The organism is Paenibacillus sp. P3E (assembly GCF_001909045.1).
Classification (GTDB): Bacteria; Bacillota; Bacilli; order Paenibacillales; family Paenibacillaceae; genus Paenibacillus_AQ; species Paenibacillus_AQ helianthi.
The window spans coordinates 1-57,671 of the sequence record NZ_LVWH01000026.1 but is presented as its reverse complement, the minus strand read 5'-3'; the positions used below and the strand labels follow the sequence as shown (position 1 = coordinate 57,671).

48 protein-coding genes, 1 tRNA gene and 1 pseudogene (1 of these 50 running past the window's edge) are annotated in these 57,671 nt (G+C 50.0%); 10 read left to right on the top strand and 40 right to left on the bottom strand.

Annotation, left to right across the window (positions count from 1 at the left end; genetic code table 11):
• Window positions 1-565: the 3' end of an arginine--tRNA ligase gene (locus tag A3842_RS04710; RefSeq protein ID WP_074100615.1), read on the top strand. Its footprint begins 1,298 nt before the window's first position; only the last 565 of its 1,863 coding nucleotides appear in the window; the start codon falls outside the window, past its left edge; its stop codon occupies window positions 563-565.
• A gap of 251 nt (window positions 566-816) precedes the next feature.
• On the opposite strand, the gene A3842_RS04705 is transcribed toward A3842_RS04710, so the two are convergent.
• Both A3842_RS04705 and A3842_RS04700 read right to left on the bottom strand, forming a co-directional pair.
• Window positions 817-890: transfer RNA gene (locus A3842_RS04705), tRNA-Arg, on the bottom strand.
• 237 nt (window positions 891-1,127) lie between these two features.
• Window positions 1,128-1,484, bottom strand: coding sequence for a hypothetical protein (locus A3842_RS04700; protein WP_074100614.1), 357 nt, complete (start codon window positions 1,482-1,484; stop codon window positions 1,128-1,130).
• Window positions 1,485-1,763: 279 nt separating this feature from the next.
• Here A3842_RS04700 and asnB point away from each other — a divergent pair, with 279 nt between their 5' ends.
• Entirely contained in the window at window positions 1,764-3,608 is a 1,845-nt protein-coding gene (gene asnB / locus A3842_RS04695) for an asparagine synthase (glutamine-hydrolyzing) (RefSeq protein WP_074084175.1), read from the top strand.
• The gene (locus A3842_RS31850) at window positions 3,550-3,954 is read left to right on the top strand and encodes a hypothetical protein (protein WP_143186156.1); all 405 of its coding nucleotides are present in this window, start codon (window positions 3,550-3,552) and stop codon (window positions 3,952-3,954) included. Before asnB ends, A3842_RS31850 begins: the two co-directional genes overlap by 59 nt.
• A gap of 85 nt (window positions 3,955-4,039) precedes the next feature.
• Here A3842_RS31850 and A3842_RS04690 read toward each other — a convergent pair whose 3' ends face one another.
• The 8 genes from A3842_RS04690 to A3842_RS04655 all read right to left on the bottom strand — a co-directional run bounded on the left by A3842_RS04690 (window position 4,040) and on the right by A3842_RS04655 (window position 12,417).
• On the bottom strand, window positions 4,040-4,876 hold the full coding sequence (locus A3842_RS04690) for an aldo/keto reductase (RefSeq protein WP_074084174.1): 837 nt from the start codon (window positions 4,874-4,876) through the stop codon (window positions 4,040-4,042).
• A gap of 257 nt (window positions 4,877-5,133) precedes the next feature.
• A complete protein-coding gene (locus A3842_RS04685; protein WP_074084173.1) occupies window positions 5,134-5,592 on the bottom strand; it encodes a cupin domain-containing protein in 459 nt (152 codons plus the stop codon).
• A 143-nt stretch (window positions 5,593-5,735) separates the two neighbouring features.
• Window positions 5,736-6,671, bottom strand: a complete 936-nt coding sequence (locus A3842_RS04680) for an SPFH domain-containing protein (protein WP_074084172.1) — start codon at window positions 6,669-6,671, stop codon at window positions 5,736-5,738.
• Window positions 6,671-7,117: an NfeD family protein gene (locus tag A3842_RS04675; protein WP_256701509.1), complete on the bottom strand. Its 447-nt coding sequence runs from the start codon at window positions 7,115-7,117 to the stop codon at window positions 6,671-6,673. The genes A3842_RS04680 and A3842_RS04675 overlap by 1 nt, the downstream gene beginning before the upstream one ends.
• 253 nt (window positions 7,118-7,370) lie before the next feature.
• Window positions 7,371-9,059 carry a glycosyl hydrolase family 18 protein gene (locus tag A3842_RS04670; protein ID WP_083609476.1) on the bottom strand — a complete coding sequence of 563 codons (1,689 nt, stop codon included), beginning with the start codon at window positions 9,057-9,059 and terminating at the stop codon, window positions 7,371-7,373.
• A 552-nt stretch (window positions 9,060-9,611) separates the two neighbouring features.
• Complete coding sequence (locus A3842_RS04665) at window positions 9,612-10,256, bottom strand: XTP/dITP diphosphatase (protein ID WP_074100612.1); 645 nt, start codon at window positions 10,254-10,256, stop codon at window positions 9,612-9,614.
• Between the two features lie 2 nt (window positions 10,257-10,258).
• Complete coding sequence (rph, locus tag A3842_RS04660; RefSeq protein ID WP_074084168.1) at window positions 10,259-11,017, bottom strand: ribonuclease PH; 759 nt, start codon at window positions 11,015-11,017, stop codon at window positions 10,259-10,261.
• Window positions 11,018-11,292: 275 nt separating this feature from the next.
• Entirely contained in the window at window positions 11,293-12,417 is a 1,125-nt protein-coding gene (locus A3842_RS04655; protein ID WP_074100611.1) for a GerMN domain-containing protein, read from the bottom strand.
• A 175-nt stretch (window positions 12,418-12,592) separates the two neighbouring features.
• Here A3842_RS04655 and A3842_RS04650 point away from each other — a divergent pair, with 175 nt between their 5' ends.
• Together A3842_RS04650 and A3842_RS04645 are read left to right on the top strand one after the other, a co-directional pair.
• Window positions 12,593-13,204: a phosphatidylglycerophosphatase A family protein gene (locus tag A3842_RS04650; protein ID WP_074100610.1), complete on the top strand. Its 612-nt coding sequence runs from the start codon at window positions 12,593-12,595 to the stop codon at window positions 13,202-13,204.
• Window positions 13,205-13,296: 92 nt separating this feature from the next.
• Window positions 13,297-14,109, top strand: coding sequence for a hypothetical protein (locus A3842_RS04645; RefSeq protein ID WP_074100609.1), 813 nt, complete (start codon window positions 13,297-13,299; stop codon window positions 14,107-14,109).
• 205 nt (window positions 14,110-14,314) lie between these two features.
• Here the strand turns inward: A3842_RS04645 and A3842_RS04640 are convergent, their stop codons facing one another.
• The 15 genes and pseudogenes from A3842_RS04640 to nifB all read right to left on the bottom strand — a co-directional run bounded on the left by A3842_RS04640 (window position 14,315) and on the right by nifB (window position 31,411).
• A complete protein-coding gene (locus A3842_RS04640; RefSeq protein WP_244169723.1) occupies window positions 14,315-15,400 on the bottom strand; it encodes an MBL fold metallo-hydrolase in 1,086 nt (361 codons plus the stop codon).
• The gene (locus tag A3842_RS04635) at window positions 15,397-16,143 is read right to left on the bottom strand and encodes a class I SAM-dependent methyltransferase (RefSeq protein WP_074084164.1); all 747 of its coding nucleotides are present in this window, start codon (window positions 16,141-16,143) and stop codon (window positions 15,397-15,399) included. The genes A3842_RS04640 and A3842_RS04635 overlap by 4 nt, the downstream gene beginning before the upstream one ends.
• 230 nt (window positions 16,144-16,373) lie before the next feature.
• Entirely contained in the window at window positions 16,374-18,065 is a 1,692-nt protein-coding gene (locus A3842_RS04630; protein ID WP_074100642.1) for a glycoside hydrolase family 13 protein, read from the bottom strand.
• Between the two features lie 388 nt (window positions 18,066-18,453).
• Entirely contained in the window at window positions 18,454-19,227 is a 774-nt protein-coding gene (locus tag A3842_RS04625; RefSeq protein ID WP_074100608.1) for a Cof-type HAD-IIB family hydrolase, read from the bottom strand.
• Between the two features lie 251 nt (window positions 19,228-19,478).
• Window positions 19,479-20,081, bottom strand: a pseudogene (locus tag A3842_RS04620) (aldo/keto reductase); the annotation flags it as partial.
• Window positions 20,082-20,268: 187 nt separating this feature from the next.
• A complete protein-coding gene (locus A3842_RS04615; protein WP_074100607.1) occupies window positions 20,269-21,411 on the bottom strand; it encodes a homocitrate synthase/isopropylmalate synthase family protein in 1,143 nt (380 codons plus the stop codon).
• Window positions 21,408-22,160, bottom strand: coding sequence for a HesA/MoeB/ThiF family protein (locus A3842_RS04610; RefSeq protein ID WP_074084161.1), 753 nt, complete (start codon window positions 22,158-22,160; stop codon window positions 21,408-21,410). Before A3842_RS04610 ends, A3842_RS04615 begins: the two co-directional genes overlap by 4 nt.
• A gap of 40 nt (window positions 22,161-22,200) precedes the next feature.
• The gene (locus A3842_RS04605) at window positions 22,201-22,767 is read right to left on the bottom strand and encodes a DUF269 domain-containing protein (RefSeq protein ID WP_074100606.1); all 567 of its coding nucleotides are present in this window, start codon (window positions 22,765-22,767) and stop codon (window positions 22,201-22,203) included.
• The gene (gene nifX / locus A3842_RS04600; RefSeq protein WP_074084159.1) at window positions 22,751-23,164 is read right to left on the bottom strand and encodes a nitrogen fixation protein NifX; all 414 of its coding nucleotides are present in this window, start codon (window positions 23,162-23,164) and stop codon (window positions 22,751-22,753) included. Before nifX ends, A3842_RS04605 begins: the two co-directional genes overlap by 17 nt.
• Window positions 23,139-24,467 carry a nitrogenase iron-molybdenum cofactor biosynthesis protein NifN gene (gene nifN / locus A3842_RS04595; RefSeq protein WP_074084158.1) on the bottom strand — a complete coding sequence of 443 codons (1,329 nt, stop codon included), beginning with the start codon at window positions 24,465-24,467 and terminating at the stop codon, window positions 23,139-23,141. Before nifN ends, nifX begins: the two co-directional genes overlap by 26 nt.
• Entirely contained in the window at window positions 24,457-25,821 is a 1,365-nt protein-coding gene (gene nifE / locus A3842_RS04590; protein WP_074100605.1) for a nitrogenase iron-molybdenum cofactor biosynthesis protein NifE, read from the bottom strand. The genes nifN and nifE overlap by 11 nt, the downstream gene beginning before the upstream one ends.
• Window positions 25,822-26,022: 201 nt before the next feature.
• The gene (gene nifK / locus A3842_RS04585) at window positions 26,023-27,582 is read right to left on the bottom strand and encodes a nitrogenase molybdenum-iron protein subunit beta (RefSeq protein ID WP_074100604.1); all 1,560 of its coding nucleotides are present in this window, start codon (window positions 27,580-27,582) and stop codon (window positions 26,023-26,025) included.
• Window positions 27,579-29,036, bottom strand: a complete 1,458-nt coding sequence (nifD, locus tag A3842_RS04580; RefSeq protein ID WP_074084155.1) for a nitrogenase molybdenum-iron protein alpha chain — start codon at window positions 29,034-29,036, stop codon at window positions 27,579-27,581. The genes nifK and nifD overlap by 4 nt, the downstream gene beginning before the upstream one ends.
• Window positions 29,037-29,170: 134 nt before the next feature.
• On the bottom strand, window positions 29,171-30,037 hold the full coding sequence (nifH, locus tag A3842_RS04575; RefSeq protein WP_074084154.1) for a nitrogenase iron protein: 867 nt from the start codon (window positions 30,035-30,037) through the stop codon (window positions 29,171-29,173).
• Between the two features lie 6 nt (window positions 30,038-30,043).
• On the bottom strand, window positions 30,044-31,411 hold the full coding sequence (gene nifB / locus A3842_RS04570; protein ID WP_256701507.1) for a nitrogenase cofactor biosynthesis protein NifB: 1,368 nt from the start codon (window positions 31,409-31,411) through the stop codon (window positions 30,044-30,046).
• Window positions 31,412-32,118: 707 nt separating this feature from the next.
• Here nifB and A3842_RS04565 point away from each other — a divergent pair.
• Entirely contained in the window at window positions 32,119-32,946 is an 828-nt protein-coding gene (locus tag A3842_RS04565; protein ID WP_074084152.1) for a TerC family protein, read from the top strand.
• A gap of 147 nt (window positions 32,947-33,093) precedes the next feature.
• Here A3842_RS04565 and A3842_RS04560 read toward each other — a convergent pair whose 3' ends face one another.
• The 8 genes from A3842_RS04560 to A3842_RS04525 all read right to left on the bottom strand — a co-directional run bounded on the left by A3842_RS04560 (window position 33,094) and on the right by A3842_RS04525 (window position 42,707).
• On the bottom strand, window positions 33,094-35,469 hold the full coding sequence (locus tag A3842_RS04560) for an S-layer homology domain-containing protein (RefSeq protein WP_074100602.1): 2,376 nt from the start codon (window positions 35,467-35,469) through the stop codon (window positions 33,094-33,096).
• Between the two features lie 180 nt (window positions 35,470-35,649).
• Window positions 35,650-36,984, bottom strand: coding sequence for a sensor histidine kinase (locus tag A3842_RS04555; protein WP_074100601.1), 1,335 nt, complete (start codon window positions 36,982-36,984; stop codon window positions 35,650-35,652).
• The gene (locus A3842_RS04550; RefSeq protein WP_074100600.1) at window positions 36,977-37,684 is read right to left on the bottom strand and encodes a response regulator transcription factor; all 708 of its coding nucleotides are present in this window, start codon (window positions 37,682-37,684) and stop codon (window positions 36,977-36,979) included. Before A3842_RS04550 ends, A3842_RS04555 begins: the two co-directional genes overlap by 8 nt.
• Before the next feature lie 76 nt (window positions 37,685-37,760).
• Window positions 37,761-38,012: an FAD/FMN-containing dehydrogenase gene (locus A3842_RS04545; protein WP_074100599.1), complete on the bottom strand. Its 252-nt coding sequence runs from the start codon at window positions 38,010-38,012 to the stop codon at window positions 37,761-37,763.
• A 124-nt stretch (window positions 38,013-38,136) separates the two neighbouring features.
• The gene (locus A3842_RS04540; protein WP_256701506.1) at window positions 38,137-38,832 is read right to left on the bottom strand and encodes an ABC transporter permease; all 696 of its coding nucleotides are present in this window, start codon (window positions 38,830-38,832) and stop codon (window positions 38,137-38,139) included.
• Window positions 38,833-38,882: 50 nt separating this feature from the next.
• Window positions 38,883-39,659, bottom strand: coding sequence for an ABC transporter ATP-binding protein (locus A3842_RS04535; RefSeq protein WP_074100597.1), 777 nt, complete (start codon window positions 39,657-39,659; stop codon window positions 38,883-38,885).
• On the bottom strand, window positions 39,640-40,653 hold the full coding sequence (locus tag A3842_RS04530) for an ABC transporter substrate-binding protein (RefSeq protein WP_083606746.1): 1,014 nt from the start codon (window positions 40,651-40,653) through the stop codon (window positions 39,640-39,642). The genes A3842_RS04535 and A3842_RS04530 overlap by 20 nt, the downstream gene beginning before the upstream one ends.
• A gap of 338 nt (window positions 40,654-40,991) precedes the next feature.
• Complete coding sequence (locus A3842_RS04525; protein WP_074100596.1) at window positions 40,992-42,707, bottom strand: cellulase family glycosylhydrolase; 1,716 nt, start codon at window positions 42,705-42,707, stop codon at window positions 40,992-40,994.
• A gap of 277 nt (window positions 42,708-42,984) precedes the next feature.
• Here A3842_RS04525 and A3842_RS04520 point away from each other — a divergent pair, with 277 nt between their 5' ends.
• Window positions 42,985-43,299, top strand: coding sequence for a histidine kinase (locus A3842_RS04520; RefSeq protein ID WP_074100595.1), 315 nt, complete (start codon window positions 42,985-42,987; stop codon window positions 43,297-43,299).
• 299 nt (window positions 43,300-43,598) lie between these two features.
• Complete coding sequence (locus tag A3842_RS04515) at window positions 43,599-43,784, top strand: hypothetical protein (RefSeq protein WP_074084143.1); 186 nt, start codon at window positions 43,599-43,601, stop codon at window positions 43,782-43,784.
• A gap of 108 nt (window positions 43,785-43,892) precedes the next feature.
• Here the strand turns inward: A3842_RS04515 and A3842_RS04510 are convergent, their stop codons facing one another.
• The gene (locus A3842_RS04510) at window positions 43,893-45,503 is read right to left on the bottom strand and encodes a type 2 periplasmic-binding domain-containing protein (protein WP_074100594.1); all 1,611 of its coding nucleotides are present in this window, start codon (window positions 45,501-45,503) and stop codon (window positions 43,893-43,895) included.
• A 12-nt stretch (window positions 45,504-45,515) separates the two neighbouring features.
• The gene (locus A3842_RS04505; RefSeq protein WP_074100593.1) at window positions 45,516-47,843 is read right to left on the bottom strand and encodes a helix-turn-helix domain-containing protein; all 2,328 of its coding nucleotides are present in this window, start codon (window positions 47,841-47,843) and stop codon (window positions 45,516-45,518) included.
• A gap of 227 nt (window positions 47,844-48,070) precedes the next feature.
• Between A3842_RS04505 and A3842_RS04500 the strand changes: the two genes are divergently transcribed.
• A complete protein-coding gene (locus A3842_RS04500; protein ID WP_074100592.1) occupies window positions 48,071-51,406 on the top strand; it encodes an S-layer homology domain-containing protein in 3,336 nt (1,111 codons plus the stop codon).
• A gap of 150 nt (window positions 51,407-51,556) precedes the next feature.
• Here the strand turns inward: A3842_RS04500 and A3842_RS04495 are convergent, their stop codons facing one another.
• Together A3842_RS04495 and A3842_RS04490 are read right to left on the bottom strand one after the other, a co-directional pair.
• Entirely contained in the window at window positions 51,557-53,506 is a 1,950-nt protein-coding gene (locus A3842_RS04495) for an oxidoreductase (RefSeq protein WP_074100591.1), read from the bottom strand.
• Between the two features lie 39 nt (window positions 53,507-53,545).
• Entirely contained in the window at window positions 53,546-54,814 is a 1,269-nt protein-coding gene (locus A3842_RS04490; protein WP_074100590.1) for an L-lactate MFS transporter, read from the bottom strand.
• A gap of 218 nt (window positions 54,815-55,032) precedes the next feature.
• Between A3842_RS04490 and A3842_RS04485 the strand changes: the two genes are divergently transcribed.
• On the top strand, window positions 55,033-55,572 hold the full coding sequence (locus A3842_RS04485; protein WP_074100589.1) for a PadR family transcriptional regulator: 540 nt from the start codon (window positions 55,033-55,035) through the stop codon (window positions 55,570-55,572).
• A gap of 139 nt (window positions 55,573-55,711) precedes the next feature.
• Here A3842_RS04485 and A3842_RS04480 read toward each other — a convergent pair whose 3' ends face one another.
• The 3 genes from A3842_RS04480 to A3842_RS32360 all read right to left on the bottom strand — a co-directional run.
• Window positions 55,712-56,368 carry a DUF4085 family protein gene (locus tag A3842_RS04480; protein ID WP_074100588.1) on the bottom strand — a complete coding sequence of 219 codons (657 nt, stop codon included), beginning with the start codon at window positions 56,366-56,368 and terminating at the stop codon, window positions 55,712-55,714.
• A gap of 124 nt (window positions 56,369-56,492) precedes the next feature.
• Window positions 56,493-57,023, bottom strand: a complete 531-nt coding sequence (locus A3842_RS04475; protein ID WP_074100640.1) for a hypothetical protein — start codon at window positions 57,021-57,023, stop codon at window positions 56,493-56,495.
• A gap of 214 nt (window positions 57,024-57,237) precedes the next feature.
• A partial coding sequence (locus A3842_RS32360) for a hypothetical protein (RefSeq protein WP_178382292.1) occupies window positions 57,238-57,671 on the bottom strand: 434 nt, incomplete at its 5' end.

Genomic DNA, 57,671 nt, shown 5'->3' with positions numbered 1-57,671 from the left:
CCGCCAAGGGATTGGCGTCAAGGTGAGCGATCTGGTCCAGCTCATGGAGAGCAGCATCGAAGCCGCCCGCTCCGACAAAACCGGCCTCTCCAGCCGGCTCATCGCCACCGCCGCAATCCGTTATTACTTGCTGCGCTTCAATCTGGGCACGGAGATTGTGTTCGACTTCAAGCAGGCCACAGAGATTTCCGGTAATACCGGGGTCTATCTGATGTACACCTTCGCGCGTGCGGGCCGTGTGCTCGGCAAAGCAGATTCTCCCGTGGAACAGGAAGCGGTTCCCCAGTTCCCGGCACAGCTGGAGAAAGCCGAGCTAGCCTTGCTTAGACAGCTCAGCACCTGGGAGGACACTCTTTATACGGCGAGCCGCGAGCTGACGCCTGGTAGTATTTGCAACTACGCTCATACCCTGGCCTCGCTGTTCAACAACTTTTATTCTAACTGTCCGATCCTTAAGGGAGAGGATACCTCCATCCGCTTCCGGATCTGGCTGACTCTGCGCTTTCAGAACACCCTCGGCGAAGTCTTGGATGTACTCGGACTGCCGAAGCCCGACCGGATGTAATAAGAACGGGCTGATTGCGAAGAGAATGCTCTCGATGCCTATGCTCCAACGAACCATCCGGGCTTCTCATCCCCCGGACGCACAAACAGCCTTCCCGAAGGAAGGCTGTCCAGTGACGTCCCGGAAGGGATACAGCCCATTCGGGCTGATTGCGAAGAGAATGCTCTCGATGCTTATGCTCCAACGAACCATCCGGGCTTCTCATCCCCCGGACGCACAAACAGCCTCCCCGAGGGAAGGCTGTCCAGTGACGTCCCGGAAGGGATTCGAACCCCTGACCGTGCGCTTAGAAGGCGCATGCTCTATCCAGCTGAGCTACCGGGACACATGTGAAAATGCAAAGCTTATAAGACATATGTATTAACGCAACGTTATCTATTATACCTTATTCAGCAAATTTTTCAAGAGGCCGTTTAAAAGTTTGCCCCTTCTTCTCTTCTTACCGGCATTTCTGCCCCCGGAGCGAATATAGAGGAAGTCTATCTGCTTCATCCTCAAAACACCGCTGCCGGGGCAGGTTCAGCGGCATGGATTCCGCTGCCGCTGCTCTTTAGCCTACTCTTTAGGACAGCTTATGGAAATGAGCCTCCAGCTGTTTTTTCAGATCTCCAAAAATGAGCAGCTCCTGCTGAAACTTCGACCGTTCATCCTCCGGAGTCATAATGGTGCTGCCGGTGAACCCGCTGAACGTTACGTCCTGAAATGCATCATGCAAATTGTTATCAAACCAGTCGGTTGCGGTATCGGCATCATTCGTCAGAATGCGTACAATTTCATAGCCTTCCTCGCGCTGGTCTTCCACAATGTACACCAAAAGGGCAGAATCGCCCACAGCCCCCGGCAATACGCCAACCTCTGCACATGGTGCGCCGTCGTATTCGGTCATTCTGCGGATTTTGGCGTCTTTAATATAATACACTGGTCATCATCCCTCCTGGCAAATTTTCCTCTTCTCTAGTGTTCGGATAAGGACATACATTTTATGCCTTCCTTCGGCATATATCTGTATTACTTGGCAAAAAAGAAACAAGTGGAAACGGCTCCGCCGACCCAAAGAAGCCTATACTTCCGAAGGAGCGATACTTTGTATCGCATTGAGGAAGCCGTTTCAGCGAGAAATATAAGGATCATTTATTGCGTAAAGCATATAAATTCTTATATTTGGACAACAATCGCACAAAAGAGAGGATGAAACATCATGTGCGGAATAACCGGATTTATCCAGTGGCGCGGCGACCTCACACAGCACTCGCAACTGCTCGTAAAAATGACTGAAACCCTGGAGAACCGCGGACCGGATGCAGCCGGAACCTGGATCTCTGGCCCATGCGCTTTCGGACACCGGAGACTTAGTGTGATCGATCCCGAGAATGGCGCCCAGCCGATGATCGCCCGCCATGACGACAAGGTGTACGCGATTGTGTATAACGGCGAATTATATAATGCCCCTGAGCTCAAAATCGAACTCAAGCAGCGCGGGCATCATTTTCTCACGGAATGTGATACAGAGGTTCTGCTCCAAGCCTATATCGAGTGGGGACCGGACTGCACAGAGAAGCTGAATGGTATTTTTGCTTTTGCCGTGTGGGACAGTTTGCGCGATCAGTTGTTTTTGGCACGCGACCGTCTGGGGGTAAAGCCGCTGTTCTACAGTCAGGTCGACGATGTGTTTGTCTTTGGCTCTGAGCCCAAAGCGCTGCTGCAGCATCCGAAAGTGAAGCCCAATGTCGGACCGGAGGGGCTTGCGGAAATTTTCATCATCGGTCCGGCCCGTACACCGGGACAGGGGATATATAAAGATATATTCGAGCTTCGTCCAGGTCATGCCATGATTTATAGCCGGAATGGAATCCGTAAATATGCCTATTGGGAGCTTACCAGCAACGAACACACTGACAATGTGGATGAAACGGCGGCCAGGGTCCGCGAGCTGCTGCAGGATACTTTGGAGCGCCAGCTGGTTTCCGATGTTCCGGTCTGTTCCCTGCTCTCCGGAGGGCTGGATTCAAGCGCGCTGACCGCACTCGCCGTAGACTATTACAACCGGACCGGCCAGGGCCAGGTAGATACCTATTCCGTAGATTATGTCGATAATGACAAGCATTTCAAAAGCCACACCTTCCAGCCCGGTGCAGACGGCCCCTGGATTAAGCGGATGGTCGATGAACTGAAGACGAATCACCACTATGTGGCGTTTGATACCCCCGAGCTGGTGGCAGCGCTGGATAACGCCCTCTATTCGCGGGATTTGCCAGGGATGACCGATGTGGATTCTTCCCTTTATTTATTTTGCCAGGAGATCAAAAAGAATGCGACCGTCGCCATTTCCGGCGAAGCAGCCGATGAGATCTTTGGCGGATACCCGTGGTTCCACCGTGAAGAAATGCTGTCATCAGGCACTTTCCCTTGGGCAGTCGCACCAAAAATGCGTTCAGAGCTCCTGTCACCGGAGATCCGTGAATGGATACGTCCGCTGGAGTATCTGGGTGACAGATATAGCGACGCGGTAGCAGAGGTGCCAAAACTTGACGGCGAGACCGGCAAACAGGCGCAAATGCGTGTGATGTCCTACCTCAACATTACCCGCTTCATGCCTACCCTGCTGGATCGCAAGGACCGGATGAGCATGGGCGTAGGCCTGGAGGTCCGCGTGCCTTATTGCGATCACCGTCTCGTGCAATATGTATTCAACATTCCCTGGGAGATCAAGACTGTAGGCAACCGGGAAAAAGGTATTCTCCGCAAAGCCTTGGAAGGCATTCTCCCGGACGATGTGCTCTACCGTAAAAAAAGCCCATACCCCAAAACACATAATCCGGCTTACTTAAATGCTGTCCGGACGCAGATGCTGAACATTCTGGATGACTCTTCCTCACCTATTCTTCCATTAATAGACGCCGCCAAAATCCGCGAAATCGCCGCATCACCGGAATCTTCCAGCAATCTTCCCTGGTTCGGCCAATTGATGTCTGGTCCGCAGCTGTTTGCTTATCTATCCCAAGTCAATCTCTGGCTGCGCAAGTATAACGTTTCGATCGGGTAAAACATCTGCCGGGTTAGCATTCACGCAGATCTATCGCTCTGCAGGTCTGCCCCTGGCCTACGGGGCAGCGGCCATTCTAGCTCATACCCTGATTACCGGCAGTGCGCCGGATATGCGCCAGTTCGGCTTAACCTCTGATCTGCCGCCGCAGTTTGGTGGCTGGATGACCGCACTCGTGTGGATGCTTACCTTCGATTACCGCCAGCACAGTAAAGGGCGGGATTGCCCTGCCCGAAAGGCAGCCGTTCTGCCGCGTTCACCTAACCGTAGCCTGTGCGCTCCCGCTCAGTCTATTAAGCGGCAGAGCCGGTGCTGCCTGCATCATTTCCGGCAGAGCTGCCGCTAATCCACCCTCTTAAGCCAAAGAGCAAGTCCCACGAAGGAGACTTGCTCTTTGGCTTTCAATATTGTACCCAATGCCTTTTATGCGCTTAAAAGTTGAAATTATCCGGGTCCGGACCGAAGCGGTGATTCTGATTCAGATCTTCAATCGCTTTGACATCCTCATCGCTGAGGGTGAAATCGAAGAATCCCGCATTCTCCACGATGCGCTCGGCATGCACGGATTTGGGAATCGTGACGACACCTTGCTGCAGATCCCAACGGAGCACAATCTGCGCTACGGTCTTGTTGTATCTACCGGCTAGTTCTTTTAACAGCGGCAAATCCAGATTCCCCTGCATGAGCGGGCTCCAGGCTTCTACCTGAATATCATGAGACTTCGCATACTTCAGCAGCTCGCGCTGGGTCAGAAGCGGATGGAATTCTACCTGATCCACCGCAGGCACCACTCCCGTATCGTCGATGATATCCTGCAGATGATGCGGCTGGAAGTTGCTCACGCCAATGGATTTGACAAGCCCCTCCTTTTGCAGATGCACCAGAGCTTTCCAGGAATCGCGGTACTTACCGGCCACAGGCCAATGGATCAGGTACAGATCCACAACATCCAGGCCAAGCTTCTTGCGGCTGACCTCAAAAGCCTTCAGTGTCGACTCATACCCCTGGTCACCGTTCCACAGCTTGGTCGTAATAAACAGCTCATCCCTGTCCGCTCCACATTCACGGATGGCTTGCCCGACACCCTCTTCATTCTTGTATCCGGCAGCCGTATCGATACTTCGATAACCGGTCTCCACCGCCGACTTCACCGCCTGAATCACTTCTTCCCCGTTCTTGGTCTGCCATACTCCAAGCCCCAGCCAAGGCATGGTTGCCCCGTCATTTAACGTAGGCCCCCCGGAAAAGGGTCCGTTTGCTTCTGTCATGATTAGCCCTCCAGTCGTAATGGTATTAAGCGGAAACGGCCCGCCATCCTATCCTCGGCTAGTGTCCGTCTCAGCGAGAAATATAAGGATAATGTAAACCGCTGCATTTCAGCGTGCTTATCCCTGAACAAACTTCCTTTAACCTTATAATCGGCATAGTAATCAGCCATTATCAAAATCAGTATAGCAGTTCATGCCTTAGATACAAAAAATGGAGTGCGGCTGCAAACACAGCCACACTCCATTTACCGTTCATTTTATTTCCCGATCAGCTTGAAATCATCGAAATGGAACTCGGGAGAGACGATGCAGGAGACCAGCACCGGCTCTTCGCCGAGCGGGCGGGCGGCCTGCCATACGCCTGGCGGAATAACTACCTGCGGCTGCTGGCCGGCTGCAATGTCAAGCCCCAGAACGACCTCAGTCACATTCTCCGGCTTGTCACCGCTCCCTCCCAGACTCAGAACTATCGGGCTGCCGGAATGCCATAGCCAGATTTCAGACGAGAGCACCGTGTGCCATTCCGAGGCTTCGTCCGCATGCAGCAGAAAATAAATGGAAGAGGCCGATGCTCTTGGCCCAGAGTAGCTCTCACCCAGGGTGTCCTGCGGAATTTCAAAAGGGGCATTCCATAGTCTTTTATACCAGCCGCCTTCCACGTGAGGCTGCAGCCCCAGCGCTTCCACCAGTGGCGAAATTTCTTTTTGCGTCACCATATTCTCTCCTTAAAGTTTTGCCAAGCAAAACTGGCTTCGTAAGCACACACCTTAAGTTTTGCCCAGCAAAACTGACTTCGTAAGCATGCGCTTCGTTTTGCTTTTACTTTAACGGAATGTGACGCAATTGTAAAATATCCCTCTTACTTGCTCTCCTTGCTCGCCTTGAACACCTCAGCCATAGCGCCGAGCGTGCCCAGCGTATCCACAGCACTAGTAGGCAGGAACACCTTGTTAGCCGCTCCCTTGGAAATTTCGGTCAATGCCTCAAAAGATTGATATGCGAGCACCCGTTCATCGAGTCCAGCGCTGCTGATCAGCTGAATACGGGCCTTCTCGGCCTCGGCTACCGCTTGAATCGCTTTGGCCTGACCAAGTGCTTCCAGCTCCTGTGCCTGGCCTAAGCCCTCAGCCTGACGGATACGCGCTTCCTTATCGCCTTCTGCCTTCAGGATCTTACTCTGCTTATCACCTTCGGCACGCAGGATCATATCCTGCTTAGCGGCTTCGGCCTCCAGCACAATCGCACGTTTGCTTCGCTCCGCCTTCATCTGCTTATCCATCGCTTCCTGGATATCAAGCGGTGGCTTGATATCAATAACCTCTACGCGTTCAATCCGCACGCCCCATTTCTCCGTAGCCTCATCCAGCGCAAGGCGGATATCCGAAGAAATCTTTTCCCGGCCGGATAAGGTTTCATCCAGCTCCAGCTTACCGATGATCTGCCGCATGGTGGCTGTGGAAATGTTGCGCACCCCGTATACATAATCAGAAATGCCATAGGTTGCCTCTTCCGGGCCTACCACCTGATAGAAAATAATTGTATCGATCTGTACCTGTACATTATCCTTGGTAATCACGGTCTGCGGCGGCACATTGGCCTGTTGAATCCGCAAATCATGATACGTCCGTACCTGATCGATAATCGGAATAAGGATATTCAGCCCCGGTGTAAGCAGCCGGTGGAATTTACCGAGACGCTCTACAACTCCTACACGCTGCTGCGGTACGATTTTGATGGTCAGCGCGATAAATACGACAACAACAAAAATAATTATCCCAATAATAGCCCATTGCATTAGTACATATCCCCCCATTTTACTACTTCAATAATTGTGGAGCTTCTTCCGACTACTTTGACCACTTCATCCTTGCCCAGCGCCTCTATTGAGGTTGCGCTCCAGGTGTCTCCGCCTACCTTAACCTGACCGAATTGCCCCGGCTCAATCGGTTCTACAACGAGCCCCTGCCTGCCGACAATTTCAGTCCCTGTATCCTTGAACCCCCGCGAATTGCGGAATCTCGCTACCAGCGGCTTGGAGCAAATCGTCAGCCCCAGCGCAACGATCGAGCCTGCCAAGACCTGCAGCAATACCGCGTCAGGCAGCATAAGGGAAACAAGACAAGCTGCAAGAGCACCAATGCTTAACCAGAGCAGGTAAAACGTAAGCGTCATCATTTCAACGACAAACAGGACACCGGCTGCAATTAACCAAAATACCCAGACCACCATCGGTGAACCCACCACCTTCCGCTATATACTACTATAACGAAATAAACCGTATGACGTTGCATAAATTTTATTAGCCCGGACACAGGCATTACATATCAATATATTACAGCGCGTGGAACTTATGAGCGGCTATTTCTTTTCTTGTACAAAAATCCGTATGTATGGTTCGATCGCCAAGTGATCCGCTGGAAATTCCAACTGAACAAAAAGCTTGCAGAGTCGGCCCAGCCTTCTCTGCAAGCTTTTTGCTGTTGAAGATAAGCTGTTAATTCAACAGCCAGAGAGCAGGCGTCAAAACCGGCTCCCAGCCTGGCAGCGAGGTATGTGCCTGGCGACAGGTGTACACATTACCACCATAGCTCACTTTGTCGCCCACTTTGTAGGCGAATCCTGCTACCCAGGCGGTTACTCCTGGAGTTGCTGTTGGAGTTGGGGTAACCGTAGCAGTAGGCGTTGGCGTAGCGGTCGGTTTCACTGTAGCGGTTGGCGTTGGCGTAGCGGTTGGTGTCACTGTAGCAGTAGGCGTTGGCGTAGCGGTTGGTTTCACTGTAGGGGTTGGCGTTGGCGTAGCGGTCGGGGTTGGTGTCGGTGTCGGCACCACTCCGCCGCCCAGATCGGTACTCAGCTTGTTCTGCAATGTTTTGTTGCGGTCGCCGCTGGTCTCCCAGAACATCGCTCCTGCCAGGCCTTTGGTTTTGATATAGCTCGTTTTATAACTGAAGGATTCCACGTCATCATAGCTGATGAATGTTTGTGCAGACGGATTATAGAGATAGGGCACTTTTGAGGTGTTGTTCCAATAGCGGGTATAGCCGTTTTTGTTAATATAATTGGCTTCGAGATCGTAGAAGTCATAGCTTCCCTTTTCCCATGTGCCCGTCGACGAAATACCGGCTGACACCTGATATTGCCCGTTTCCTGTACTCGGCGCACCGCCCCAGCCGCGTCCATAGAACGGCATCCCCAGAACGAGCTTATTCGCCGGGACTCCGCTTGCGAGATAGCTTGTGACGGCTTTGTCTATATTATAGTTCGCCGGCTCAGTCAGACCTGTTGAGGCTGCCGCCGGATCGTAGTAGAGCGGAGCATTGTGCCCTGTAGTCGTATTCCAGCTGCCGTTGAAGTCATAGGTCATAATGTTGATCCAATCGACAACGGCAGCAATGCCGCTAAGGTTATTGTTCTGAATGTATGCCGGGCCTGCGCCGGAGGCAATGGTCAGCAGGTAGGTTTTACCGTCGGCAGTTCCGGCGGCATTCAGCTTTTCACGGATTTTCTGCAGCAGCAGCACGTAATTCTGCTTATCCTCCGGGCGGTAACTGTTGCCTGCAAGACCGCCGCTAACCGGATATTCCCAATCCAGATCGACACCGTCCATTTGATACTTGCGGATGAAATCGACTGCAGAATTCGCAAATACTTCACGGGTCGCCGCTGTGGCGGCAACATCGGAGAACCGGTTCGACCAAGTCCAGCCACCGACGGAGATCACCGTCTTGAGGTTCGGATTCTTCGCTTTCAGTTTCCAGAGCTGCTTCAGATTCCCTTTAATCGGATCATCCCATTTGTCATCTCCGAAACTTTTCTGGGCATCGATCCAGGGATCACCCAGCACAATCGTGCCATTCGGTACGCTGATCGGCTGGCCTTGTTCATTCTGGCAGGTCCAGGTGACCGGATTCGGTCCGGCCGGGTCGGGATTGCCGTGAATCCCGTTCCAGCAAATATCGGCAAAAGCATAGTTGATCACATTCATCTTACTGGGATCAATATCTGTAACGTTGTAAGCCCGTCCGTAGGCAGCCCACGAAGCATAATAACCGACGAGCTTGTAGCCCGCAGCCGCATTTGCAGTTTTGACATGGGTACCTATCGTTGAAAAGAGTGCAATCACAAGAGCAACAGCCATCCCAAGCGCAAAGGTTTTACGAAATCTGCTGTTTGCCAACCTCATTTTCATTTACCTCCCTAGGTTCTATGCATAGCTTGTAATCCTGTTTCACAGACAAGGCTCCTTGTGTCACCTCCAGATTGGAATGTACCTTCATCCATTGTCTCTATTAGATTCACGAGATCCGGATACTAGATGAGTACACAAAAAAAGCGCACGAAAAATGATCATCTGTGCTCTTAATCTTGTAATGCTCTCATAGCCTGCAATTTCGGTAACGTTGTCTGGTGTGCGAAGCTGGTCTTGTGCTTGAGAAGTTTGTTCTATGCGTTGTTGTCGGGCAATACCTGCCTACAAAACGATTGGGAGGGATGTTGTACATAGAATAAGAGGATTCTTAACAAAGGAAAGGATGAAGGTAATTCTTATTTTCATACAAAGCACCGGATTAAGCTAGGGAGAAATTTCCATACTTAGGGGATAATATCATCTAGTTTCCATTTATCACTGCATAAAAAAAGTCTGCCGCAGCTCTCGCGGACAGACTTTCTGAAGGGGACAGGCGAGGCATAAAAAGCTGGGATAGAGCAAGATGCCCGCCTGTTTTTTCTTTTGTTATTGGCCTTGAAGTTCCTGCTGCGCCGCAAGCTTTCCGGTTAATAACCGCAATGCCTTGCCCCGGTGGCTGATGGCCTGCTTTTCTTCCAGCGTCAGCTCGGCCATGGTTTTTTCGTACTCTGCCAGGTAAAAGAGGGGATCATAGCCGAAGCCGCCGGCCCCCGCCTGCTCGGAGGTAATCCAGCCCTCCACAGTTCCCTCAGCGGTCAATTCTTTGCCCGTAGAAGGATCGTACAGGGATAAGGCGCAGACGAAGCGGGCCGTACTAAGCAGCGGCTGTCCGGTGTCCTCGCCCTGTTTCAGCTTCTCCAGCTCGTTCAGCAGCTTCAGATTATTCTCAGGATCACTTGCACCTTCACCTGCATAACGGGCCGAGTAGACCCCCGGTCTTCCCTCCAAGGCATCCACACACAGACCGGAGTCATCTGCCAGAACAGGGAGGCCGAGGGCATCCCCGACGGCTTGGGACTTCTTCAGTGCATTCTCGGCAAAAGTCGCCCCATCCTCCACCACATCGGGCAGATCCGGGTAATCGAACATGCTTTTAACGGTTAGGCCGAGCGGAGCAAATGCATGCTGAAACTCCCGCACCTTGCCCTTATTCTTCGTCGCGACAATCAGAATACCGCCCCCGGAATCCATTGCTATACCTCTTGCCCAGGCTGGCCTGTGGGGATCTTGAGCGCGATCGCTCCGAGCACTTCCTTTTGTACGGCAATCAGTTCGTAGATCCCTTTCTCACCCAGACCCAGCAGTTGATCCAGCTCCTGACGGGTAAAAGGACGCTCTTCTCCGGTACCCTGGACTTCTACAAACGCCCCGCCTCCGGTCATGACCACGTTCATATCGACTTTCGCTTTGGAATCCTCTTCATAATTCAGATCAAGCAGAGTCTCGTCGCCGACAACCCCGACACTAATCGCTGCAAGATAGTCCGTAATTGGAAATACGCTCAGTTTATGCTGAAGCGCAATTTTGTTAATCGCAAAGGCCATAGCTACAAAAGCCCCTGTAATCGAAGCTGTCCGTGTTCCGCCATCCGCCTGAATAACATCGCAATCCAGTGTAATGCTGCGCTCGCCAAGAGCGTGCAGGTTCACTACGGAACGCAGTGCCCGCCCGATCAGACGCTGAATTTCCATCGTGCGTCCGGTCAGTTTGCCGCGTGCCGCTTCACGCTGGTTGCGCGTCTGCGTGGCACGGGGAAGCATGGAATATTCAGCGGTTACCCAGCCTTTACCCTGTCCTTTCAGGAATGGAGGAACCTTCTCGTCCACCGTGGCTGTACAAATGACCTTGGTGTCCCCCATTTCAATGATCACGGAACCTTCCGCGTATTTATTGGTTTGAGTGGTTATTGTCAGCGGCCTAAGCTGATCTGCATTGCGCCCGTTTGATCTCATCTTTTCTGCCTCCTACATCTCTAGCTCTAAGTTTGTTGTGTGGCCTCAGCGTCCGCCCTCTTACATTCTACGCAGAAAGGGATGCCGTCCCCATAAAGATCAGGACGGCATCGCCTTGAAATTTCATCTATAAGATTCGGAAAGCTAAGCACAAATACCTGCAACGCTTACGGCAAACAGCCGGTTCAGAGTTCGCTGACTCCAAGTAGCAGCGTAGCAAGCTTTATTCTACCAAAGAGCAGGCACAAAAGCATCTTTTGACCTTACTTTCGATTTTACAGCGGTAGCACATTCACATATTCCGGGGCCGATACCGGCTGCCCGTAGTCAACGTTATTGGTGCCGGTTACTGTTTTTTGCCCGTTCATGCGGATTTGCACCAGCGCATCGTCGGAGTTCTGTGCAACCGTAAGTACAACGGATTCAAGCATTTCCGCCGGTACTCCCTTGCCGTCCGCGAACATATCATCATTCAGAGAAACAGTGACCACCCCGTTCTGTCCCGCTTCCACCGAATCCAGCACCGTTTCCTGAGTCATTACCGTCTCCAGTCCTTTCTGTGTTTCCGGACCGGCAATCAGTTCATTCAGCGCTGCCTTCAGGGTATCCTGCCCTGCGGGTACAAAGCGGGTAACCGGTACATAATATTGATAACTGCCGTCCGAAGCTGCTGCTGAAAAATATACCGTGACCGCGCTGGAATTCATCAGCAGCGGTCCGTTTTTGGGGAGGTTAATTCCGAGGGTGCGGGTTAACGGGCGGTCCAGCGGCGTGCCCTGCAGCGGCATCTCCGTAAGTTTTTTCCCGTCTACCCACAACTGCACGCCCTGAATTCCGTCCTGTCCGGTCAGCGTCCAGGTGACCGCTTCAAGTATTTTGCGTTCATCTGCCGGTTCGTAATCATTAAACTTGGAGTTGAACTCAACCACGGCCAGCTTAGCCTTGTCTACGGTGATGTTCTTCACTTCCGTTCCGGCAGGCAGCACACCCTTGAAGCCCTCGGGTAGTGCAGAGGCATAGTTTCCTTTGCGGACCAGTGCGGTCAGGGAGTCCTTCAGCATAGCGGTATCGTCGCCTTCCGGCAGGCTTAGAGATACCGGGGCTAACAGGCCATTTCCATCCTCCAGGAAGACGGTTGTCCGCTCTCCGGCTGCAGCAGCAGACGAAGTATCCGTACTCACTCCAGCGGAAAGGTCAGCTCCATCCAGTGCTGCGGGCCCGAGCAAACCGGTTTTCAATGCCCCGTCACCGCTGACTTGCAGCATTTGCGCTTCGACCTCACCAGGCGGAGGATCCACTGATGCCGATTCCGATCCGAACATACTGCAGCCGGACAAGGTTAACGGAACCGCGAGCAGGCAAGCTGCGGAGAGCCCGCGGATGTGTTTCATATGCTTCATGAATGATTACCCCTTTCAACGCTTGAGATCAGTTGTACTGCTATGTATACGAGCCCTCTGCTCAAAAAATAACAACAGCTTATCCTAAATTCCCGGAATCTGGACAATTGCAGCACAGGCAGGTTACAATTTTCTAAGCTATCCAAACTAAGACACATTTACGGGGTGACTGATCATGGCTGATGCTAATGCAAAAATACCTTACAGTCTAAACAGCAAAAAGGTCGCGGAAGCAACCAGGTTCTGGCTGCATAAACGCGGAGTAACCTTGGAAGAAATCGCCGAGCTGGTAATGCTGCTGCAGAAGAAATATTATCCGAACCTTACAATGGAAGAGTGTGTCCATAACGTAGAGATGGTGCTGAGCAAACGCGAGGTACAGAACGCCGTTCTGACAGGTATCCAGCTGGATGTGCTGGCAGAAGAGGGCAAGCTGCTCTCCCCTCTGCAGGACATGATAGAAAATGATGAGAGCTTGTACGGCGTCGATGAAATTCTGGCTTTTTCCATAGTGAACGTATACGGGAGCATCGGCTTCACCAATTACGGCTATGTGGACAAGCTGAAACCAGGGGTTCTCGAACGGCTGAACGACAAAACTACCGGCCAAATCCATACCTATCTGGACGACATTGTAGGAGCGGTGGCTGCTGCCGCCAGCTCGCGTATCGCGCACCGGAAACAGGCCGAACGTGAGCAGGAGCTTGGTCATCCGCATGCGCCCGAGGATCTTGAGGAAGCCTCACGGAAGGCAGCGCCGGAGAAAGAAAAAACACAGCCGGAATAGCGGTCAACGTGTTAATTGGTATACCAACTTCGGACAGACCCCCTAGAACTGGTCTGCTCCGGATAATAGATGGTAAGGAAGGTGAGCACAGGATGACCTATCCCTTTGTGATCAGCCCCATGCTGGTACAGGATTTTGAGAGTGAAGATGAGCTCATTGAGCGCTGCAAGGAATGGAACCTATTATCCACCACAGCAACCCGGGTCAAAACCTATCTGTACAAGCGGCAAGGGCTTACTTTACCCTGTGAGATTGTAGGATATGTTGATCCTCAGACCGTTGTGATACAGTTCGAGAACAAGCAGCAGCACTGCATTCATCCTGCTTATCTAAAAGAAATGCAGACTGCCGCCTTCGGTTCAAGAGCAGGCACTGTTTCCGAAGCGGCGAAGACGGAGGAATCAGGGAATGATCCTGAAGAAGCTGTGGCGGAAGGGGGGGCAGCAGATGCTGTAGATTCAGCAGCCGGCCCGGAAGATAGCGGAGACGAAGAGGCCACACCATCAATGGCTGTTAGCTCAAGGGCTGAAGAAGCTGTAGCCATTGTAGCCGGCGAACCGCCGGAAGCTCCAAAGAAGAAGCCGGCCAAATCCCCAAAGAAGGCGGCCCTAGTTCTGCCTGAAGAGAAGCTGCAGATGACGGCTGTCGTCAAAGAGTTCACAACCGTGCCCAATCATTTCTCCGATAACGATGACGAGGTTATCATCTATGAGGGAGTGGCTGTGGAGGGCCACGACCTGGCTATCGATGAAATCTGGTCCAGCCACAGCGCAACGTTAAAAAAACTGGAATTGGCTGTTGGCGATACCGTGTCCTTTGAAGCAAAGGTCGTGGCCAAGAAGCTCACTCAGCATCCTGTGAAGTACAAAATCAACAACCCGTCCAAGATGAAAAAGGTAGAATAATCGTTACGGTTCAGTACAAATTGACTGTTCGGGCGGTCCAACAACGGCATTCCTGCCGTTGCTTCTGAGCAAACCAGCCCAGGGTGCTTCAACAACGGCATTCCTGCCGTTGTTCCTCAAAAAGGCCAGGCCGCGTATGCATGGGGTTCCCCCTGTGTCATACGTGGCCTGGCCTTTATAATGTTGCTGCTGGTTTACACGCAGCTTACTCCACTGCCGCGAACGTGGTCACTCCGCCGCTCTCCGGCCGGATGACCTCCGCCCGCTCCCGGCGCACCAGCTCGGCCAGATGGGCCAATGCCTCGCTCATGGCGAACCGCATCTGGTGTGCGTTCGACACGCGGCTGCGGAACAGCGCTTCGCATACCGCGAAGCCGCTGAGCGGGCCACCCTCAAGCAGAGCGGCAGTCGTATCCAGCCGCTCCTCATGATGGCGCAGCAGGCTGTCCGCCCGCTCCGTGAAACCCGCGAACGGTTTCCGGTGGCCCGGAAACGCCTGAGTTACCCGGAGACTACGCAGCTCGCGCAGCCCCTCCATGAAGGTCAGCAGCGGCTGCGGATCGCTGCCCGGCTGCAGGCTGACATTGGGCGAAATCTGCGGCAGCACAGCATCGCCGCACAGAACTTGCCCGCTGCCGCCATGATAAAAGGACACGTGCCCCGGTGCATGTCCACCGGTCAAGATCGGCTGCCACTTGCGGTTCCCCATGTGGAACGGCTCCATGGTATTGAGATAGGTCACCTCTGGCTGAGGGGTGACCTGGGGCAGGAAGCGTTCCAAATGCTCCCGGATTCCCTGTATCCACTCCTCAGGCATGCCGTTGCTGAGGAAAAATTGCGGCAGCGCTTCATTCAGAGTAGCCGCCTCTCCCCAGGTCAGCCGGGCTTCGGCATGGGCCCGTCCCGACATCCAGACCTTACCTCCACTGCGGGACTGCAGCCATCCTGCAAGACCGTAATGGTCCGGATGATGATGCGTGACCACAATATCCCGAATCTCACCCCATGAATAGCCCAGCTCCTTCAACACATTCTCCCAGGCAAGCTCCGCTTGGGGCGTATGCGGACCAGGGTCGATAACCGTAAGCTGTCGGTTCCGATCAGGGAGAATATAGCTGTTCACCTGACGCAGCGGCAGGTCCATCGGAACCGAGACCTGAATAATACCGCCTTCCCATGAGTTCATACCAACCTTTTGCATGCTATCGCTGCCGCCTTCCCCTGGGATCAGGTCTATCTTCCTCACGCTATCGTCACCGCCTTCCCCTGAGGTTAGTTCTGTCTTCCTCATGATCCCTTCACCGGACGTACACCCGTAAAAATCATCCGCCCGGAGCTCTCCGCCACATACTCCTCTTCCTCATAGCTGCCGTGGACCGCCTCCAGTTGAAGGCCTGCGGCTGCAATCATCTCGCGGAATTGATCCAGCGGATACAGCTTGACGCGCTCATGGTACTTACGTGAAGCCCCACAGGACTTCGAGGTCAGGATGATATCCTTCTTGACATAACCATCCTCAATCCGCCGCGACTCATCAATCAGAGTATCCCCATCCTCACGGACGGAGTGCGGAACCAGATGGCGGATGACATGAGCCGGATTCAGAAAATCCACTATGAATTTGCCGCCCGGTACAAGCATGCGGCGGATTTCCCGCAGCACCTTCACCTGCTCCTCATCCTCTTCAAAGTAGCCAAAGGAAGTAAACAAATTCACCACAGCCTCAAAGCCGCCCTCAAGCGGCAGCTGACGCATATCTGAACGTATCCAGGTCACGGCTTCGGCTCCGGCCTGTGCCCGCGCTTCACGCAGGAGCGCCTCAGACAGGTCCACACCGGTAACCTCATATCCCGCTTCCGCGAGCGCCAGAGAATGGCGTCCCATGCCGCAGCACAGATCAAGCACCCTGGCCCCCTGAGGCAGCTCCAGCCATCCGATCATCCGCTCCACCTCACGCCGCGCCCCGCCAAAATCCCGGTGTCTGTATACAGTTAAGTAATCCTCACCAAAACTCTCCTCATACCACTCACCCATGTTCCTTCTCCTCCCGCAGCAGCACCTGCACAAACCTCTCTATGTATGCTACGCGTGTATTCGAACCAAGCTCTCCCGATTCCAATGGCGATGTCCCTTATTTTTCTCAGAATAACGGGTTTGAACATATCACCTAATGTAACGCAATTGTACCGTCTTTTATAGCTAAACTCAAAAAAGAGTCGCCATTTCGCCATACTTCCCGCGTCATGGCAACTCTTTAGACCACTCTAGTTCTGTCGCTGCAGATATACTCTTGCTTCATAAGGACGAAGCTTCAGATTTCTCAGGTCTTCCTCATTAATTGGCGTGTAATTAGAGATCAGCAGCTCCAGCTTCTGTGACTGAAATTCCTCCGGCAGCTCAAACACCGGCTCCCGCTCAAAGAAATTCAGCACCACCAGCAGCCGCTGATCCTCAAGTGTGCGGGTGTACGCATAAATTTCCGGGTGCTCTCCCAGTAGCAGGGCGTATTCACCGTAGACAATGACCTGATGTTTTTTTCTCAGCTGGATCAGCTTCTTGTAATAATGATAGATCGAGTCAGGGTCTTTGACCGCACTGGCTGCATTAATCTCCCGGGAATTGGAGTTCAACCGGATCCACGGTACGCCTTCCGTAAATCCACCGTCCTCTCCATCGTTCCATTGCATCGGCGTGCGGGCGTTGTCCCGGCTTTTTTTATGAATTGCGGCCATGATATCAGCTTCGGGAACGCCATTCGTGCGCTTTTCCTCATAATAATTCAGTGTTTCTACATCCCGGTAATCATCAATCGAATCAAAGCCCGCATTGGTCATCCCGATCTCCTCACCCTGGTAGATATAAGGGGTTCCCTCCAGCATATGAATAAAGGTAGCCAGCATTTTGGCTGAGGGGATGCGGTAATACATATCGTTGCCGAACCGGGATACCGAACGCGGCTGGTCATGGTTGCACAAATAGTTGGCGTTCCAGCCACTATTATGCAGGACCGTCTGCCAATTACTGATGATCTTCTTGAGTTCCAGGAGACTCCAGGGGACCGTATCCCACTTTCCTCCGCCCGGAGCCGCGCAGTCCAGATTCATATGCTCGAATTGAAAGGTCATGTTCAGCTCGCGGCGTCCATCACCGACATAATCCAGCGCCTGCTCCGGGCCAAGCCCCGAAGTTTCGCCAACCGTCATAATATCGTAAAAGTAGAGCACCTGCTCGTTCAGATTGCGCAGCAGCGTATGCACATGCTCCAGATTGGAGAACATGTCATACGCCCGCACAGTCGTCGTACCCTTAGGATTCAAGGCGTCGGGATACCCGTCCTTCTTCACAATATGGGCGATTGCGTCAAAACGGAAGCCGTCGATTCCTTTCTTCAGCCACCACTGCACCATTTCATGCAGCTTGTCGATCACGGCGGGATTCTCCCAGTTCAGATCCGGCTGAAATTTGGAATACAGATGCAGGTAATATTCATCCGTCTTGGGGTCGAGCTCCCAGACCGAGCCGCTGAAATAAGACTCCCAGTTGTTCGGCGGACCACCGTTTTTACCTTTTCTCCAGATATAATAATCCCGTTTGGGATTATCCTTAGAGCTTCTGGATTCAATAAACCAGGGATGCTGATGGGAAGTATGGTTCAGCACCAGATCCATCATCAGCTTCATCCCGCGGGAGTGCATCTCCCGCAGCAGCCGGTCAAAATCATCCATCGTCCCGAATTCCTTCATAATGTCGCAATAATCACTAATATCATAGCCATTGTCATGGTTTGGCGATTTATAAATCGGGCAGATCCAGATGACATCCACGCCCAGATCCTGCAAATAATCCAGCTTAGACATAATTCCGCGCAAATCACCGATCCCGTCACCATTGCTGTCCATGAAGCTGATCGGATAAATCTGGTACACTACGCTTTCCTTCCACCATTTCGGGTTCACAAGGATTCCTCCGCTTCTGCGATTCCTGCTTGGATAAGAAATATGTTCCGGCATTAAGGACTTCCCGGCCTCGTGCGGACACATTAATATATCTTAACCACTCCAGAGGAAGGGAATAACAAATTTCTTATAAAACCTTCATTTCAGCATATAAAGCGGCAGCAAAAAAGACAGGAACGCCTTCGTATAGAAGTGCTCCCGTCTTCTGATTAGATTATGGTCCACTATGCTCAGCAGGATTGTGCTATTGATTCAATTTGCAGCGTGACCGCCGAGGTACTCCATTTACCTATGGGAAGCATGGACATTCGTCTCGTAGGCTGCTATTTATTTTCCGGAAAATTGGATGTTCCTACCGTCTGGGCAAGCTAAAATTTGCACCTTTCCTCTACAACAGCCCCACCATTCTCAAGCCCTCAAGAATTCCATTCTCACTGACTGGCTTGGTAACATAGCGCGCAACAGTCTTCACTTCATCTTCTGCATTGCCCATCGCGATACCATGACCCACAAAGCCCAACATCTCCAGATCATTCAGTCCATCACCAAACGCATAGATATCTTCCTTCCGGGCTCCGAGCGATTTCATCATTTGAGCGATGCCCCCCGCCTTCGAGCCATTTCCCGGCAGCACATCCATACACAAGGGATGCCAGCGTATAAAATGAAATTGCGGGTAAGTCTCTTCGTATAACAACTGATTTTCCTCGGGGCAAAAAATCAGCGCCTGATAGATTTCGTGCTGCAGAAAATACTCCGCATCATGTGTCGGAAACGCCAGCTTGAGCGACCCGATACTGGTTCTGATATACTCATGCTCCGCAACATTCACCTTCATGCCTACGGCATCAATATAAGCCACCGGATGATCATTTTTTTCGGCAAACAAGGTTAGAGCCTGCAGGGAAGAGGTATCCAGGGGGTTGCGGTAAATCACTTCTCCTTCAAAAACAACATACTGCCCGTTGAGCGACACATAAGAATGAATGTCCAGCTCTTCGCGCAAATCCTCGAACATGTATGCGGCTCTGCCTGTGGCAATCGCTACGTGGTGTCCTTGTCTTTTCAGTTCAGCAATGGCTTCCTTCGTGGAAGCGGGGATGTTTTTCTCCTCATCATAGATTGTACCGTCAATATCAAAAAAGATTGTTTTCTTAGTCATAGCTTCTCCATTCTCCTTATCCTTGCTCTCTCTGCTTAACGTTCCTGCTCAAGATTGTAGAGGCTTGTCGTATGCGATGCAAGCTATCTTTGCTCAAAAACCGTAAATTCCAGAGCGCAACCGGAGTGTAAAAAGAAAAAAACGGCCTCCTCCTCTCCTGCAGGATGGCAGCCGTTTCTCCTAGGCAAACTTTAAAATAGTTTACTCAAAACCGATCTACGGATGAGGAATTCATCAACCCTCCCCAACGTTTAGATATCAGGCTTACGGTTGCTAATCCATTTCACCATTTCAGGATCACGATGGGAGAAGAACAGGGACTGTTTCGTATCCAGCGCAGCAATCGACGCCATATCCTCTGGATCTAATGCAAAATCAAAGATATCGAAGTTTTCAATTATTCTTTCTTTACGAACAGACTTTGGAATCACAACGACTTCTCTTTGTGTCATCCAGCGTAAAACCACCTGAGCAACGGATTTATCATACTTTGCAGCGATGGATACCAGTACCTCATTCTGGAACAGGTTGTTTTTCCCTTCAGCAAAAGGCGCCCAGGATTCGATCTGAACATGATGCTCTTTCATAAAGTTTGCATTTTTAGTTTGTTGATTAAAAGGATGCGTCTCAACCTGGTTTACGGCAGGAGTCACTTCATTATGAATAATCAAATCGATCAGACGATCCTCATGAAAGTTGCTGACACCAATAGCCCGCACCTTACCTTCATGGTACAGTTCTTCCATTGCGCGCCAAGAGCCGAATATATCTCCGTAAGGCTGATGAATTAATTACAAATCCAAATAATCCAGCTGCAATCGTTCCAGTGATTTTTCAAATGCTTTTTGGGTGCGGTCATATTCAAGCGCCTGAGAGTATAAAAAACAGGCAGTGTCCGCCTCCCCCAAGGAAGACACCACTGCCTGCACTGCCCATACTCCCGACTGCGAGAATTCCTAACGTTGGACTCAGCCATTGCCGGAATCTTGCCGGTAGATAAGACAACCTCATTTTCACCGTAACCGGCAATACTCCTTATGCTTATACAGCATTCTGAGCCCGCTGTTGCTCCTCCATCAGCCACTGCACCAGCATATATTCCGGGACCGTGCCTTTATGGGACTCCGCGTAATCTCGGACACGCTCCAGCAAATGCCCTGCGGTATCCGGGGTAATCTGGAGGCCCCACTGGTCCAGCACATGGGATACGCCGCCGGTCCCGGAATGCTTGCCGAGTACAAATTGATGGCTCCGGCCCACTTCCGCGGGATCAAAGGTCTGGTAAGTAGCCCTCTCCTTCATCAGCCCGTCCACATGAATTCCCGATTCATGGGTAAAAGCCAGCTGCCCGACAATCGGTTTGGCATCGCCAACACTTCGTCCGGAAGCAGCAATCACCTTGTCGGCCAAGCCTTTCAGCAGATCAAATCGGACGTTACTCTCTCCGCCATACAGATGGTGCCAGGCCATAGCGACTTCCTCCATGGCTGCGTTGCCGGTCCGTTCTCCGATTCCGGCCACTGTGGTGCTGGCCCAGACTGCCCCTGCGGCTACGCCGCTGAGCGTATTCGCGCAGGCCAGGCCGAAATCGTTATGGCAGTGCACCTCCAGCTCGACATCTGCAGGAACCTCACCAAGCAGCGTGCTTACCCGCTCGGCGATCTGTCCCGGATGATGCGCTGAGACGGTATCCGCATAACGGAACCTGCGAATGCCCTCCTTATATAGAGAATTCACCAGCTCAACCAGAAAACCCATGTTGGCCCTGGACGAATCCTCCATTCCCACCGACACCGTCATCCCGAGCGACCGGGCGTATTCCGCTGCACCCAGCAGCTTGTTCAGTCCCTCCGCTGGCGTTAGCCCCAGCTTGCCATGCAGCTGAATCTCCGATACCGGAATAGACACATGGCTCCAGTTCACTCCGGTAGCCCGTGCCTTGTCGATATCCCCCGGTACCGAGCGATTCCAGGTCATTAGCTTCATGGGGAGATTCAATTCGGCAATTGCCGCAATATCCTCCTGCTCCCGTTTACCCATGGCAGGAATTCCCACCTCTGCCTGTTCAACTCCGCTCTCCGACAGCAACTTTGCGATTTCCAGCTTTTCCGCCCTCGTGAATGAAACTCCAGCCGCCTGTTCGCCATCCCGCAGTGTCGTGTCACATAGCTTGAGACTTTTCACGGTGTACCTCCTTCTCCGCAGCAAGCGCAATTCGGATTACGGGAAATATGGACGCTGTAACAGGCGAAGTCGAGTGAGCTGAAGCGATGCATCACGCCCGCATAAGTTGTCCCTACCCCTGTAATCCATTTTACGGCTTCCAGCGCAGCCATACAACCTGCAATTCCGGATGTCGCTCCCAAAACTGGAAATCCAAGCGGCTCCCACTGAGGCTGCACATCCGGGTATAAGCACTCGAGGCAGGGTGTAACACCAGGAATAACGGTGGTAAGCGAAATTTCAAATCCGTACATTGCAGCTTCCACCATAGGTGTGCCGGTATCTACACACAGGCGGTTCAGAGCATACCTCTCCGGAAAATCATAACGGGCGTCGATTACAATATCTGCGTCCTGTACCCAGGGTTTGGCAAGGTCATATTCAATTCTTGCATTATATCCCTCGATCTCGACATGCGGGTTCAGGCGCTTCAAATGGGTTATAGCTGTACTGATCCGTTCCATCCCCAGATGATCTGTGTCCATTAGAATCTGCCGGTTGAGATCAGGCGGGACAATTATTCCTTCATGGGCCAAAATAAGCTTGCCAACGCCCGCCGCGGCCAGATACATCGCTGCCGTTCCTCCAAGTCCGCCAATTCCGGCTACCATGACCGTCGCTTCCTTGAGCGCCTTCTGCCCGTCTTCACCCAGCAGCTTCAACTGCCGGGCATACCGTTCCAGCTCCAAACCTCCGGCAAGCTGCTTCATCCCCGATTCCCCCTGTGACTGAACATTAGATTTCTGGTCCCTAGCCTTCCAGACTCAGCAAACCGTGGAAGGCAGACATTTCATTATATTTCTCCAGAAACGCAAGGCCTTCCTCGATACATTCCACTCCATAACGAATAGTCTTCTCCTCGGAGGTGAACGGGAAAGGAGCACCGGCCCGCAGACTTTTGAGCACCAGAATCACACGCCCGGTGTACAGCAGCCCCCGCCCAAAGCCCTCTACATTAATCTCGGCAGTACTTTGCACCATGGTTCCGCTCTTCTCTTCCATGACCCCGGCGATCGCCTGGAACAGAACCGGAACCTGCTGGCGAACCTTCGGTGATACCGCACAGTTGAATTCGGATTTATCCCTGTCCTCGGCCGAAGCCAGGAACAGCTTGGTTATCTTCTCCTGCGGGGACAGCGAAGCATGACGTCCGAAGAAGTCGGCTGTATCCAAAAGATTGCACAAACGGCGGACAAAAGCATCCGCCGTTTCCTGATCCAGTTCTTTTACCGCCTTGCGGCGGCGGGGTTGCACCGACGCCTCCTCTTGGAAAGTTCCCGCCTGAAATGCCAACCCGTCATTAGCCAACGGTTCCATTCGCTTCCTCCCCTTCACCTGTGCCTTCTTCTTCTTCTGCACGCAGGACTTTGGCCAGCCACATCGGCGGCTTGCCCTGAAGCATCTCAACCAGACGTTTCACCTGCTCATCAATCGGGCTGCCGAAGGGAACCTTGACCGGCATTATCTTGCGGCGTGTCACCCGCGCCGCGGCTGAAGCGCCGATCTGCATGATGAAGATCAGCGTACAATCCTCTACCGCCGCCAGGCGGCTGTCAATTTTCCCGGCTTCATCCTGATTCAGAACGACCGGCAGCTTGCGTAGCTCAAGAAGTTCACCGCCATTTTTGGTCACATTATATACGGCGAACATAGGACTTTGCCCGAAATGGGCATTCACCCGGTTTCCATCATCTGTGGCGAATGCTACTTTCACGGCGGCCCACCTCCCTCTGCATTAACAAATTCCCTGCTTTATTACTCCATTCCATAGCCCCTCTATATCCAACAGAGACTGACATATATGCCCCCAGCTCATTCCATACCGGAAACCCTGCCGGCATAAATGCCGCTTCCATCCGCTGCGCTCCGGCAATACCATGCGAATTGCTGATCCATAGATCAGCGCCTGTGCCCAGCACTTCGGCATCGTCCAGGTCCCCTACCCATACCTCGCGCTCCATCCCTGCAATCAGCGGTGTTTCATAGGAGGCGATCAGCGCTTTCTGCTCCACACCCAGCTCCTCAAGCCACCCGGAGACCGAGTACAGGTGGTCTGGCTCCAGCGCAGCCACAACGGACATTCCGGCGAACTGGAAATGCGCGTCAAGCATGCTATCGAGCAGATTTTCCCGCTGCCAGCAATACCGCAGCGGCACCGGCTCTCCGCTGATCTGGTGCAAAAAATGCAGCAGTTCATCCGAAGCCTTAAGCCCCATCGCACTCTCGAATACCTTGTACGGCGTACCGAGCGCATTATGAAGTCTCCTTGCCGGGCGCTCCATACTGCCGCCGATCGCGATCGTCAGTCCGGACTGCAGGCTCTGCAGCATGGAATCCAGCGGCACACCGCCACGGGTCAGCGGGGAGAAGCCGGTCAGCAAATGCCCTGACAAGGAAGTTGAAATGTCCGGCAGCGCAATAACCTCGAATCCGAAGGAAGATATCATCTCCTTCAACTCCATCACATCCGCAGGTGTCAGAAATGATCCGGGCAGCAGTGTAATCTGCCGGGTATTTACGCTTCGTGAGCCCTTATGCCCTACTTGCTGGATCATCTCATCGATCATGGACTCCACGGTAGCGCTGAAGCCGGATTCAAGTGACCCGCGGAAATCCGGCAATACCACGGAAAAAGCAAGCCCCCCGCGCATATTCCGTTCCCGCTTGTAGGACTTGAGCATACTCTGATAATCCACCCCGGCCACATCGGTCAATTCCGTCCCGATGATCCCGATAATATCAGGCCGGTGCTTGCTTAACACCACATTCAGGGCCTCTTCCAGATTGCGGTTCGCGTCAAAGATCACATCCATCTCCTGCAGCGCTGAGGTCTGAACGGCAATCGGCTCCCGAAAGTGACGGGTCAGCAGCGCCTTGGGAAAAGCAGAGCAGCCCTGCGAACCGTGCATCAGCGGCATGGCGCGGTAGCAGCCCTGCAGTGCCAGCACGGCGCCGAGCGACTGGCCGATTTTGATCGGATTGACCGAAGCCGGCTTCTTCCTTCTGTTAACGGTCATAGGGAGGCACCTCCTTATCCCATGGGGCCGGACTGGCAGCCAGCTTCCAGATCGGATTGGCCAGGGAATAGGTCAGCTCCTTGGCGAGCCGCAAGAGCCCTTCGTAACCAGCGTAAGCCTTGTGTCTCTCCTGGTTGATATCAATGAACGGAATCTGTTCCTTCATGGCCACGTACATATTACGGCCGCCTGCGATCATAATATCCGCTTTGCGTTCCCGCACCGTTTTGAGGATGCGGCTGGCACCGCCCTCGGGAATATATTCGGTGTCATCCCCCACACGGTCGGCAATCCGCCGAACGTCATCTTCCGTGCTTTTGTTCGTGCCAACGCCCACCACCTGAACCCCAAGCTCCTTAAGTGCAGAAATAACGGACCAGCTTTTGACACCGCCGGTATAGAGAACCGCCTTCTTACCTTTCAGGATCTTGCGGTATGGGCGAAGATCCTGGGTAAGACGGGCCTCTTCACGTTCGGTCAGACGGTCTACCCTGCGCTCCATTTCGCGGTCATTCATCAAATAAGCCATTTGTCTTAGCGAATAGGTCGTTTCCTTGGCGCCATAGAATGAGCCCTCAAAGTATGGAATTCCGTATCTGGACTCCATTTCCCTGGCGAGTCCCAGCAAAGCCCGGCTGCAGACAACCATGTTCACCTTCGCACGGTGCGCCCAAGTAAGCTCCTTATAGCGGGCATCTCCAGTAATACGTGAGGTTACCGAAATACCTGCATTGTTCATCAGCTTCTCGATATCCCACATCTCACCGGCAATATTGTATTCACCTATTAGGTTGATACCCATGGACATCTCGGGAGCCGGTTCTCCGGTGCCGATAACATATTGCAGCAGCGCATCTCCGGCCAGCCGGTTGCCGAGATTCTTGCTGCCCACAAATCCGGGACTGTTCACAGGGATGACCGGGATGCCGAGCCGCTCGGCTGCAGTCTTACAGACAGCATCCATGTCTTCACCAATCAGAGCTGTCACACACGTTGAATATACAAATATTGCCGGAGGCGCAAAGCGCTCGGCAATATAGTCAATACTGTCCTTCAGTTTCTTTTCTCCGCCAAAAATAATATCGGAATCCGTAAGATCCGTAGCAAAACCATATTGAGACAGGGACGGGCCGCTGGACAGGGTCCCCCTACTCTCCCAGCTGTTCCCGGCACAAGCAATCGGACCATGGACAAGATGCGCAGCGTCCATAATCGGCAGCAGTGTAATTTGGGCTCCGTCGAAGGAGCAGCCTCCAGCCGCTTCACCCGGTTTGGGCCGTGGACAGGGCTTTACTTTGGGGGCCAGGCTCCCGCAAGCCCCGGAGTCAAATTCGTCTTTTCGAACAGGTTCCATCGGCTCTTCATCTCCTTCGCAAAAAGTTGCTTGCTTCACGCAAACCTTGCGCTGCTAAGACGGCCATTCTACATGATTGCCAAATTCCCGGCCTGCCCCGTCCCAGAAATTTGGCTTGAAAAAATCCTTCGCCAAAATGTAGGGACTAGAGAACGCCGGGTGAAATCATTTTACATTTATTCTGCTTCAAGTAAGAATTTCTTACCGGACCAAATCGTAGTTAAAGCCGGAGTGGTTACGGTCAAGCTCATCCAGCACGGTATTCACGATCAGGCTCAGCAGGTTCAGAGTACCCTGGTAACCGATAATGGGATAACGGTGCATATGATGACGGTCGAGAATCGGGAATCCTACCCGGATCAGCGGCACACCCGCGTCCTTAGCGGCGAATTTCAGATGCGAGCTGCCGATAGCCAGATCAACCGGATCATTCAAGAGCAGCGAACGCATATGCCAGAGATCATTGCCGATGTACAGAGTAGCCTCCGAGCCATAAGGGCTTGAATCCAGAAGAGCCTGAGCTTCGTCCTTGAATTTCACATCATTAAAATCCACATCACCGTTTGAGCAGACGATATGCACGGGTTCCATCCCCACTTCGAGGCAGAATCCAATGAGTCCGATCAACAGGTCAGGATCGCCTACGAGCGCAACCCTTTTGCCGTGCAGATAAGGGTGGCTGTCCGTCAGGGCATCCACGACTCGGCCCCGTTCTTCGGTAAGTGAAGCTGGAACCGGAAGACCCGTCAGCTCGCTGACCGCTTCCAGCAGCTTATCCGTACCGGTGATCCCCAGTGGTGTAGACATTGCAGTGATCGGCTGGTTCCAGGTTCCGCTGATAAAGTCCTGTGTCTTTTTCAGGGTGTATTTTTGAAGAGACAGCGAGCCCAGCGCATTGGCCGCCAAGGGCACATCAGCAAGCTTCGTACCGCCGTAATAATATTCATACTCGCCTGTTGCCGGAGAGTCATAGTTGCCGCTGTGGTCACCAAGGATCGTATATTGGGTGTCAAAGGCGTCAAGAATTTTGCGGATTTCCGCAAAGTTGCCGGTGTAAGGCTCAAAACCAAGCATTACATTCAGCTTCTCACCGGATTCCGTACCGCTTCCAGGGCTAGCCTTAATTCCAGAGCGTTCATACAGGTAGCTCAATATGCCTTTCAGCATGGAATCATAGCCAGTGATATGCGAGCCGACAAAGCTCGGCGTATTACAAAAGGCTACCGGAAATTCTTCCGTAATCGCGCCTTTAATGCGGGCATTGCCGATAAAAGACGAAAGGTCGTCACCGATAACTTCAGCCATACAAGTTGTACAGAGGGCTACCATCTCCGGTTTGTAAAGGGCAATACTATTCTCCAATCCGTCGATCAGATTGTTCATGCCGCCGAATACTGCTGCATCTTCGGTCATGGATGAGGAAACCGCAGGCGTAGGCTCTTTAAAGTGGCGGCTGAGGTGACTGCGGAAATACGAGTTGCAGCCCTGCGATCCATGAACGAATGGCAGTGTTTTCTCGAATCCGAGGGCAGCCATCACCGAGCCGAGCGGCTGGCAGGCTTTATGCGGATTGATCACAACCGCTTTACGGTCAAAGTTCTTTTCCATATATTCTGTAGATTTGGAGTAGGCCAGTGCTTCCGCTGTATCCTGCTCGCTGCAGGGTGCCTCAAATTGCTTTTTATTTGCCCGCTGCTGAACGTAGCGTTCCTCTGCAAATAGCGAGTTGTAGTCTGGAATATCCAGTTTTTCCTTACTCATACGCCCGCCCCCTCCTTCTGCGCTTTTTCCTTCTTGCTGATCAGATTCCATACCGGACTGTTCACGGTCATATCCATATCCTTGGCAAAAATCTTAAAGCCGTCAAACCCGTGATACGGACCGCTGTAATCCCAGGAATGCATTTGGCGGAACGGAACGCCCATCTTGTGGTACACATACTTTTCTTTGACGCCTGAGCCTACCAGATCTACATTTAATTTCTGAGCCAGCTCTTCCAGCTCATACGCAGTCGGGTCATCCATAATGATGGTTCCTTCCTTCATCATCGGGAAGGTCTTTTCATAGTCATCCTTATGGGCAAATTCATAACCGGAAGCTACGATATCCATGCCCAAATCCTCATATGCACCGATCGTATGACGGGAACGCAGTCCTCCGATCATCAGCAGAACCTTTTTGTTCTCCAGCCGCGGTTTGAATTTATGGATGATTTTATCCATTTCCGGTTGGTGTCTGGCGATCATCTTCTCGCAATTTTCCTGAATCGTCTCATCGAACCGGGCTGCGATCGCACGAAGGCTCTCATAGGTCTTAGTTGGACCAAAGAAATTGTATTCCATCCACGGAATATCGTAGGCCTTCTCCATATGCTCCACCATATAGTTCATCGAGCGGTGGCAGTGAATCAGGTTCAGCTTAGCCTTATGGGCAATTTCCAGTTCGTTCAGAGTACCGTCCCCAGACCACTGGGCAATGACGCGAAGACCCATTTCTTCCAGCAGAATCCGCGAAGCCCATGCATCGCCGCCGATATTATAATCGCCGATGATATTGACATCGTATGGGCCGGTTTCAGCCAGCTCAGCTTTGCCAAGTACGAAATCACGAATAGCATCATTGGCAATATGGTGACCCAGCGATTGGCTGACACCGCGGAATCCTTCACAGCGTACCGGAACAATCGGCATTTCCAGTTCTTTGGACATTTTTTTGGATACCGCTTCAATATCATCGCCGATCAGACCGACCGGACATTCGGATTGTACTGAAATCCCTTTGGCAAGGGGGAACATTTCTGTGATCTCACGCATAATCACTTCCAGCTTCTTATCACCGCCGAATACGATGTCCGTTTCCTGAAAATCACTGGTGATCTGCATAGCCGTAAAATTATCGATTCCCAGCGTCCCGTTGGCATAGTTGCGGCGTGTACCCCAGCTGTACTGTCCGCAGCCGATGGGACCGTGGCTGATATGAACCATATCCTTGATCGGGCCCCATACCACACCTTTGGAACCTGCATAAGAGCATCCGCGGGGCGTCATTACGCCCGGACGGGATTTAATATTAGATTTCAGGGCACAGGTGCCGCAGGATTGAGCTTCTTCGGTATTGATCTGGAAATGCTTTTCGCGGTCTTTCTTTGCTTTCTTGGGATAGGCCTCCAGAACCTCTTCTACTAATTTCTTATTCTCTTCGATATTCAGTCCCATTTATTGACCCTCCTTATCATGGTGCAGGATGCTTAAGCCGCCTGCGTGACCATCAGCCACTGAAAGTTCATCCGGTGAAGGCCGTCTCTCCACTCCGTTCACCGGATGACTGGGTAATCACGGCTTGGGCAGTCTTATTGACCGGAAGCTTGCAGCTTCTTGATCGCTGCTTCTTCATCTTCGATGATACCGAATTCCATCAGCAGCTCTTCCAGCTCTTCCATGGAAATCGGAGTAGGGATCGTCAGCATTTTGTTGTTGAGGATTTTTTCAGCCAGGATTTCGTATTCCTTAGCTTGTTGATGGGCAGGGTTATATTGGGCTACTGTCATTCTGCGCAGTTCGGCATGTTGAACAATGTTATCGCGGGGTACAAAGTGAATCATTTGAGTGTTCAGTCGACGGGCAAGCTCCATAATCAGCTCATCTTCACGGTCAGTGTTACGGCTGTTGCAGATCAGCCCGCCCAGTCTCACGCCGCCGCTGGTAGCATATTTCAGGATACCGCGTGCAATGTTGTTGGCCGCGTACATAGCCATCATTTCACCGGAACACACGATGTAGATCTCTTGTGCCTTGCCTTCGCGGATTGGCATTGCGAAACCGCCGCATACCACGTCGCCCAGTACGTCATAGGATACGAAGTCCAGATCCTGATACGCGCCTTCCTGCTCCAGAAAGTTGATAGCAGTAATGATCCCGCGTCCAGCGCAGCCTACGCCCGGTTCAGGTCCGCCGCATTCTACATTGATGATGTCGCCAAAGCCGGTCTGCAGCACATCTTCAAGCTCCAGATCCTCTACCGAACCCAGTTCAGCCGCCAGTTCCAATACGGAGTTCTGCGCTTTGGTATTCAGAATCAGGCGGGTGGAGTCTGCCTTAGGGTCACAGCCAACGATCATAATTCTTTGTTTGAATTTGGTGGCCAATTGGGCCAAAGTGTTTTGGGAAGTTGTGGATTTACCGATACCGCCTTTACCGTAGAAAGCTATTTGTCTCATGATTCATCATCCCTTCGAAATGTTTAGTTTTTCAAAATAAGAGCTGTACTTCACACTTTCGAGAAGCGCTTCCTGTATTCCACCTTTGCGGACGAGAGGCAAGACTCCGGTTTTGTTCAGGCTGGCACGCGGGCCATCCCCGATGCCGGAGCAGAGAAGAATGCGGCAATCACTTAGAATGGATATGATTTCTTGCAGCGTGGCGGCTTTATCACCGTTGCAGTCTGCTTTGCCTTGGCAATAAGCCTGTATCTTGCGGACACCGAGCAGCTGTACATCCGCTCCGTCGGTATCGTATACCAGGAATTCTGTCGCATGCCCGAAATGCTGATTGACCTTGTCGCCGCCCCGGGTAGCTACCGCGACCCTTACCTTTGAGGCATTCTCCTGCAGCCGTCTGGCCTGTTTGGCCTGGACCCGCTCGCGGATCTTCGCATCAAGCTCAACTTGGAATAACGCTCTGGCCTCCTGGTTGATCACCGGGTCAGCCTCCATCCCTTCAAGAGGGAAATCCTGATTCCGGTCCTGGCCCAGCAGCCCGATGGCGTCAGCCCGGCATTGCCGGCAGTGGCGCATCACTTTCATGCCGTCGCGGCCGAGGAGTTCCTGCAGATTGTGCAGTTCCTTCGGACGGGGCGCTTTGCGGCCGTCCAGCTCGTACTGGCTGCCCGGTGCGATAATAAGCGGTGTGACGTTGTGTAGTGTAGCCCCGAGCTCTTTTACTCTTTTGGACACTGCGGGTAAATGATGGTCGTTGACCCCTGGAATCATAATGGAATTGACCTTGACGAGAATCCCCAGCTTTGCCAGCATTTCAAGACCGAGCAGCTGGCGGCTGATCAGCAGCTCCGCTGCCGCTCTTCCTTCGTAGCGCACACCTTCGTCGAACACCCAAGGGTAAATCTCTTCAGCGACTTCAGGATCAATGGCATTGATGGTGATGGTGACATGGCGGATACCAAGCTCCATAATCTCATCGATATGCCGGTAAAGCGTCAATCCGTTGGTGCTGAGGCACAGAGATACATCCGGCACGTATTCCTTAACCCGGGCGAACGTATCGAACGTCTGCTCAGGATTCGCCAGCGGATCGCCGGGACCGGCAATGCCGACTACCGAAAGCTGCATGAGCTGAGCAGCCACCCCTCTCACTTTACGTTCTGCCTGCTCCGGGGTAAGCACCTCACTGACCACTCCAGGCCTGCTCTCATTCACGCAGTCAAACTTGCGGTTGCAGTAATGGCACTGGATGTTGCAGGCGGGAGCTACCGGGATGTGCATCCTGGCATAAAACCGATGGGCTTCCTCGCTGTAGCAAGGGTGGCGGCTGAGCTCCTCCTCTGCTGCACTTGATATACACGACGATGGCTGCATCATTTCCCACCTCCTAAAAGTTTCACGAGCATTGACTTCCCTGATGTGTCATCGAGTAAAACTCGCTTCGTAAGCATTTGCTTAAGTTTTACGGAGCCCTACTTCTTTGAATCAACTTTGCAGTAAAACTCACTTCGTAAGCATTTGCTTAATTTCTAATAGAGTTTATCTGGCAGAGCCAAATGAGTTTATGTTATATTACCTAACAACGACTCGTCTGACCGCTTTAATTAGTCTCATCATATTTTCATTCCAATACATCGTCAATTAGGTTTAGGCTTAAAAAGCCCTCATTTTCCTTTTGTTTGCAGTTTCGCCATATCATATGTTAGTTTATCTAACCTACATATATCATGTTTCCGTTTCCATTCTAGTCGTTATCTATTGATATTTATTCTCACAGGCATTGACAATGGCTCTCAAGTCATATATGATACTTTTAAGTCACACACGTAACCAATAAAATTTAATATATCCCGTAAAGGGGAGTAGCTGTTAGATAAAATCGTCAATACGAGAACGTGAGGATGTTCTCCGGTTTTATCGGCAATGAACTATTGTTAGCGAGACCTTTACCAATCAGGTTAGTCCTTTATTCCAAAGGCTGATCTGCTTGGTAAAGGTCTTTTTTATATAGTTTTGGTAAAAATAATGGTACCCCAGGGATTTAATGGTGGTACTTACATCCAAATGAGGAGGAAGCAGCAATGGATTGGGGATTATTATTAGAATACGGATGGGTATTGCTCGTTCTCGTAGCACTGGAAGGGTTGCTCGCCGCAGATAACGCACTGGTACTGGCAATCATGGTTAAACATCTTCCTGATGAGGAACGTAAAAAGGCATTGTTCTACGGGTTGGCCGGGGCGTTTGTGTTCCGATTTGGTTCGCTTTTTGTTATCTCTTATCTGGTGGACATCTGGCAGGTACAAGCCATTGGCGCGATCTATCTGCTGTTCATTGCCGGTAACCACATCTTCCGAAAAGTGCTGTTCAAGAAGCCCGTTACCGATGAGGCTGCCGAAAGCGGCAGTGAGAAAGCCGTTGAAAAGAAGAAGTCCAGCTTCTGGTTTACTGTACTAAAGGTCGAAGTGGCAGATATTGCCTTTGCCGTTGACTCTATCCTGGCGGCTGTTGCGCTTGCCGTTGCGCTTCCGCCAAGCGGACTCAGCAATATCGGGGGTCTTGACGGTGGACAGTTCCTTGTCATCTTCGCAGGTGGATTCATCGGATTGGTCATTATGCGGTTTGCAGCCTCCTTCTTCGTCAAGCTGCTCCACTCCCGTCCGGGTCTCGAAGTTGCCGCATTCTTTATTGTCGGCTGGGTCGGCGTCAAGCTGGCCGTCATCACTCTGGCCCATCCTTCGCTGGGTGTGCTGTCCGAAGATTTCGCCCACAGCACCTGGTGGAAGGCAACCTTCTATGTAGTGCTCGTAATTATTGCAGCCACCGGCTGGTTCATGAGCAGTCACAAGATTGAAGAGAACGTAGGCGAAAACCCGGTTCGTGAAGTGGATAAACAGCTTGGTAAATAAAAACATCGGCTGTATAGCCAAACACACAAAAGCCTGCATCCCGCCATCAGGCGGGGAGCAGGCTTTGTTGTGTTTCCATTTGCAGATTCAGCACTTCATGGACCATTAAATAAGCTATATCCATCCTGGCTATGCCTGCAGATAAAGCTAGTACTGGCGAATGTTCTGGCCGATCCCCTGGTCTACTCTGCCTTGCAGTTCTACAAGCTTCATCAACACGGTGGCGATGTCGGCTTTGGTTACGTTTTTTTGCGGATTGAATTTTCCGTTGTCTCCCTGTAATAACCCCAGCTTCACAACGAGCGCCACCGCACCTTTTTCCTTAATAGCAGCACTGTCACTAAGGCTGGTCACAGCGGTATCATTTACCAGGAACGAAGAGAGTTTATTGTATCTCAAAAAGGAGGCCAGCAGCACAGCGAGCTGTTCGCGGCTCAGCTTATTGTCAGGCTGCAGCACAGTTTCCTTGCTGATCCAGCCGTAGTTCACAGCAAAGCTTACAGCCGAATAATACTCATTGTCCGGGCTTACACCGGCAACGGCCTTGGGCTCTGTTGCATTCGAATATCCTGAATAGTTTGGATTTGAAGCTTTGGCGATGAAGTTAAACCAATCTCCTACGGTGATTTCCTGATCCGGATTTATTTTACCGTCTGCATCCGGGCTAAGTACACCATACTTCACCAATTCGGTTAATGCTTTTTCCGCTGGATGGCCCTTGAGGTCAACTGCCGCAGACGCCGCTATATTCTGGCCATAATAGGTGTTAACCTGCACCCATTTACCCGTGGAGGCATCCAAGACGGAGTATTGATCTTGTTCATTGACCGGCAGTGGACTGTAGACGAGCTTAACCTGCGGTTCTACATAGACATTGTTGGTGTACATTCCACCTATACGGCTATATTGAAGCTTCAGGACATACCGGTCCTTATAGCTTTTCAGCGCCTCGCTTTGGGATATAGCCGGGGCGGGCTGCTCCTTTATCGTTACGAGATCATTGCGGCTCATTGCGGAATAGCTTTCGAGTCTGCCGTACATATCCATGACCAGCGTAATACCTGAGTCGCTTAAAGGGGTGTTCTTGTAATAACGGACAAATTGAAAACGGAAGCCTTTGCCATCCGGAAGCACACCCCACGTCCCGCCATGCTCTTCCAGCTTGAGAACGCTGCTGGCCTGATCGTACAAACGATTGACAAGTGTTATGGCTTGCTGCTTGGCTTCAGCCTGAGACAGCTTCTTTCCTCCGGCAGGCGCAGGCTGCGGCTTCACATTCGTGTTGCCGGTAAATTGCTCCAGCTGGAATTGGTAGATTTGGCCGGTTACTGCATCCACCTCAGCGTAAGAGGTAGGTGTAAATCCAGCCATGGGTGCGCTGCTGTTCTCACGCCAGGACAGCCTCCAGACCTTTTGCTTCGTATTCGGGTAGACATTACCCTGCATTTGGTCGTTAAGCTTGCGTCCTGCCGGAATCGGCATTATCTGCTGTACAAGCTTTGCAGCTTCCGCGGCGGTAAGCTCCTTACCGGTACTGATCGCCTGGAATCGATCCTTAGTCTGAGGCACAGCCTCATAGGTTACCGGCAAAGAGGAGACTTCTGTGCCTTCGTTGTCTGTTCTCTTACCGGTCTGGGCATCTATTGAATACAGCGACTGTTCCTGCGGACGCCAGCCCAATACCCATCGCTCCACAATACCATCCTTGTAAACCGGAATATAATAGAGCCCCAAGGCAAAGCTGTCCGTATACTTCTTCTGCGCCGATTCCATAGAAACGGCAGGTTTGGCCGATGGGTACGTCAGTCCGGGGGATGGCTTGTTAAACTGAGTGACATTGCCATTGCCGTCGACCGTGACCCAGAGCCGATCCGAAGCTGTAGGCAAGCCGTTTTTGAGAAGCTTGAAGGAGAAATTATATTGAACGGCTCCGAAAAAGCTGCTCCCCGCCCCATTCATAGACTCATTATCCTGTAGCTGAATGTCACCTGTACCCAGGGAAGGCGCCGCTTTGGCAATAAACTTCTGCGCTTGCCCCAATGCCTCATCACGCGTTAGTTTAGGCGGGTAATAAGCATCTTCTTTCAAAAAGGGAAACGGCAGGTACGTATTAATCAAGTCACCTGTGATCGCATCCACTTGACTCGAAAAACCATATCCCGAGTTGCCGATCTCATAACTCCACGAAATATTCCACATCATTTGATTGCCGCTGGCTGGCAGGGACCCGTCGCCCCCGAAACGGACATTGGATACGGTTGCATCCTTCAGCACCGGAAACAGCTCTCTCAGTTTGGCAACAGCCTGATCCTCCGTAATCTTGGCTTTGGAAGGATCCGGGGCTACTGCGGCTTGTCCTTGAGCTTCCGTAACCATTGGCACTGAAACGGTAGTATGGCTTGAATCCGCTGCGGCCAGTCCGCCGGGCAACAACAGAGCGAGGGCTACTGTAGTAATCAGTGCGGTTTTGACAGTTTGATGAATGAAGGGTGTACTGTACGGTTTACTTGCATGTCTATCCAAAAAATTCATCCTCCTCAATATGCTTCCATTATTCTATCTAAGTATAAGGATATGTGCATATTTTTTCCATATTTTATTTACGACAGGAAATTACAGCCTTAAGCAAAAAAGACCCCATCTGTCTTATCGACAGTGAGGCCTGCGTTGCGGCACAACAGATGAAGCATCGTCAAAGGATATTTATCTAGGCAGATGAACATTGAATTCCGTGCCTGAACCCAAAGTGCTGGATACAGTTATTTGTCCTCCATGGGCTTCGACAATTGCTTTTACAATGGCAAGTCCAATCCCTGCTCCCCCGGTTTTACGGCTGCGTGATTTCTCTCCCCGGTAAAATCGTTCAAAAATGTAAGGCAGCTCATCCTCAGCGATTCCTGCCCCCGTATCGGCAATGCTTACTATGACCTCAGAGGGATTCTCCAAAAAGGTGATTTCCACATGACCTTCTTTGGTAAATTTCAGCGCGTTATTCAACAAGTTGACGAATACCTGCACCAGCCGTTCATAGTCACCACTGACCCAGTGCTCCTTCTCCTCCTTCAGCGTCAAGACTACCTGGTCCAGCTCCGGTCTGCCCGCAACGGAATGAACTGAATCCCGGAGCACGTCATTCAGGCACAGGCGCTCAGACCGCAGCTGAAGCATCGGGTTCTCGGCAGCATTCAGCTTTTCCAAATCATCAATAAGCTGCACCAGCCGCAGGATTTGTCCATGACAGATCTGAAGCCTCTCAGGTGTGGCTTCCCACACTCCATCCTGAAAAGCCTCAATATAGCTCTGGACAGTGGTCAAGGGGGTACGTAACTCATGGGCCACATCGGCTGTGAGATTCTTCCTGAGCTTTTCTTGCTGCTGCAGCGTATCCGCGAGATAATTAAGTGCCTGTCCAACCTCATCAATTTCCGTCTGTCTGCTGGCAGGCAGGGTAACCCTTTCCGTCAAATCTCCTTCTCTCATCCGCACCGCAATTCCCTTGATGCGCACGAGTGGCCGGCTTAGATCCTTGGCCATGTATCTGCTGTACAGATAGGCTCCGCCAAGCACCAGCAGCAGCGCACCCCATGACAGCCGATTGAACATCTGCAAAAAGTCACGGTTCTGCATCTGCTCTGCTCCGCCATTCCCCTGAATTTCGAGTGTACCCACATTCGCTCCGTTGCCCATCACCGAATAACGGCTGGCAGCCTCATCTGAAGCAACCGCCGACATCCCCATATTCCCTGTATCCCAGATGAGTTTCCCGGCCGCATCATAGAGGCGAATAGAATAATCCCGCAGCATGGCCTGATGAGACAACGACATTAACGTATCCATACTCCAGGAATTTGAGGAATCATAGGCCTGCTCCAGATCAGCCAGAAGGAATCCTGCCTCCGCGCGCTGCCGCGCCTCCACATACCTTCCGAAGGAGAAGCTCATGACCAGGTTAACCAGAAACATAATGATTAGCAAAGAGCATAAGGCCACGCCTAAATGGGATAGCAGGAGTTTGGTCCGTAATCCGCTTTTATTCATCCCGGTTCACCAAAAATTTATAGCCGACGCCGAACACAGTCGCAATATAGCGGGGACGCCTGGAATCATCGCCGATTTTTTGCCGTAGATTCTTGATATGCACATCAATAGTCCGTTCAAAACCGTCGAAATCATCCCCCTGGATCAGATTAACCAGCTCGTAACGGCTGAAGGCCCGCTTGGGGCTCCTTGTTAGACACTCCAGCAGCTTGAATTCAAGAGGAGTTAACATGGCAAGTACACCGTCCACTTTAACCTCATGCCGTTCAGCATCAATGGAGAGGCCGCCCCCTCCAAAGTTCAGGGCACTGCCTTGCATCTGATTCTGTGGGGGATGTGCTCTCCTGAGCAGGCTGGTTATTCGTGCCAGCAGTTCACGCGGACTGAAGGGCTTGGTCATGTAGTCATCCGCACCTCTCAGCAGACCGTCCACCAGATCATCCTCACTGCTTTTCGCGGTAAGCATAAGAATGGGAGTGCTTGAGCTGCTGCGGATCATGCGGCAGATCTCTTCACCGGATATATCCGGCAGCATAAGATCAAGAACCACCAGATCAGGCTTCACACGTTCAAAAAGCTGAAGCGCACGGGTACCGTTCTCGGCTTCGTATACTATATAATTGCTCTTCTCCAGATAGGCCCTGATGACCTCAAGAATATCCGTCTCATCATCCACAAGCAGAATGGTTGAAGTATTCATAGACGACCGTCCCTTCTATATAAAAAGACAGACCCCGCCCTTACGGGGCCGGAGGTCCATCTTCATTTTTTTATCATCAGAAATTCATCATACCGCCGCGTCCGGATGTACGGTCCATCATGCCGCTCGTGTTAGTCCCTTGCCCGCTTCGGCAATGGTTCACCATATCTTTAACCTGACTGTCGGTCAGATCAGGATGCATCTGCTTTGCAAATGGCAGCATGTTCTCAAACCAGCTTTGTCCATCGTCATTGCTTGCCGCATACACGCTCGTGCCGATTCCCATAACCAATACTAATGCGATAATGCCTAACCCGATTTTTTTCATTTCGTTTCCCTCCTTCTTATGTATACAGCATATCCTATAGTTGTGAAGAACTTATTTGCTTTTGGGGATAGACTGGACGATATTTGTGCCAAGCAAAAAACGGCTCATCTCTGAGCCGCCTTCTTCAACGCCGCCATTTCATAAACTTGTAATCCAGAACATCCACCAGCAGGAACAGCACAAAGCCGACCAGGCTGAACAGCATAATACCTGCGTACATCTCCGGATAATCCAGCCGCAGCCAGGCATCCATGATAAAGAAGCCCATGCCGTGTTCCGTCCCGTAAATTTCGGTAAAAAACAAGACGGAAATCGCTGTTCCAAGCGAGATCCGGATGGTGCTGAGAATGACCGACAGTGCACCAGGCAGCGTCACATTCCAGAATTTCTGCCCTGTGCTTGCGCCGATGCTGGTCAAGACATCATAAGTGCTTTCGGGGATCGCCTTGACACCGTCACGCACGGAGATGATGACCTGGAACAGCAGGATCAGCATGATCATCAGCACCTTGGAGATTTCGCCAAGACCGAAGAACAGCATGACCACCGGCAGGAGAGCAATTTTGGGAATTGGATAAGTCAGGTAAACCACCGGGTCCAGCAGCCGGTTCCACAGCTGTGAGCGGCCCATCAAGAGACCAATCAGCAGGCCGATCATCAGCGCCAGGAGCACACCTTCGAAGATGCGCAGCAGACTGTACCCAACATTCAGCGCTACATCCCTGGCTCCCAGGTGGAACATGGCTTCATAGACTGCTCCGGGGCTGGGGAGAATCGGGTGATTCATCAGCAGATAAGCCATGTACCAAATGATGTTCATACACAAAAAAACAAATAATAACCGCAGTAATTGTGGAAGACCCCGTTTTTTCACCATTTCGCAAGCATTACCTTTCTGATCCGTTTGCTCTGCTCAAAGAATTCATTGCTGTCCCGTTTCTCTTCATGCTTCATGGCAAACACAGGGGTATTGTCGAGAATTTCAGGAGTATCCTGTTTGGCGGATGGCATTACGATCACCTTCTGCCCGAGTAAAATTGCTTCCTCCACATCATGAGTAACAAATAATGTGGTTGCCGGATGTGCCAGCCAATTGTCCAGGAAAATCTGCTGCAGCGCTTCACGGGTAATGGCGTCCAGTGCGGAGAATGGCTCATCAAGCAACAAAATCGTTGGCCGAATGGCAAACGCCCTGGCAATGGCTACCCGCTGCTGCTGACCTCCGCTGAGTGAGAGCGGGTAGCGTCCGGCGAGTTCAGCTATCCCCATCGACTTCAGCCAGTGGGAAATTTCCGCTTCCATGACTCTCTTGCTCTCCCGGTCCGGACTTGTAATCCGCATAGCCACCCGAATGTTATCACGGACGGTTTTCCAGGGCAGCAGCCCGTAGTTCTGCGGGACAAGCCCGATCAGTGTTTCTTTGTCATGTACGGATTTTCCGTTGAACAGCAATTCACCCTCATAACTTGGAAGCAATCCCGCTACCGCGCGCAACAGCGTGGATTTGCCGCTGCCGGAAGGCCCGATAATCGTGTAGATCCCATGCTCAGGCAAGGTCAAGCTGACTTGTCCGAGCGCCGGTTGTCCGCTTGTATATTCTACTTGAAGGCCCCTGATGCGAAGGCCGCTATTTCTTAAACTGGACATCGGAGATCACTTCTTCAGCCGATATATTTTTGGTCAGCAGGCCTTTTTCCCGTGCCCAGGCGAACGCCGCTTCCACTTCCTTCACATCTACCTGGTTCGCCGGCTGGTATGCCGGCACTGTAATCTGATCCTTCAAGGTATCCGGATAGCCGACCTCCTTGATAATCAGATCGATATACTCTGACTGTTCATGTGATTTCATGTAGGCTACTGCTTCATCATATGCGGCGTACATATTTTGAATGGCTTGCCCCTTGGCATCAATCGCGCTTTGCGGGAAGGCCAGCACAAACGGATTCACTCCTGCGGTCTTGGTCGAACTGAGCACGCGCAGCCCCGCCGCTTTGCCCATAGTAACATAAGGCTCGGGTAATACAGCAGCATCGGCTTTATGGTTCTTCAGCAGTTCCAGACGGGTTGGGATTTGCGGCACTTCAGTCACCTTAATATCAGCTTCCGTCAGACCCGCCTGCTTCAGCATAGTAGCCACCGTATACTGGGTTGAGGTGTTTTTGGATAAAATCACTGTTTTCCCCTTCAAATCCTTCACATCCTGAATCTCGTCATTACCGGTCAGCAGATCGAATTCGCCAGTGGTAGTGCTCGTAATCTTCACATCCAGGCCCGCTTCGTTATAAATCGAGATGGCCACCAGATCGGCACTGATGCCATCCACCTTGCCGGCCTGAAAAGCCACATCCCGATCCTTGGCACTCTTGAAGGTCTGAATTTTGAGATTCACATTATGCTCTTTGTCAAAACCCTGCTCATGAGCCAAAATGAATGGAATAGCATCAATCGAAGGCAACAGTCCCAGGGTAAGTTCAGCAGTCTCTGCCGGTGCCTCAGTTGCAGCCGGTGTGTCTCCAGCAGCATTTCCTGTATCTGCCTTGCCTGTATTGTTCGTATTTGAGCCGCAGCCCGCCGCCACCATACTAAACGCAGCAACCAGCATTAACAGCATCATCAGGTGTTTCCAGTTTGTTCTCTTCATGTTCCTAGGTAGCCTCCATCTTCTCTGTTGATTGGTTTCTGAGCTTCTCTTCCTGCTTCAGGCCGGACTGGCGATATACGATCTGCACATGCGAATTAATTCACATAAGGATGTGTAACAAGTGGAAACGGCTGCCGGTCCTTTACTGACGAAATCCGTTTTGCGAGATCATAGGTTCGCTGTCCGTGTTCCGGGAAACTCAAGTAAAGCAATTTTACACCCATTACCCTATTTTGTATATTTCTAAATTTAAATAGTTTACCTATGTACTCTCCATGGCAAAAAAAGCCCTCTTTCAGCCCGAAGGATAAAAGAAGGCTCTTGCTTATTCCATTCAACTACATCGTTACTCCGGTAACACTCGTCCCGTTCTTCGTAATTTTGTAGCTTACCATTTCACCATTCCAAAAATGGAACTTCAGAATGACATCACCATTGTTGACTTCGTTAAAGAAGGCCGGCAGCAGGCTGATCTCATTCGTGCTGTAGGAAGGCGTGAATGCATAAGCGAATTCCTTGTACGGCGTCCAATTTTGTGGACCCGCATTGCCGCCTGTGGAATATACAGCTTCCATCGTAGCCAGGGTAGTCCCATTAAAGACAGCAGGAATCTTAAATGAACTGGTAGTCCCTTGAACATTGCTTAGTACCGGCGTGTCATACAGAATCACGTTAAAGTTCCAGTCTGCCCCTTTGTTGAAGTGTGCAGTCAATACTGCATTCACACCGAGCATGCCGGAGGATATAAGACTGGTGAGCCGGGCAGCCTTGAAGGTTAGCTGGTCGCCGCTAAGTGTATAATCAGTTCCCTGCACCAGCTGCTGACTCCCGAAAAAGATGGAGGACAGTGTATTTCCATTCAAGTTAAGCTTCACTGTCACGTCTTTTGCAGATGCACCTTTTTTTAAGTTGATGAGATCGCTTTCAGCAGTAGATGAACGTTTGCTCCAGCTGGTTTTCATCATATTGTATAGCTGAGGATCAGACCATTGATAGGTGGTACGGCCAAAGTGCTGGCCATTATCCCACAGCATCGGCGTAATTTGTTTGGACTTCAGATAGTAGGCCAGATATTCAAAAAATTTCAATTTCTCGCCTTGTTCAATCACACCTGTGTTCTTGTCAAATCCAAGCAGACCGTATTCGCCTACGATGACCGGAATTCCTTTAGCAGTAAAGGTATTATATACATTCGTGAAAGTGGTATTAATGTCATTCTGGGTATCCGTATCGAATTTGGTATATCCCGCAATGTTGACGCTAAACGGCCAGAAGCCATAATAATGCACGGTCGCGATCAAGTTGGAATCGTTCAGCTTCGTGATTGTATTGTTCAGCGAATCCATGCGGGTCTGGGTTGGAGACGTTTCCAAAGTAGGGAGCACAAGCGGACGGGTGGCATTCATTCCACCGGAGTTTCTGACAATGCTGTGGAAAGATACATTCAGCTCGTCCAGCATCTGGAGCGCCTTGTTCTCATCGGTAGTGCCTCCATCGCTGAAGCGCGGCTCATTGACGCTCTCAAACATCAGCTTACTGGAGTGGTTCTTGAACTTACTTGCGATTTGTGTCCAAATGGCGTTGTAGCGGGCTAACACTTGATCATGCTGCTGCTCCATCTTGCTGATCCACAACCAGGAATCGTGATGGAGGTTGATCATAACATACAGATTTTCGCCAATTGCCCAGTCCACGACCTGCTGAACCCGGGTTAAATAGGCCGGATCAATCGTATATCCCGGAGCGGCTCCAACATGAACATCCCAGGTTACTGGAATGCGAATGCTTTTGTACCCTTGGGCAGCAATCTTCTTAATGAGTTCCTGAGTAACAGCCGGATTGCCCCAAGAGGTCTCATCCGCCCCCGTTGCATCCAGCGTATTCCCCAGGTTCCAGCCTGGCTGCATCGCATCCACATAAGATTGCAGATTTGCGGCTGCAGCGTTGGTGTGCGGTGCCTGTTCCGATGAATCAGCGGATACCGCAGGTGTAACCATGGCAAGCAGTAAAACGGCGATAAACGCAAGTGACAGGAACGATTTCTTTTTAGCCATAAAAAGTTGTTTCCTCCCTCATTGTTTTTTGAAACCGCTTACGCAAATCAATATAGCACCTTTTTCAAATGGAAAATATCCCATTAATTAGTGTAAAAACCAGTCAGAATTATAGGTTTCCATTTTTTCACGGGGAATCCATCCGAGTTCATGCTTTTTCCAATTCTTGTCCACCCTCATTTATGCTATAATGAATCAAAATTACACCGATGAAGAACCCCCTCCCGCATCCATCATCCATCGATAATTTATTATGAGTAGCTGAGGAGCTGTGACGATGAGTGACCCCGTACTTCAACAAATACTTACTGCTATAACTGGTGTACAGTCTGACTTAAGTGACATAAAATCCGAGATTAGTGGCATGAAATCCGAGATCAGTGACATCAAATCCGAGATCGCCAGCATTAAGGAGGACACCAAGCTGATCCCGCTGATCCAGCAGGCCGTATCGGAAGTGAATGCTGAAGTGATTGCCACCCGTGACACCATAGAGCGTATCGAAGAAACGCTGCGGGGACATGACGTCACACTTGACTTGCTGTCCAGACGATCCATTGACCAGGAAGCAGCATTGAAACGGATCAAATAACAGCTCTGTCCTATAAATTAGTTCAAGCGGCTCCCTCCAAACGGAGGCAGCCGTTTTTTGATGACAGCTGCCTTTCGCTACTTTCCCCCTACACTTCAGGTACAATCAACGATGTCTCCACTGAGTGGACACATATCTTTCCAACAGGTACACTTCCCTTTATCTACGCAAATTGTTCACAAATTTCTGTCTGTTTCAGGCGGACACATCTTTCAATATCGATTTTATGTGCTATAATGAAAGCGTAACCAAAAGGAGCTTTGAACCATAGATTTCATAGCCCAAGGAGGATGGAAGAAATGCTGGCAGGACTTAAAGAACTTAAGAATTGGGTATCGGGAATGTGGCAACCATGGATGACCTCGGAAGAAGAGGATTACTGGAAAATCGAATATTCGGCAGAACGTCACCTGCATACTCCACCATCGCCAAGCCCGCTCTCCTATCAGGAAGAGGCACGGATCAAATCGGTGAAGTACCACTAAAGTTTCAACTAAACTAACCAACATGGCCATAAAGGATGGCTCTAAATATAAAACCGCGTAAACCGGAGAAATTCCGGCTTACGCGGTTTTTTATATCCATTCTATCTCCTATCCATTTTCCGGCTCCATATGGTACCAGTCATTCGCCTCTTGCAAAACCTGTTTACCTCCCGCTCCCATAAATTCCTTGAAGAAGGAATCGAAATAATCTAAGGGCTGGTCCCCGGTGATGATGGAAATATAGGCTTTGTTTTTTAATTTGATCAGCCCAGCGCTGTACTTCATGAGTGAAGGGGTGGAAACCTTCATGGCGTTGTATATCCCATTCTTGTCCAAGCCCAAGGTCGAGGCCCACTGCTCTCTGCGGCCCATAGGCTTGCGCGGAACGGTCATTCCGATTCCGGCGCCAATCCGGTTGGTGTAATTGGTGATGGCATCAAATGGAGGAAGGATCATGAAATCCCCCTTGGACTTGTCCGACCACTCCCAGTGTACCCCCTGAATCCCGTACAGCATGGACATCGCTTCATCCTCATCCGGATTCGCACTGACATAGTCCAGAATTTGCAGAATTTTCTCCAGCTTCCCCGGCTCCTTGACGGCATCGGCACCAATCGCCGTGAAGCTCATCAGCATATCATAAGCCTTCGAGCCGCTTTTCCCCTGGGGGCCGGTCACAGGCTGCCCGAATATGATCCTGGCGTCCTTGTTCTTGGCTGCAAGCTCCCGTGCATTGAACGTGGCCTCTACAGGTACCTCTTTACCTGTTGGATCTAAATCCATGTAATCTCCGGCCTGAATCCAGTGATAATAGTTGCCCATCGAGGTCATCCCAATTCTGCCGTTGATAAAAGCATGGGATAGGTGTTTGTAGCCGCCCTTATTCTCTCCGGTGATGAATTCAGGATCAATGATACCGTCCTTGTACCATTTTCGCAGAAGCCCCAGGGCTTCCTTCATCTCCGGCTCCAGAGCCCCAATGACCAGGTTCTGATCCTTAACATTGAAATACAGCTGGTCAGCAAAAACAATCTGTCCAAACGCCCCAAAAACAACATTCATCCCTTCACTGGAAAGCCCATAGGTATCCTTCTTGCCATTACCGTCCGGATCATTGTTCGTGAAGGCATACAAGACTTTCTCAAACTCCGCCAAGGTCTCTGGAACCTTAAGCCCAAGCTTATCCAGCCAATCTTTTCTGTACACAACTGGGATTCTATAGATATTCGTCGGATTCACTACAGGGATCCCATAGAGCTTCCCGCCGATTTCCCCATAGTTCAAATATCCGGGTGCATTGTGATGGATCGCCTGCATGAGGTTCGGTGCATTGTGGAGCAGAATGTCCTTTGGAATTTCGGCAAGCGCTCCCTGCGACTCGTATTTCAAAAGATCCTGCGGCTGCCTGATCCGAAACAGGTCCGGAATTTGCCCTTGTGCGAGCTTCAGGTTCAGCAGCGCTTCATATTTATTATTTTCGAGATTCCAGACATCCAGGTCCACCTTAAACTTATCCTCGATATATTCAATCATTTGTGCATCTTCGGGAACCGGCTCATTCTGATGCATCGTCCAGGAGATGGTGTAGGCGCTGTCCCGCGCAGGTGCCGCTTGAGCGGTTTCTCCGGTATCCCCGGGAGCTTCACATCCACCGACAGCAGACATCAGCATCATCAGCAGCAACAGGAACGAGAGCGATTGAAGACGGTTCATTTTCATGTCCACGGCCTCCTATGACTGCTCCATTAATTGTCGTATATAGTGTTTAGGGGTATAACCGTTCTTCTCTTTGAATTTTTTGATAAAATAAGCTGTCGTGCCATATCCAACGGTGTTCGCAATTTGCTCGATGGTCATATTATGGTTAGCCATTAGCTCCAGGGCTTTTTCCATCCTTTTCCCGGTCACATATTCAATATAGTTCATCCCGGTTTCTTCCTTGAATATCTTACTGAGATATTTGGGGCTTAGAAAGACCTTGCCCGCAACCGTATCGAGCGAAAGCTCCTCCGAAAGATGTGAGCTGATATATTGCTTAACCGCCTCAATGCTCTCGCTCGTCCGATTGTCGCTCCGCTTCTCCATATGACTAATACACACCGCTATGGAATCGGTCAGCCATTCCCTATAGCCGTTGATATCATGAATGGAAGTATATTCATTGTATAAATTAATTTTCACATGATCCGATGGGGTATACCTCACACTTATTAGATAATCTGAGTATACCGAAACCGTATTCAGTAATATAAAGCGGCAGTAATCTGCAGAGTACACCCCTTCCCGCATCTGATCCAACAGATGGTCAACGGCTGCAAAAGCACCCTCAATATTCCTTGCCTGAAGCTTTTCTTTGAATTTCAGCAGAACCGCCTGCGGGATTTCGTTAGGACTGACCTCCCTCTCCAGCAGGCTTGTATCCTTAATAACGGAAACCTCAGGCAGGAGGAATCCATATTTAGCAAGAATCTTCGCTTCACCAAAGCTCTTATGCACCTCCATAAAACGCCCCACCCAGCAGCCCAGGGAGATTTTGAATTTCAGGTCAAAGCTGCGTTTCACCTCTGAAAGAATGAAGCCTGAAATCTGCTCCAGCAGTCCTTCCTCCGCCTTGTCTGTACACACAATAACCGCTACTTTTTTATCCGGAAGCTCTTCCGCAATGATGTGGCATCCAGCAAAATCCGCAGCTTCCAACTGATTAATCATCCGGTAGAGAACAAATTGCGCGGTTTTGGAATGGAGCGCTTTGAAACCCGGGCTAAACGGGTCTATCAGCATGCAGCAGTAGCGGGTATACGCTATGGGAATATGGATGGATTGCAATTGCTCTACAAGTTCCTCCTCACTGTAGCTGTTATTCAGGAGATTGAGCACGATATTATGCTTGATGACCGGACTGTTGGCTTGCAGGGTTTCTTCGAGGCTGCTCACCTTGCGGGTCAATTTGTTGATGGCTGTATCAATCAGCGTGTATTCATTCAGCCCGGCATCCGGGGTATTGTCGAACATGCCTTTCATTTTGTCCCTTAAGCGCTTCAGGGGGTCATAAATGGCGACGGTGAAAATACCGGACAGGATCATACCTACGATAGCCGCCAGCAGACAAATCAGGAGTACCGTCCTCTGCAATAGAATCGATTTCTGATAGTAGTTGTCTGTAGGAGTAATGTTATATATTTTCCAGTCATTGGATGGAAAGGTGTGAAAAGAAACCTCATGGGACCCCCGGTTTATCTTATCCGTGAAGCTTTCAGCTACCGCTGTGGAAGACAGAATTTTGTTGATAAGCGAGCTGCTTCCCGCGCTATGGCCCAGTATCCCCTTATCCGCCGCAGAGAGGATCGTCCCGCTTGGCCCCATAACAAAAGTGTTCTTATAATCAGAAGGCATAATATGCCGGATAATTCCGCTGATGGCCTCCTCCTTCATATCGACAGCAATCATCAGGTCGCAATCGGCACCGGTGGAGTGAAAAGGATAGCTATGTGCGTATGAAATCATAGGGTCCACTAGGGTATCGTCTGACAAACTCCTATTGATGTCCTGGGGTGCCATGTGCGCTTCGGTCCACACAAAGCTTGAATCACTGTTCTGCAAACGTTCCATCCAGCTTACTGCCGCGGCTGCGTCTTCACGCTCCTGATCCAAGTATCGCAGCCCGGAATCTGACGAAATCATGATCTTTTGCTTGGGATAATACAAATGAACCGCAGAAACAATGTCCGCATGATCCGCGACTTCATTCTTAAGCAGATCCTGCAGATCCAGTACAGTGCCATGATTGCCCTGCAGGGTATCTTTGGCAAATACATCAATGCTGACAGGTTCACCCAGGGAAAGATCCAGATAGATTTGCTGCACCCGCTGAAACACAGACGATTCGATATAGTTGGCTGCACTCTCCAGGATAATCTGATTCTTTTTTTGGATTTCTTCATTATAGTTCTTAGGAAAATACATATAAAAGATGGAGCAGAGCAAAAGGACAATGACCATCACGATCGTTACATAGGAAATAGCGAGGTTGGCAAAAGCAGAGTTCCCGTTTTTTTTCATCGTTGTTGTCTCCAGATTCGAAAGTGTTGAAGCATCTTAACCATCTCCTAATCTTATTGGAAATATGTTCACAGAGCGTTATACATGGACCCTGTTTATGTAAAGAAGCCTGATTCTAAAGAGAACATACGATTTTTATAGAATAGGGAAATTGTTGTATTGAGGCCCGGATCACCCGAATGCTACAGTGATGTCGAACTAAAACAGAGGAGTGATACATTTTGAGAATGGGATTTAGGAAAAAGCAAGTATCAGCAGCTTTGGGTCTGTCATTACTTTTAAGTTCCATAAGTGGAATGGTTGCGAGTGCGAACGCGTCTCCCATCCCGGAATCAGTGGCACTGCCACCTGCACCGGCCTGGGGGTATTATGTAGACAATTACAAAAACAATACTTCCTCCAACAAAACGACCCTCTCAAACCCCGCGATCGGGACTCTTTCCGGTTTTGAACAACTGTGGACTCCTGGTGCTACCTGGGATAGCACGAAATTGAACAGCAGCGTGCTGGATGCCAACATCCAAAAGGTGGTAGACATGGCCGCCAAACGAACCTCCAGTGAAGCTGACGCAGCCTACCTGGATGACCGGAGAAAACAGAGCTACAGCGTCATGGACGGCCTGGGTTCACTGACCGATATCTACAGACTTCATGTGGGAGCAACGACAACAATCACCGGTATTCCCGCAGATGCCACAACGGTTAAATATGAGGATCAGGGAAACGGCGGAGAATATGGTTCAGGCGATCCGAATTCCAGTCTCGGCAGCATCGTGAGCTTGGTGAATACCTTCCGCAACAGCAGTGCTTCAACTAGTCCGTCAAAGACCTATTATAAATATCCCCGCCCGTTTCGCTGGAGCAGCCCGGCCATTGTAGTGCCGTCCCTTGTTCCTGCAATCAATGCTGACCCCAGCAACGACGGCGGATTTCCAAGCGGCCATACCAATGCCGCCTACCTGAGTGCAATAGCGATGGCCTATGCTGTACCGGAGCGGTTTCAGGAACTACTTACCCGGGCATCGGAACTTGGAAACAACCGTATCTTTGCCGGAATGCACTCACCGCTTGATGTAATGGGAGCACGGGTCATGGCTACGGCGGTATCCGCTGCTGCGTTGAATGAACCGAACAATAGCCTTTTGAAAAAGACGGCGTATAACGATGCGCAGAGTCTATTGTTGACACAGACCGGCACAGCAGAAGACCGGTTCAGCAATTACGCCAAGAATAAACAAGACTACACAGAGCGTTTGACCTACGGATTCAGTCCGATCCAATCCACAACTAAGCCAGTGGTGGTTCCAAAAGGCGCAGAAGTCCTGCTCGAAACACGCCTGCCATACCTGGACGACACGCAGCGCCGCTGGGTCTTAGCCACGACAGGGCTTCCCTCCGGCTATCCTGTGCTAGATGACCCGGAAGGATGGGGACGGCTTAATCTCTTTGCCGCAGCAGATGGCTATGGTGCTTTTGCGAATGACGTTACAGTGACCATGGACACTTATCAAGGCGGCTTCAATGCCCTGGACCGCTGGCGGAATGACATTTCCGGCACAGGCGGGCTGACCAAAAAGGGAACAGGGACGCTCAAGCTTCAGGGGAACAATAGTTATTCCGGAGGTACACAGCTGAATGAAGGTACGCTTGAAGGAAATTCGGCGACAGCTTTCGGAACCGGCGATGTGGCAAACCATGGAGGAACCCTGATTCAGAATGTTCCTGGACAGATGAGTATCGGCGGGAATTTCAGCCAATCGGCCGGTGGCACACTTAAACTGAACCTTAGCAGTACAAACGATCTGCTCGATATTCAGGGCAAAGTACAAGCTGGCGGTACATTACATCTGAACTTTTTAAATAACTACGTACCTGACGGTGTGATTACACTCATCACCCATGGTAAGGATCAGCGGAGCGGAGAATTTTCTTCCGTAGAGACAACGGGGCTGCCCAGCCAATACAAAATGAAGGTCATCTATAACGCTAACAGCATCCAGCTCGCTGTAGACCTCGAGGCACCAAGCTGGCCGGCAGACGCCAAACTGACCGGTTCAAATAGTACCCAATCGGGCCTTACCTTGAATTGGCCGGCGGCGATAGACAACGAAGGGGTAGTCAGCTATAGCGTATATCGTGACAGCACACTGCTTCACACCGTAACCGGTGCTACCTACTCCTATAATGTAACCGGATTGACTCCAGGCACAGCCTATTCGTTCTCTGTCATCGCTTATGACCTTACGGATAACTCAAGCCGTCCTTTAAAATCATCCTTGAGCACCGTTTCCAGCTCTTCTTCTGGCGGGAATGGTCCAGTGGCAACGCCAACACCTTCCCCTGTGCCTTCGGCTGCTCCAAGTCCCGCATCCAGTCCGGGGACAGATAACGGGAAGCAGAGCCTATCGGTAACGGCAACTGCCGATTCCAGCGGGAAAGCAGAGGCAACGATTAAGGATTCCCAAATTACTGACTTGTTGACTAAGGTCAGCTCTTCTACCGCAGCAAAGATCTCAGTACAGCTGAATGTGGGAACCGTAGACCATGCAAAGTCAGTTGGAATCATACTTTCCAAGGATGCCATCAGCAAGCTGTTCGAGAGTAAAGCTGCTGAAGTGGAACTTGTAACCCAATTCGGAAGCATATCTTTTAACAAATCCGCCTTGGGGTCGTTGAAAAACGCCGGGGGAGACAGTATCCGCATAGGAATCGCTCCAGCAGCTACTGCCGGCCTTTCTTCTGAAGCAGCAAGTCTGGTCGGCACACGGCCTATGCTGGAGTATACCGTTCAGTCTGGCGCTTCAAGCCTGACCAGCTTTGGAGGCGGAAGCCTCAAGATCAGTATTCCGTTCAAGCTCGCCCAAGGTGAAGATGCTAACGCCATTACCGCCTATTACATTGACAGTAGCGGCAAGCCTAAAGCGGTCGCCAAGTCAGGATATAACCAGAGTACAGGAAAAGTAACTTTGTTAACCGATCATCTCAGCAAATACGCCGTAGGCTATAACAAAATCAGCTTTAGCGACACTTCCGGTCACTGGGGCAGCAGCTATATTACCTACCTGGCTGCGCACCACATTATTTCCGGTACAGGCGCCAACACATTCGCACCTGATAAGGGGATTACCCGGGCAGAATTCGCCAAAATGCTGGCAGGACTCGCCAATGCGGATGTCTCAGGGTATTCCTCCTCAGCGTTTACCGATGTCAAAGCCGGTGACTGGTACCTGCCTTATGTAGCGTGGGCTGCCGCGAATAACATCGTGAATGGGGCAGGCAACCATCATTTCAATCCGAATGCCTTCATCAGCCGCGAGGAAATCAGCGTCATGATCGGGCGGTATGCTGATCTTGCGGGCTACGCACTGCCTGCCAACAGCAGCAGCGCAGGCTTTGCAGACAGCAGCAGCGTTAGTACCTGGGCAATGGATGCGGTAACCGCCTTGCAGAAGGCAGGAATCCTGTCCGGCAAAGGCAATAACACATTCGATCCTAAAGGCGGCGCAACCAGAGCTGAGGCCGCTAAAATGATGACAGTGCTTTTGCAAGGAATGATTCAATAGCTTCAACAACCAGGGCGATAGCCAGCAAATCACAGATTAATTTATTTAATCGGATTGCTGGCCATCGTCTTTTTCTAGTTTCAGCTACTATCTCACCAAACAAAAATAAACCTCCTCTCCTCCCGAAGGATGAAAGAAGGTTTAGCAGCGTTAAATATCAAGTGCGGCATGATAGCCTTGATAGATTGCAGTCGTAATCGTTGATGCCTTAACGCAGTCCCCAATTTGGGCAACATAAGGTGCGCAATCCAATAACTCATCTACTACATTTCTTCTAGCTCGTTGTCCAAGCGCACAAATGACCGAAGTACCCGGAACAAGAACCTCTTCCCCATTTGGCTCCGCGCAAACCACACCTTCTTGTGTGACACGCAGCCCTTTATATCCTAAATGCACTTGAATGTTGTTCTTTTCAATTTCTTTCAGCATAATGGGACGATGTCTGATATTAGCATCTGGAGCCAGCTCCGTTCTCATCTCTACCAGATGGACAGTCTTACCCTCCTGGGCAAGGTGAATGGCGGCTTCACAGCCTGCCAGACCGCCTCCCAATACGATTACGCTATCACTGACCTTGTCCTTCTCCAGATAATAGTCATTCACAACGACTACGTTATCTCCGTTTAATCCAGGGATTGGAGGAACAATGGCTGCGGAACCGACGGCAATAATTAACGCATCAACCTCTTCTTTCTCAGTATACGCTTTAGTCACAGGTGTATTCAAACGAATCTCAACACCGGCGTCCTTGGCGAGTTTTCCGAGAGTTACTCCCAACTCATACATCTCATATTTAAATGGAATGGCCTGTTCGCCCCTCAAGATACCCCCTACGTCATCAGACTTCTCACATAAAATGACTTGATGTCCGCGTTTAGCTGCGGTAAGCGCGGCATACAGTCCACCCGGGCCTCCGCCAGCTACCAAAACCTTGCGTGAATTAGGAGAAGGATATATTTCGGTTCCATCCATTTCACGACCAATGAGCGGGTTAACTGTACAGCGTCTTGTGGATGTTTCGGCACGTTCTGCCATACAGGTGAAGCATCTCAGACACTTGATAATATCCTCATCCCGGTTGCTCATCACCTTTTTGGGGAGCTCGGGATCCGCCAGGAGGGCACGGGCCATTTCTACAACATCCGCCTGACCGCTGGCAATGATTTCTTCCATTTGAGCAGGGTCATTTAATCCGCCAACCGTTGCAACCGGAACACTAACATGCTTCTTAATCTCTGCCGCAAGATAAACATTACTGCCATGAGGCAAGAACATAGAAGGGTGTGTGATACCAAACCCTGTCTGATACGTTCCGGCAGATACATGTAGCAGGTCGATCCTTGATTCCAGTAATTTAGCAATTTCAATCCCTTCTGTCAGATCATAGCCGCCTTCAAACAACTCGGAGCCGCTCATTCTAAACTCTATGGGAAAACCAACGCCAACAGCTTCACGGACACTGTCAAGCACCTCCTGGGCAAAACGCACCCGATTCTCCAAAGCTCCGCCATACTTGTCTGTTCTGCGATTGAAATGAGGAGAAAAGAACTGATTAATCAACCAACCATGCCCGCCATGAACCATAATCATTTCAAAACCTGCTCGCTTCGCAAGTCCCGCACAGGTACCATAAGCAGCTACAATGTCATCAATCAGTTCTTGCGTAAGCTCCTTAACTTCTCTGCCGTCCGGGCGCACCCCGGGGCTGGGGCCCCACTGGGCAAGTCCTTGTTTCTTATTTTTATCAGTCAGATAAGTTCCTGCATATTGACCCGAATGGGATAGCTCCACACTGGCAATAGCCCCGTGACGGCGGATAGCATCTGCTGTATACGTAAAGCTGGCCAAAGAATCCACTGTTCCCAAATCCAGATGATACATATGAGAAGCTTCTGTCTCGGGGTGAACTACAACTTCACTGACTGTAACTGAGGCAGCGCCGCCTTTTGCTCTTAATTCATAAAAAGCGGTAGATTTAGGACCTATGGTGCAGTCAGCTGTAATATCTGTTCCTCCCATAGGTGCGCCAAACATTCTATTTCTAAAAGTCACATTGCCGATGGTGATGGGCTTGCTTAAGTTTGGATATTTTCTGTGCATGCTTTCTTACTCCTTCTCTGTAGATGATTCTTCTTACATTTAAATGATAGCCTTCTGATTCTTATTAGCAGCCGTCTGCTGATACTTGACAGCCCACTTATATACAAATGTCAGGACAAATCCGGTGATTCCAAAAACAGCTGCAATGACAAAGGCTCTCTGGTAACTACCGTCTACGCTGTATACATTCTTCATAATGGACGGCCCAAAATATCCTGCGATTGCAAATCCAATGAACATAATGCCATAATTCACACTATTATTTTTTGCACCAAACTGATCCGCAGTAAATCCGGGAAATACCCCCATCAGTGAGCCAAAGCTTAATCCGATCACCGAAATACCGATATAAAAGGTCGCCACACTGTTTTCGCCGGATAAATACAGCAAGGTGAGTCCGATTACCGAAAAGAGAGAAGAAATGGCCAGAGTATTGATTCGACCGATTTTGTCTGAAATATAGCCTGCAATGATTCGTCCACCCGTGTTAAAAAGAGCCAATATGGAAACAGCGGTCGTAGCGGCTGCCGCAGACAGGCCAACCATCTTCTGTGCGATAGGTGAAGCTTGGGATGTACACATTAGTCCGGCAAAAGCTCCACTGATCAATAACGCAATCATTACATAAAATAGTGGATTGGCAAGCATGCCTTTCCAGTCCTTGTCATTCTTCAAAGAGCGGCCAACATGTACAGCCTTCGGTGTCCATCCGGACGGAACAAAATCAGATGGGCATTTCTCGATGAAGAAAGAAGCAGCACATATAATCACAAGAAATGCGATACCGAGTATAATGAATGCCGTTTTTACACTAGAAGTACTTATTAACCCGTTCGCAATCGGAGGGATTATCACTGAGCTCAATCCATAAGCTGCCGTGGTTACACCGCCAACCAAACCCCGTTTGTCAGGAAAAAACTTAATCGAGTTGCTGATCGTGCATCCGTAAACCATTCCTGTACCAAGGCCGAGTACGATACCGTAAGCAAATACCAGGAAGCCTACAGATGTTGCAAACCCTGATAAAAGCATACCGCCTCCAAATAACAAGCCCCCTGCAAAGATAACTTTCTTGGGTCCAAATCGGTCATTGATCCACCCACCAGAAATCATCGTGATTGGCCCTACTGAATTTGTAATGGTAAAGGCAATAGCCAAATCCCCCGGTGTTAAAGTACGTCCTGTGACATTGCTCAAATACTCAGCCATTGGGGCAGCAAATACACTCCATCCGTAAATTGATCCAATACACAGATTAATAAAGCAGCTTGCAATCAGAATAATCCATCGCTTTTTCGTAAGCTCCACTGAGATTCTTCTCTCCTTCAAATTGTATTGTGAATTTATTCACACCATTTGAGTACATATTAACACAGGATATTATTTATATCAATATAAACATGTATGTATTTATATGTTTTGAAATACATGTTGTGCGAGGCTTGTATCAATCCTTATTGCGAGCCCCAAAATATGCTATACTTAACAAATCAAAAAGACGAAATGTATAGGAAGAAGCGAGCCTTATGAGAACTTTAAAGTATGCCATTTTGGGGTTACTAAATAACGAACCTATGACGGGTTATGATATTGGTAAAGAATTCAGCAAAGATTTAGGTGAATTCTGGAATGCAAAGCACAGCCAGATCTATCCGGAATTAAAAAAACTGTTTGACGAGGGACTTATCGTTTACGAAATCCAAATTAGCGGAGAAATCCTGGAGAAAAAAATGTATTCGATTACGGAGGAGGGCAAAGCAGCTTTTTTGCAATGGTTAAAACAAGCAGAGCCTTTAGAACCCACTCCCAAAGATGTGTTTCGGCTTAGAATGTATTTTTCGAATCATCTGGATGTGCCAACCCGGATACACCTCTTAGAGCATCAGTTGCTTCAGCATCAGGAGAGGCTGCAACATTTACGCAAAAACAATGAACGTCACCAAAGTATTCCACCACATGATAGCGTGGATTTTGGCGATTATTTCATATTGGATGGAGCTATTTTACGTGAAACGGTAACGATACAATGGCTGGAAAACTTCATTCAATATTGCAAATCGTTGTAACAGATAAGCATACAGAAAAACCTTCCCTCATCCCGGAGGATAAAAGAAGGTATAAGTGAATCTTTTCTGAAGCGTGCAGCTATATAGTTTCATTGCTCCAATGTATACTTGTGGACTTTTGTCATAGCTCTCCCCGATTTCATGAAGAAATCTCGATGATAACGTTATCCGCAGTGAGCGTGAATTCCACTAAAGGACCGTCAAATAAAACGTTAAGCTGAAATCCGGCTTCATTGGAGTAAACTTCATTATATAGCCAGTAACTGCCTACACTTAAGTCTTGAAGTTCTAAACTCTTCACTCCTGTAAAGGTTACTTTGATATCGGTTTGATAATAATAACTTCCTCTACAATCCAGGGTCATGATTAAAATATTTTCAGAAGGTATTTCGAGTGAAGTTACTTTTGCATCGTGTAATGAGTTTTCATACAATTGAACAACATTCTCTGGGAGCGAGTCTTTTATCGACAAATAGTAGTTGCGGTATTCATTCCCGATAATACTCATTCGCCTATCGTACTCCATTCGCCACTGTTCGGTCATTGTTCTAAGTTTGTCTGAGGGAAACCGGGAATTTATCGTTCCGTCTTGAATATAGGGGTGAAAGGACTCTGGGAGGAATTTAAGCAAGTCATTTTTTCTATTTTCTAAATCATACCTGCGTATTTCTTCAAAGTCTAAACCTTCTGAGTTATACCAAGCCACATCCTGTTCCCAATCCTCTTCCGTCTCATGGAATACCAAAAACCCTGATACCTGCATTTCCTCATACCATTCCCGAGTGAAATATTTCATTCTATATTCCCCTATCTAGAACTCCTTAGTCCTATTGTAAATCTCATTCTAACGCATGAATACTCTGTTATAGGATGTGATGCTTCAATGACTATGCTATAAATTCGAATGTAAGCTATAAATACTAACTTCCATTATTACACAATATACAAAAATGGCATGACAAATAGATATCATGTTTTTCGCATTTCGGGTAACCCCTTGGAATTGTCGGCCTATCATCGTCTTCTTCAATTTCTGACCATTCTAAATAACTATTCATATTTATACTTTCTTTATCAAAGGCATTAATCATCAAGTGAAAATGTTCTAGACATTCAATTACCCAATCTTTGCGTGGTTCATAACTTAATCTTTCCCAACCTAGTCCATCTATTGCACCTGAAATGGTATGCAAAATAAAATCCTTTTCTCTTTCAAAGGAGTCTATAGTCCAAGGCATTTCTTCTATTTCAAAACCGACTGTTCCTATACCTACTACAGACTGATCCCGTTGTGCTAACCAAATAATTAATTCTTTTTCTCGATTTGTCTTTGCTAATATTGATCCACTAATAGCTAGCACCTCCATAAAAACGGAGGTTAAACCATTTGACATTCCTAGAGGTTCAACTAAATGTTCAAACTTTCTTGGCATTGATATTGTATTTCCTATGTTTTTTCTTCCTTTCTTTATTTTGTTTGATAATTCATCTAACGTTTTTGTACTGACAACTCCCACTGGCTTAAGGTCGGTCCTATATTAAGTGATGTTATTACCTTCTATGAACACATTCAAAATCACGATAATTGAACGCGCGGGCCACACTGGTAAACTTGGAAATTCCTGCTCCAATGACAAATGTTTTTTCGGAAATTCGTTCAATCTGTTAATTCTCCACCTCAACTTCTTTAGTAATCGGGTTAACTAGATACCATGCATAAATAACAGTGTCCTTACAATATCTCACTGCTATTCTGTATCTCCCATCATTTGTTTTCCCTTCATAACCAAGATATAAAGATTCATCTTCAGCCTTGGGGATATAGAATCCTTGACTATTATCTACAAAACCATATTTCTTTATTAATATCTTCATAGATTTCTGAACATTCAAGTAATCAACTTCTCTTATAAAACACCCAAAGCCAACTGTAAATATATTCTTTTTGTCCTTATATCCATCACTAGAGAGGTTTGTAAAAGAAACATTTCCATCATATAGAGAGATTTTTGCCTTGATCGTATTCCCGAATGTATCTATCCCTGTTACTTTGGCTTCTTGGGTATAGTCAAAGTAAACATTTTTAGCTATCTGTGCTG

Excerpts from the sequence above, each read along its gene's own strand:
- asnB (WP_074084175.1), top strand. The coding sequence starts at position 1,764 with ATGTGCGGAATAACCGGATTTATCCAGTGGCGCGGCGACCTCACACAG.
- A3842_RS04690 (WP_074084174.1), bottom strand. The coding sequence starts at position 4,876 with ATGACAGAAGCAAACGGACCCTTTTCCGGGGGGCCTACGTTAAATGAC.
- A3842_RS04685 (WP_074084173.1), bottom strand. The coding sequence starts at position 5,592 with ATGGTGACGCAAAAAGAAATTTCGCCACTGGTGGAAGCGCTGGGGCTG.
- A3842_RS04680 (WP_074084172.1), bottom strand. The coding sequence starts at position 6,671 with ATGCAATGGGCTATTATTGGGATAATTATTTTTGTTGTTGTCGTATTT.
- A3842_RS04670 (WP_083609476.1), bottom strand. The coding sequence starts at position 9,059 with ATGAGGTTGGCAAACAGCAGATTTCGTAAAACCTTTGCGCTTGGGATG.
- A3842_RS04665 (WP_074100612.1), bottom strand. The coding sequence starts at position 10,256 with ATGGATTCCGGGGGCGGTATTCTGATTGTCGCGACGAAGAATAAGGGC.
- rph (WP_074084168.1), bottom strand. The coding sequence starts at position 11,017 with ATGAGATCAAACGGGCGCAATGCAGATCAGCTTAGGCCGCTGACAATA.
- A3842_RS04655 (WP_074100611.1), bottom strand. The coding sequence starts at position 12,417 with ATGAAGCATATGAAACACATCCGCGGGCTCTCCGCAGCTTGCCTGCTC.
- A3842_RS04650 (WP_074100610.1), top strand. The coding sequence starts at position 12,593 with ATGGCTGATGCTAATGCAAAAATACCTTACAGTCTAAACAGCAAAAAG.
- A3842_RS04645 (WP_074100609.1), top strand. The coding sequence starts at position 13,297 with ATGACCTATCCCTTTGTGATCAGCCCCATGCTGGTACAGGATTTTGAG.
- A3842_RS04640 (WP_244169723.1), bottom strand. The coding sequence starts at position 15,400 with ATGAGGAAGACAGAACTAACCTCAGGGGAAGGCGGTGACGATAGCGTG.
- A3842_RS04635 (WP_074084164.1), bottom strand. The coding sequence starts at position 16,143 with ATGGGTGAGTGGTATGAGGAGAGTTTTGGTGAGGATTACTTAACTGTA.
- A3842_RS04625 (WP_074100608.1), bottom strand. The coding sequence starts at position 19,227 with ATGACTAAGAAAACAATCTTTTTTGATATTGACGGTACAATCTATGAT.
- A3842_RS04610 (WP_074084161.1), bottom strand. The coding sequence starts at position 22,160 with ATGAAGCAGCTTGCCGGAGGTTTGGAGCTGGAACGGTATGCCCGGCAG.
- A3842_RS04605 (WP_074100606.1), bottom strand. The coding sequence starts at position 22,767 with ATGGAACCGTTGGCTAATGACGGGTTGGCATTTCAGGCGGGAACTTTC.
- nifN (WP_074084158.1), bottom strand. The coding sequence starts at position 24,467 with ATGACCGTTAACAGAAGGAAGAAGCCGGCTTCGGTCAATCCGATCAAA.
- nifE (WP_074100605.1), bottom strand. The coding sequence starts at position 25,821 with ATGGAACCTGTTCGAAAAGACGAATTTGACTCCGGGGCTTGCGGGAGC.
- nifK (WP_074100604.1), bottom strand. The coding sequence starts at position 27,582 with ATGAGTAAGGAAAAACTGGATATTCCAGACTACAACTCGCTATTTGCA.
- nifD (WP_074084155.1), bottom strand. The coding sequence starts at position 29,036 with ATGGGACTGAATATCGAAGAGAATAAGAAATTAGTAGAAGAGGTTCTG.
- nifH (WP_074084154.1), bottom strand. The coding sequence starts at position 30,037 with ATGAGACAAATAGCTTTCTACGGTAAAGGCGGTATCGGTAAATCCACA.
- nifB (WP_256701507.1), bottom strand. The coding sequence starts at position 31,411 with ATGCAGCCATCGTCGTGTATATCAAGTGCAGCAGAGGAGGAGCTCAGC.
- A3842_RS04565 (WP_074084152.1), top strand. The coding sequence starts at position 32,119 with ATGGATTGGGGATTATTATTAGAATACGGATGGGTATTGCTCGTTCTC.
- A3842_RS04555 (WP_074100601.1), bottom strand. The coding sequence starts at position 36,984 with ATGAATAAAAGCGGATTACGGACCAAACTCCTGCTATCCCATTTAGGC.
- A3842_RS04550 (WP_074100600.1), bottom strand. The coding sequence starts at position 37,684 with ATGAATACTTCAACCATTCTGCTTGTGGATGATGAGACGGATATTCTT.
- A3842_RS04545 (WP_074100599.1), bottom strand. The coding sequence starts at position 38,012 with ATGAAAAAAATCGGGTTAGGCATTATCGCATTAGTATTGGTTATGGGA.
- A3842_RS04540 (WP_256701506.1), bottom strand. The coding sequence starts at position 38,832 with ATGAACATCATTTGGTACATGGCTTATCTGCTGATGAATCACCCGATT.
- A3842_RS04535 (WP_074100597.1), bottom strand. The coding sequence starts at position 39,659 with ATGTCCAGTTTAAGAAATAGCGGCCTTCGCATCAGGGGCCTTCAAGTA.
- A3842_RS04530 (WP_083606746.1), bottom strand. The coding sequence starts at position 40,653 with ATGAAGAGAACAAACTGGAAACACCTGATGATGCTGTTAATGCTGGTT.
- A3842_RS04525 (WP_074100596.1), bottom strand. The coding sequence starts at position 42,707 with ATGGCTAAAAAGAAATCGTTCCTGTCACTTGCGTTTATCGCCGTTTTA.
- A3842_RS04520 (WP_074100595.1), top strand. The coding sequence starts at position 42,985 with ATGAGTGACCCCGTACTTCAACAAATACTTACTGCTATAACTGGTGTA.
- A3842_RS04515 (WP_074084143.1), top strand. The coding sequence starts at position 43,599 with ATGCTGGCAGGACTTAAAGAACTTAAGAATTGGGTATCGGGAATGTGG.
- A3842_RS04510 (WP_074100594.1), bottom strand. The coding sequence starts at position 45,503 with ATGAAAATGAACCGTCTTCAATCGCTCTCGTTCCTGTTGCTGCTGATG.
- A3842_RS04505 (WP_074100593.1), bottom strand. The coding sequence starts at position 47,843 with ATGAAAAAAAACGGGAACTCTGCTTTTGCCAACCTCGCTATTTCCTAT.
- A3842_RS04500 (WP_074100592.1), top strand. The coding sequence starts at position 48,071 with ATGGGATTTAGGAAAAAGCAAGTATCAGCAGCTTTGGGTCTGTCATTA.
- A3842_RS04495 (WP_074100591.1), bottom strand. The coding sequence starts at position 53,506 with ATGCACAGAAAATATCCAAACTTAAGCAAGCCCATCACCATCGGCAAT.
- A3842_RS04485 (WP_074100589.1), top strand. The coding sequence starts at position 55,033 with ATGAGAACTTTAAAGTATGCCATTTTGGGGTTACTAAATAACGAACCT.
- A3842_RS04480 (WP_074100588.1), bottom strand. The coding sequence starts at position 56,368 with ATGAAATATTTCACTCGGGAATGGTATGAGGAAATGCAGGTATCAGGG.